The 57,671-nt window shown below is 44.0% G+C and carries 47 protein-coding genes and 1 tRNA gene (1 of these 48 running past the window's edge); 29 read left to right on the top strand and 19 right to left on the bottom strand.

Features of this window, described 5'->3' with window-relative positions:
- Positions 1–293 carry the 3' portion of a response regulator gene (locus tag A3860_RS31030; RefSeq protein ID WP_081154040.1) on the top strand. 70 nt of this gene lie to the left of the window's left edge, so only the last 293 of its 363 coding nucleotides appear in the window; the start codon falls outside the window, past its left edge; it ends in the stop codon at positions 291–293.
- A 137-nt stretch (positions 294–430) separates the two neighbouring features.
- Here A3860_RS31030 and A3860_RS31025 read toward each other — a convergent pair whose 3' ends face one another.
- The 4 genes from A3860_RS31025 to A3860_RS31010 form a co-directional block, all read right to left on the bottom strand.
- Positions 431–2,059: a RagB/SusD family nutrient uptake outer membrane protein gene (locus A3860_RS31025; RefSeq protein ID WP_081154038.1), complete on the bottom strand. Its 1,629-nt coding sequence runs from the start codon at positions 2,057–2,059 to the stop codon at positions 431–433.
- A gap of 13 nt (positions 2,060–2,072) precedes the next feature.
- Positions 2,073–5,252, bottom strand: a complete 3,180-nt coding sequence (locus tag A3860_RS31020) for a SusC/RagA family TonB-linked outer membrane protein (protein ID WP_081154035.1) — start codon at positions 5,250–5,252, stop codon at positions 2,073–2,075.
- 287 nt (positions 5,253–5,539) lie between these two features.
- Positions 5,540–5,965, bottom strand: coding sequence for a DUF1801 domain-containing protein (locus A3860_RS31015; protein ID WP_081154033.1), 426 nt, complete (start codon positions 5,963–5,965; stop codon positions 5,540–5,542).
- A gap of 178 nt (positions 5,966–6,143) precedes the next feature.
- A complete protein-coding gene (locus tag A3860_RS31010) occupies positions 6,144–7,343 on the bottom strand; it encodes a DUF1624 domain-containing protein (protein WP_081154031.1) in 1,200 nt (399 codons plus the stop codon).
- A 221-nt stretch (positions 7,344–7,564) separates the two neighbouring features.
- Between A3860_RS31010 and A3860_RS31005 the strand changes: the two genes are divergently transcribed.
- Both A3860_RS31005 and A3860_RS31000 read left to right on the top strand, forming a co-directional pair.
- A complete protein-coding gene (locus A3860_RS31005) occupies positions 7,565–9,175 on the top strand; it encodes an OmpA family protein (protein ID WP_143774343.1) in 1,611 nt (536 codons plus the stop codon).
- 90 nt (positions 9,176–9,265) lie between these two features.
- Positions 9,266–10,753: a M28 family peptidase gene (locus A3860_RS31000; RefSeq protein ID WP_081154027.1), complete on the top strand. Its 1,488-nt coding sequence runs from the start codon at positions 9,266–9,268 to the stop codon at positions 10,751–10,753.
- On the opposite strand, the gene A3860_RS30995 is transcribed toward A3860_RS31000, so the two are convergent.
- A complete protein-coding gene (locus A3860_RS30995) occupies positions 10,724–11,086 on the bottom strand; it encodes a hypothetical protein (protein WP_216823550.1) in 363 nt (120 codons plus the stop codon). The genes A3860_RS31000 and A3860_RS30995 overlap by 30 nt on opposite strands.
- Positions 11,087–11,259: 173 nt before the next feature.
- On the opposite strand from A3860_RS30995, the gene A3860_RS30990 reads away from it, so the two are divergent.
- Positions 11,260–12,510, top strand: coding sequence for an erythromycin esterase family protein (locus A3860_RS30990; protein ID WP_081154025.1), 1,251 nt, complete (start codon positions 11,260–11,262; stop codon positions 12,508–12,510).
- 12 nt (positions 12,511–12,522) lie between these two features.
- Here A3860_RS30990 and A3860_RS30985 read toward each other — a convergent pair whose 3' ends face one another.
- The 3 genes from A3860_RS30985 to A3860_RS30975 are packed head-to-tail and all read right to left on the bottom strand — an operon-like array spanning position 12,523 to position 14,278.
- Entirely contained in the window at positions 12,523–13,071 is a 549-nt protein-coding gene (locus A3860_RS30985) for a GNAT family N-acetyltransferase (RefSeq protein WP_081154085.1), read from the bottom strand.
- A 57-nt stretch (positions 13,072–13,128) separates the two neighbouring features.
- A complete protein-coding gene (locus A3860_RS30980) occupies positions 13,129–13,632 on the bottom strand; it encodes a DUF6496 domain-containing protein (protein ID WP_081154023.1) in 504 nt (167 codons plus the stop codon).
- A 52-nt stretch (positions 13,633–13,684) separates the two neighbouring features.
- A complete protein-coding gene (locus A3860_RS30975; protein ID WP_081154021.1) occupies positions 13,685–14,278 on the bottom strand; it encodes a DUF4142 domain-containing protein in 594 nt (197 codons plus the stop codon).
- Positions 14,279–14,441: 163 nt separating this feature from the next.
- Between A3860_RS30975 and A3860_RS30970 the strand changes: the two genes are divergently transcribed.
- Positions 14,442–14,627, top strand: a complete 186-nt coding sequence (locus tag A3860_RS30970) for a hypothetical protein (RefSeq protein WP_081154019.1) — start codon at positions 14,442–14,444, stop codon at positions 14,625–14,627.
- A 20-nt stretch (positions 14,628–14,647) separates the two neighbouring features.
- Entirely contained in the window at positions 14,648–15,103 is a 456-nt protein-coding gene (locus A3860_RS30965; RefSeq protein WP_081154018.1) for a YbhB/YbcL family Raf kinase inhibitor-like protein, read from the top strand.
- 57 nt (positions 15,104–15,160) lie between these two features.
- Here A3860_RS30965 and A3860_RS30960 read toward each other — a convergent pair whose 3' ends face one another.
- Positions 15,161–15,520 carry an ABC transporter permease gene (locus A3860_RS30960; RefSeq protein ID WP_158085422.1) on the bottom strand — a complete coding sequence of 120 codons (360 nt, stop codon included), beginning with the start codon at positions 15,518–15,520 and terminating at the stop codon, positions 15,161–15,163.
- 403 nt (positions 15,521–15,923) lie between these two features.
- On the opposite strand from A3860_RS30960, the gene A3860_RS30955 reads away from it, so the two are divergent.
- A complete protein-coding gene (locus A3860_RS30955) occupies positions 15,924–16,136 on the top strand; it encodes a YwbE family protein (RefSeq protein ID WP_081154015.1) in 213 nt (70 codons plus the stop codon).
- Positions 16,137–16,144: 8 nt separating this feature from the next.
- Here the strand turns inward: A3860_RS30955 and A3860_RS30950 are convergent, their stop codons facing one another.
- Positions 16,145–17,035 carry a hypothetical protein gene (locus A3860_RS30950; protein ID WP_081154013.1) on the bottom strand — a complete coding sequence of 297 codons (891 nt, stop codon included), beginning with the start codon at positions 17,033–17,035 and terminating at the stop codon, positions 16,145–16,147.
- 756 nt (positions 17,036–17,791) lie between these two features.
- On the opposite strand from A3860_RS30950, the gene A3860_RS30945 reads away from it, so the two are divergent.
- On the top strand, positions 17,792–18,688 hold the full coding sequence (locus tag A3860_RS30945; RefSeq protein WP_081154011.1) for a hypothetical protein: 897 nt from the start codon (positions 17,792–17,794) through the stop codon (positions 18,686–18,688).
- On the opposite strand, the gene A3860_RS30940 is transcribed toward A3860_RS30945, so the two are convergent.
- On the bottom strand, positions 18,683–19,066 hold the full coding sequence (locus A3860_RS30940; protein ID WP_158085421.1) for a RidA family protein: 384 nt from the start codon (positions 19,064–19,066) through the stop codon (positions 18,683–18,685). The two genes, A3860_RS30945 and A3860_RS30940, sit on opposite strands and share 6 nt — an antisense overlap.
- A gap of 176 nt (positions 19,067–19,242) precedes the next feature.
- Between A3860_RS30940 and A3860_RS30935 the strand changes: the two genes are divergently transcribed.
- Entirely contained in the window at positions 19,243–20,190 is a 948-nt protein-coding gene (locus A3860_RS30935; RefSeq protein ID WP_081154007.1) for an energy transducer TonB, read from the top strand.
- Positions 20,191–20,252: 62 nt separating this feature from the next.
- Here the strand turns inward: A3860_RS30935 and A3860_RS30930 are convergent, their stop codons facing one another.
- Positions 20,253–20,936 carry an ArsR/SmtB family transcription factor gene (locus A3860_RS30930; RefSeq protein ID WP_081154005.1) on the bottom strand — a complete coding sequence of 228 codons (684 nt, stop codon included), beginning with the start codon at positions 20,934–20,936 and terminating at the stop codon, positions 20,253–20,255.
- A 79-nt stretch (positions 20,937–21,015) separates the two neighbouring features.
- On the opposite strand from A3860_RS30930, the gene A3860_RS30925 reads away from it, so the two are divergent.
- Genes A3860_RS30925 through budA form a run of 3 tightly spaced genes read left to right on the top strand, consistent with a single transcriptional unit; the run spans position 21,016 to position 23,406 of the window.
- Positions 21,016–22,173, top strand: coding sequence for a cytochrome P450 (locus tag A3860_RS30925; RefSeq protein ID WP_081154003.1), 1,158 nt, complete (start codon positions 21,016–21,018; stop codon positions 22,171–22,173).
- Positions 22,174–22,183: 10 nt separating this feature from the next.
- The gene (locus A3860_RS30920; protein WP_081154001.1) at positions 22,184–22,540 is read left to right on the top strand and encodes an antibiotic biosynthesis monooxygenase family protein; all 357 of its coding nucleotides are present in this window, start codon (positions 22,184–22,186) and stop codon (positions 22,538–22,540) included.
- Positions 22,541–22,584: 44 nt separating this feature from the next.
- Positions 22,585–23,406 carry an acetolactate decarboxylase gene (gene budA, locus A3860_RS30915; protein ID WP_081153999.1) on the top strand — a complete coding sequence of 274 codons (822 nt, stop codon included), beginning with the start codon at positions 22,585–22,587 and terminating at the stop codon, positions 23,404–23,406.
- 76 nt (positions 23,407–23,482) lie between these two features.
- On the opposite strand, the gene A3860_RS30910 is transcribed toward budA, so the two are convergent.
- Positions 23,483–25,006 carry a hypothetical protein gene (locus A3860_RS30910; RefSeq protein WP_081153997.1) on the bottom strand — a complete coding sequence of 508 codons (1,524 nt, stop codon included), beginning with the start codon at positions 25,004–25,006 and terminating at the stop codon, positions 23,483–23,485.
- Positions 25,007–25,760: 754 nt separating this feature from the next.
- On the opposite strand from A3860_RS30910, the gene A3860_RS30905 reads away from it, so the two are divergent.
- On the top strand, positions 25,761–26,732 hold the full coding sequence (locus A3860_RS30905; protein WP_216823549.1) for a metallophosphoesterase family protein: 972 nt from the start codon (positions 25,761–25,763) through the stop codon (positions 26,730–26,732).
- Between the two features lie 78 nt (positions 26,733–26,810).
- Here A3860_RS30905 and A3860_RS30900 read toward each other — a convergent pair whose 3' ends face one another.
- Positions 26,811–28,169, bottom strand: coding sequence for a polysaccharide lyase 6 family protein (locus tag A3860_RS30900; RefSeq protein ID WP_081153995.1), 1,359 nt, complete (start codon positions 28,167–28,169; stop codon positions 26,811–26,813).
- Between the two features lie 262 nt (positions 28,170–28,431).
- On the opposite strand from A3860_RS30900, the gene A3860_RS30895 reads away from it, so the two are divergent.
- Together A3860_RS30895 and A3860_RS30890 are read left to right on the top strand one after the other, a co-directional pair.
- Positions 28,432–29,217 carry a class I SAM-dependent methyltransferase gene (locus tag A3860_RS30895; protein WP_081153993.1) on the top strand — a complete coding sequence of 262 codons (786 nt, stop codon included), beginning with the start codon at positions 28,432–28,434 and terminating at the stop codon, positions 29,215–29,217.
- 88 nt (positions 29,218–29,305) lie between these two features.
- Complete coding sequence (locus A3860_RS30890; protein ID WP_245843671.1) at positions 29,306–31,843, top strand: M1 family aminopeptidase; 2,538 nt, start codon at positions 29,306–29,308, stop codon at positions 31,841–31,843.
- 33 nt (positions 31,844–31,876) lie between these two features.
- Here A3860_RS30890 and A3860_RS30885 read toward each other — a convergent pair whose 3' ends face one another.
- Together A3860_RS30885 and A3860_RS30880 are read right to left on the bottom strand one after the other, a co-directional pair.
- Positions 31,877–32,719, bottom strand: a complete 843-nt coding sequence (locus A3860_RS30885; protein ID WP_245843670.1) for a polysaccharide deacetylase family protein — start codon at positions 32,717–32,719, stop codon at positions 31,877–31,879.
- Positions 32,720–32,832: 113 nt separating this feature from the next.
- Positions 32,833–33,225, bottom strand: coding sequence for a DoxX family membrane protein (locus tag A3860_RS30880; RefSeq protein WP_081153989.1), 393 nt, complete (start codon positions 33,223–33,225; stop codon positions 32,833–32,835).
- 94 nt (positions 33,226–33,319) lie between these two features.
- On the opposite strand from A3860_RS30880, the gene A3860_RS30875 reads away from it, so the two are divergent.
- From A3860_RS30875 to A3860_RS30850, 6 genes are all read left to right on the top strand, one after another.
- Positions 33,320–34,153, top strand: a complete 834-nt coding sequence (locus A3860_RS30875) for an AraC family transcriptional regulator (RefSeq protein ID WP_081153987.1) — start codon at positions 33,320–33,322, stop codon at positions 34,151–34,153.
- Positions 34,154–34,699: 546 nt separating this feature from the next.
- On the top strand, positions 34,700–37,048 hold the full coding sequence (locus A3860_RS30870) for a YhdP family protein (RefSeq protein WP_143774342.1): 2,349 nt from the start codon (positions 34,700–34,702) through the stop codon (positions 37,046–37,048).
- A gap of 765 nt (positions 37,049–37,813) precedes the next feature.
- A complete protein-coding gene (locus A3860_RS30865) occupies positions 37,814–40,957 on the top strand; it encodes a SusC/RagA family TonB-linked outer membrane protein (RefSeq protein ID WP_081153983.1) in 3,144 nt (1,047 codons plus the stop codon).
- A gap of 24 nt (positions 40,958–40,981) precedes the next feature.
- Positions 40,982–42,559 (top strand): RagB/SusD family nutrient uptake outer membrane protein, encoded by a 1,578-nt coding sequence (locus A3860_RS30860; protein ID WP_081153981.1) that lies wholly within the window; start codon positions 40,982–40,984, stop codon positions 42,557–42,559.
- 31 nt (positions 42,560–42,590) lie between these two features.
- A complete protein-coding gene (locus A3860_RS30855) occupies positions 42,591–43,277 on the top strand; it encodes a hypothetical protein (protein ID WP_143774341.1) in 687 nt (228 codons plus the stop codon).
- A gap of 47 nt (positions 43,278–43,324) precedes the next feature.
- Positions 43,325–44,305, top strand: coding sequence for a DUF5007 domain-containing protein (locus tag A3860_RS30850; protein WP_081153977.1), 981 nt, complete (start codon positions 43,325–43,327; stop codon positions 44,303–44,305).
- A gap of 372 nt (positions 44,306–44,677) precedes the next feature.
- Here the strand turns inward: A3860_RS30850 and A3860_RS30845 are convergent.
- A tRNA-Met gene (locus A3860_RS30845) sits at positions 44,678–44,751 on the bottom strand.
- 766 nt (positions 44,752–45,517) lie between these two features.
- Between A3860_RS30845 and A3860_RS30840 the strand changes: the two genes are divergently transcribed.
- The 8 genes from A3860_RS30840 to A3860_RS30805 all read left to right on the top strand — a co-directional run bounded on the left by A3860_RS30840 (position 45,518) and on the right by A3860_RS30805 (position 55,034).
- Positions 45,518–46,735: a WG repeat-containing protein gene (locus tag A3860_RS30840; protein ID WP_081153975.1), complete on the top strand. Its 1,218-nt coding sequence runs from the start codon at positions 45,518–45,520 to the stop codon at positions 46,733–46,735.
- A gap of 117 nt (positions 46,736–46,852) precedes the next feature.
- Positions 46,853–49,312: a histone H1-like repetitive region-containing protein gene (locus A3860_RS30835; RefSeq protein WP_081153973.1), complete on the top strand. Its 2,460-nt coding sequence runs from the start codon at positions 46,853–46,855 to the stop codon at positions 49,310–49,312.
- Positions 49,313–49,395: 83 nt separating this feature from the next.
- Positions 49,396–49,986 carry a TetR/AcrR family transcriptional regulator gene (locus tag A3860_RS30830; RefSeq protein WP_081153971.1) on the top strand — a complete coding sequence of 197 codons (591 nt, stop codon included), beginning with the start codon at positions 49,396–49,398 and terminating at the stop codon, positions 49,984–49,986.
- A gap of 64 nt (positions 49,987–50,050) precedes the next feature.
- A complete protein-coding gene (locus tag A3860_RS30825; RefSeq protein ID WP_081153969.1) occupies positions 50,051–50,797 on the top strand; it encodes an SDR family oxidoreductase in 747 nt (248 codons plus the stop codon).
- A 92-nt stretch (positions 50,798–50,889) separates the two neighbouring features.
- Positions 50,890–51,774, top strand: a complete 885-nt coding sequence (locus tag A3860_RS30820) for an SDR family oxidoreductase (RefSeq protein ID WP_081153967.1) — start codon at positions 50,890–50,892, stop codon at positions 51,772–51,774.
- Positions 51,775–51,807: 33 nt separating this feature from the next.
- A complete protein-coding gene (locus A3860_RS30815; protein WP_081153965.1) occupies positions 51,808–52,605 on the top strand; it encodes a helix-turn-helix domain-containing protein in 798 nt (265 codons plus the stop codon).
- A 156-nt stretch (positions 52,606–52,761) separates the two neighbouring features.
- A complete protein-coding gene (locus A3860_RS30810; protein ID WP_081154078.1) occupies positions 52,762–53,949 on the top strand; it encodes an exo-beta-N-acetylmuramidase NamZ family protein in 1,188 nt (395 codons plus the stop codon).
- 854 nt (positions 53,950–54,803) lie between these two features.
- On the top strand, positions 54,804–55,034 hold the full coding sequence (locus A3860_RS30805; protein WP_081153963.1) for a hypothetical protein: 231 nt from the start codon (positions 54,804–54,806) through the stop codon (positions 55,032–55,034).
- A 45-nt stretch (positions 55,035–55,079) separates the two neighbouring features.
- Here A3860_RS30805 and A3860_RS30800 read toward each other — a convergent pair whose 3' ends face one another.
- Together A3860_RS30800 and A3860_RS30795 are read right to left on the bottom strand one after the other, a co-directional pair.
- Entirely contained in the window at positions 55,080–56,060 is a 981-nt protein-coding gene (locus tag A3860_RS30800) for a phosphatidylinositol-specific phospholipase C (protein WP_081153961.1), read from the bottom strand.
- 178 nt (positions 56,061–56,238) lie between these two features.
- A complete protein-coding gene (locus A3860_RS30795) occupies positions 56,239–57,432 on the bottom strand; it encodes a pyridoxal phosphate-dependent aminotransferase (RefSeq protein ID WP_081153959.1) in 1,194 nt (397 codons plus the stop codon).
- Between the last annotated feature and the right edge of the window lie 239 nt (positions 57,433–57,671).

Here is a 57,671-nt window from a genome sequence, read left to right as displayed (position 1 = left end):
AGGAAGGCTATACTACCCTGGCTGGTATTGATGGTCAGGATGCCCTGAAGCATTTCGACGGCCAGCATATTGACCTGGTCATTACAGACCTGAATATGCCAAAGCTCGATGGGTTGGGGCTTATTAATTCCATTCGCCTGCATGCTGCCTATCAACATATTCCTATCGTATTATTCGATTCAAACAATGCCCACGATGCCGACTATCTGAAGCGGTCGGGCGCTACTGCCTTGCTGTCAAAAGATGCAGTGGGCGATCAACTCGTTTCAACGGTTAAAAGCATGATCGGTTAATGAGCCCGTTGACGCCCGTTCAACCTACTATATTAAAAAAGCTCTCCCACCAATAACTCCTTTTGAGAGGAGTGGCAGGAGAGCTGGCCTTCGCAAACAACCTTACATCAACAGGAAAAGATCTTTATTTCATAGTCTTAATTCTTTAACGGGATATTGATATTCCCCGGTGTATTAAAATCAAGTTCGTTCTGGGGCACATCCCAGTAATCCATATAATTATACTCCATAAAGCAGGGGGTGGGTATTGAACCCGATTGTGGGGGGCTCAACAAATTGCCGGGAACAATAACTATGGCATTGGCCCTGCCACCGCCTTGTGCAGCTGGTTTGGTAACACCCCAGCGCCTTGCATCGTAAAATGCGGTGCCCCACAGGAAGAGCGCAACTCTTCTTTCGCGCCTGTATTCTTCGAGGGCCTGCGTTGCATTTAAGCTGGTGCCGGCCACATGCGCCAGACCGGAATTCTGGAAATCACGCACCGCATCAACCAGTTGCAAACCAAGCTCTGTACTACCGGTACGTATCAACGCTTCTGCTTTCATCAGTGCATTTTCTTCATAACTGCATGCCCAGGGAACGGTACCCCTGTTATCCCCGGTGGCATACAACCCGCCATTTTCAATAAATACCGGATTCCACCGCGTACCAAACTGTAAGCCGCGGCCTCTTTCATTTACTTTAGGTACCGAAAAAGGAACAAACCCTTTCTTCAACCGGTTATCATTGGCCTTAAATTCCTGTACCAGGCGTTCGCTTACAAATGAAAATTGTTGCACTTCACCAATAAATGCATAGGGATGGTAGAATCCCAGGCTTACATCATTGCTGCCGCTGGGGTCCATCCCAAACTTAAAGACATTATCAGTGGCCTGTATGCCCTGGTTGGTAAGCGTTATGATCTGCTGCCAGTTGGCTGTGGTCATCTCCGGTATTTTCTTATTCACCAGTAAATTGCGGGCTTGTAATGAATACACCTGCCGTTTCCACATATCGGTTGTTACAATCTTCTTGTTATCATCAAAAGAAGCTACAATGGCCGTCATGGTAGTATTGTAGTCGGCCCCTGCTGAAACCGAATTTAACGTGGTGAGGCAATCGGTCAATACTTTATCTGCTTCGGCCATAATGGCTGTATGGTCAACAAAATCACCGTTTGTTTTACCAACATCATTGGTGATAACACCGGCCAGGTACATGGAGCCAATGCGCGAATAAGCATAGCCTTTCCACCATAATGCCCAGGCTTTGAAAATGTTCTTCTTGTTTGTAGCATCCCCGGTGAGGGTGAGGGCCGGGTTATCGAGCGCTGCCAGCAGTTGATTGGCCTGCCCAATGATATAATAACAGGAAGCCCATTCGTACAGGAACGCATTGCGTTCCCCCGCATCTCTTGAATCAAATCCTTTCAGCTGTGTTTTTTGATCAACACCATTGGGGTTAGTGATCACCGTACCGCTGGGCAGTGTGATCTTGTAAACCTGGTCAACCCACCGCAATCCATAATTGCCATAAGGAACATAGGCCTCATCGCCCATGATGCTGTGGTTGGTTAATGCTATATGGAAAATATTGGTTTTACCCTCGTCGGGTACATTCGCCATCATTTTTTGAAGAATGCCCAATGAAAAATTCTGTAACCCGGCCTCGGTGATCAATGATTGGTCGGGCGTTGGATTATTGGGATCGTTCAATTCAAGGGTGCTCTTTTTACAGGCGCCTGCTATGATGGCAATAATTGTTATATATATCAAATATCGTTTCATACAATCTTAGATTTTAGAATTGAAGGTTAATGCCAAACTGATACGAACGCAGGTTGGGGATTGAAAAATAGTCTGCCCCAATATTCGATCCTGCGCCAACGGTGCGGTTACCCTGACTGTCCTGGGCCGAAGTGGCTTCGGGGTCCAATCCTTCATAATCTGTGATCGTTAACAGGTTTCTGCCTGAAGCGGTAATGGCAATGCCTTTTATCCAGGGCACTTTCAATGCACTGCCTAGCTGATAGGTCACCGTGAGGTCGCGCATGCGCCAGAAGGCCCCTTTTTCAACAAACCAGCCGGTACGTTGAACGCTATTGTACAAACTGTTGTAAAAATTCACAAAGGCCCCTGTTTCTCCATTGATGGTGATGGACTTATCAAAATCTTTTTGCAATCTGTCGCGGTACATCCATTGTTTGGTAAGGTTGTAAATTTCATTGCCATGGTACCAGTCCCACTGCATGGAAATATTCAATTTCTGCCACAGCGTAACATTGTTGATAAACGTCATGGTGAAATCAGGATAGGCATTACCGACTATACGTTGGTCGGTGGCATCGGTAAGCACGGCACGTTTGGTGGTTTTATTCACTACAATACCATCTGCAATTTCGTAATTGCTGGCCTGTGCATCAGATATATACCTGGTTTTATCGGCGGGCCGGGTTTGATCGATGCTTGTCAGCGGCGTTACCGTATAAAAATTACCCAGCGATTCGCCTTGTTTTACAATGAACAAACCACTTACAAAATCACGGCCATTGGCTACCTTATCTACTTTGGTCTTGAATGTGCCAAAACGTACGCCCAGCGTCCAGTCAACCGTTTTATTGGTGAACATATTGGCATCAAGGCTAACATCGGCGCCTTTTACGGTAAGGTCGATCAGGTTATCGGGTATTTGCTGAGCGCCACTGGAAGGAGCCAGATCTACATATTGAATATTGTTCTTGTTGCTTTTATGCCAGTAGGTAACCGACAAATTGATCCGGTTAAACCATTCTTTTGATTTAGGAACGATGGTAATATCGGTACCCACTTCCATTTCGCGCACTTCCTGTACCTGCAGGTTTTTATTTCCGAGAATATTCGGCAGGTAAAGCCCAACGCTTTCGCCCAGTTGTTGCGAACTGAGGGTGGTTTGGCGCGAATAATACTGTCCGTCAAATTCATTGGGCGGAATACCGGCGGCGCCATAAGCAGCCCGTATCTTCCACTCAGTGAGCGAAGGCAGCTGTAATATTTCAGAAGGCCTGAAATAAGCGGTTCCGCGGCCAAACGTGAATGGTTTCTTTTGATCGCCAAATTGCGAGTTGTAGTCGGATCGCAAGCCGCCTGTTATACCAAATAAACTACCGAAGTCAATGGTCTGGTTTACCAGGTAACCGAAGGTGATGTATTCAAAACTACCATCGCCACTGGTTTTGAGTGCGGCCGATGAAATATTGGCCGGTGGATATTGCGGCAGGTTAAGTCCTTGTGCATAAAAGGAATTGTATTCCAGTTTGCGCCAGTCATAAGATACCTGGGTGGTGGTGGTGATGGGCACATCCATTTTGAAATCTTTTTTGAAATCGGTCCTTACATATACGGTCGACAATGCGTTCTGATAAATTGATTTCGAATGGTCATCGCGTACAGAGCCCTTGGGCGTAGCTCCCCAAAAGCCGAGTGCCACCTGGGGTGCCTTTTCCTGGTTCTTGTACAGGTCCTGGTATTCTGAATTCCATAATTCTATCCCATATTTAAAGTCGAGCTCAAGAAAGTGCGGGAACTTATAGTTCAGGTTGCTGTTGTTGATGATGCGGGTATCTTTACTGTACCTTGAGTGCCAGTCTTTTTCTGATAATACATTCAACTGGTTTTCATCGCGCGGACGTACAACCGTTAAGTCGGTACCCGCATATTTTGATTTAAAATCGATCCAGGGGTAGGAGTTGATCATCTCGAACCGGTTGTTGTTGGTTCCTTTGAACAGGTCGTCAACGTTGAATTTAATACGGTCTGTAACGTTGTAAGTTCCTGATAAAAGATTTTCATCCTGTAAAATTACCTGTGTGCTGTTACGGGCAGTGAATCCTTTAAATAATTCAAAGCCCAGGTTGGCCGAAAGGTTGGTACGGCGGAGGTGGTTGTTTAATACGTTTTGTTGATCAATGTGCGAAAGCGTAAATGAATAATCTGTTTTATTGCCACCGCCCGAAATACCTAATGAATTGGTGGTTGAAACGGCTGTTTGGTAAGCTTGTTCAAGGTGATTGTACAGGGGTAAATTGGAAGGATACGTTTTGTCGTTCTTCAAATTGAAATCGGTATTAAAATCCAGCTCGGCTGGCTCGGGCCACATACCCAGGCTATCGGGTTTTAAAATGGCGCCGTTGCGATCGAGGATATTGCCATTGGCATCCTGTTGAAAGTGGTGGTTTTTGGCGCTGAGGGTTTTGTCTTTCCCCAGTATGACCTTATCGATACTTACCTTCGACAGCAGCGTTATGCTGGGTGCTTTGTTGCGGCTGCCCTTTTTGGTAAATATTTGAATAACGCCATTAGCGCCCTGTGCACCATACAGCATACCGGCTGCAGGTCCCTTGGCAATTTCCACTTTGTCAACGTTCGATACATCGAGCCCATTGATATCAGTTACCTGAACGCCATCAACCAGTATAATGGGGGTTGAAGAGCCCAGGGAATTGATGCCACGCAGAATGATATTCGCTTTTTGCCCGGGTTCGCCTGAATTGGTTTGAATTTGCGCGCCGGCCACTTTCCCTATCAGCGCCTGATCAATTGATAAAATGGCCGATTTGGAAAGGTCTTTGTTACCTACACTCGCTACATCGATTGATAATTTTTTCTTTTCCGTAGCAACCCCGGTACCGGTTACTACCACTTCGCTGAGCGATTTAATTTCGGTGGTCAACATTACATCAAAAGCGGTTTTGTTTCGTACACTCAATTCCGTTGGTTCAAAACCAATGCCCGAAACAACCAGCACCGCATTTTCAGGGACCGTTAGTTTAAACGTTCCGTCTTCTGCAGTGGTGGTGCCCGACATAGTGCCTTTGATGGTTACAGAGATCCCCAGCAATGGGGTGCCGGTGGCGTCAGTAACTTTTCCCGTTACTGTTTTTGTTTGCGCGTATGCTGTAGATAGCATACAAGTCATTAAAAGACATGCTAACAGTTTCTTCATAGTCTCATGTTATTGGTTAAAGAATAAAAGTTCCCCCGGTAATGACAAGCACGGAGATTACCATAACCATTCTGATTTTCCGGGTAAGATTGCCGCGGGCAGGGATTGAAAATGGAAGTGCCAAGATGAGGTCGAATTCACCTGAATTCGAATACTTGTAAGACTAGTGAATATTGAGCTTTGCCTGTGAGTAGCGAAGGCCTCGCACTTATAATGACAAACAGTTGTTCGCAACTGCTGCATTTATGGCAGTTAATATGACGGTGATCAGGGAAATAATTGGGGAATTATGCGGGATATTTTTGCTTCAGGTGCCTTACCGAAGTCGTTATGAGTTTACCAAGTGCTTCAATATTAATGTCCTGCAGCTTTTTTAGGTATACACAGCCTCCGCTAGCCCGGTGTTTACCGAAATTCGACAGCAATTGTACTTTTTCGGTTGGGTCCATGGCGAGGTAAAGGGCGATCTCCCTGGCCCGGGGCGAGAAGGCGACCAATGGCGCATCGCCTTCCCGCCCGCTTTCATATTTATAATGATAGCTGCCAAAACCAACAATGGCGGGGCCCCACATTTTAGCTGTAAAGCCGGTTTGTTGTTGCATAAGCTGCACCAGTTTAAAACAATCGCTGCGCCTGGCTTCATCAGCTACTGCGTTCAAAAAATTGTCAACGCTGTTGCTGGTCTCCGTTGTTTTGTTGGTTGATTTGGCCATGATGTGTTGGTTTTATTGCCTGAATTAGCTAACCAGCTTTTGTATAAGGAGTGGAGTTCTGATTATTTTAGAAACTGAAATAAGAAGTAGGAAGTAGGAAGATCGCGAATTTCCTACCTCGTACTTCTTACTTCTGCGACTATACATCACTAATTAATTCCTTATAAACATAGCTCCTTTAAATATAACTCAACCACCACGTTTCGCGATTCACCCGTTTATAGTTATCGTACCACCTGCATAGCGGATAAACGGCAATGATAATGATGATCCATAATGCGTACACGAATGCCAGGCTGTACCCATAACCCTTCAACTGTTCATTGGCGCTTACCCAGCCGGTCAACACCATATCGCTCCATTTATGGCCCGATGCCGCAACCGCTATTACTGCGAGTGTATGTATGAGGTAAATATGTAACAGATAAAAGAACATGGGTACTCTGCCAAATATAACGAGCTTTTCGGAAAACCGGTTCAATGGCTTTTCTGAAAAAGCAAGGAACAGCAGCGAGGGCCCTAACGTCATCAGGATATATAATAAGGAAGGCGGGTACTTGGTGGTATTCAGGAACGACATAAAAGTGAATACCGCTGTTTTCTGGAACGACCAGGGCCTTGGGTCTCCATAAATATTAATAGATCGTATGATAATGAACAGTGCAATGGCGCCCAGTCCCAGGGCAATCAGTAGTTTTCGTCTTTTGCCTGCATCGAAGGTAGGCAGGTATAAGCGGCCGAACCCATAGCCGGTAAGCATAATACCTATCCAGGGAAGAACAGGGTAGCCCAACATAACGGAAAAAGGTTTCATAAAAAAGAAGTGGCTCTCGTGCAGGGTGGCCATCAAAAAAGAGGTCGATTCCGAAGGCGGTGCATCGAGCAGATTATGTGCTGCTATTATTGCCAGTCCGGTTATTAAGATCACTGTTTGCGGCAGAAAGATCAGGACCGATAAAACCATCATGCTAACGCCCAGCGCCCAAATTACCTGTAGTATCAGCACAGGGTATGCCGGGTTAAAGCTCCAGCCCAGGGTAACGATCAGCATTTCGGCCACTACCAGCCACAAACCCCTGGTGAAAAGAAAGAACGACAGTTCTTTTTTCGTCTTCTTTGTTCCGTTTAAAAAGGCCGATGTGCCGGCGAGGAAAGTGAATACCGGTGCACAAAAATGCGTGATCAACCGGGTAAAAAATAAAGGTACATCGGTACGCGAAAGATCAGTGGGGTCAAATTGAAAGGCGCCGGCATGAAAATAATCGCGCACGTGATCAAGCGCCATGATGATCATAACTGTTCCCCGCAGCAGGTCGATGGAATGAATACGCTTGCTTTTAACCGGTTGTACCGGTACAGCCGTTGACAGGGTTCCCATAAATAGTTGATATGTTGGTGTTTATAAAAATGCCCGGAGGCCAGTCGGAAGCGTGGTACTTTGTTCTGTGAAGATAGGTGTTATTAGAATAAAATTCAGTAAAAAATATACACTTTAGAATTTTATTCTGTGTGAGCGGTAGATTAGAATTAAATTTATGCGGCCCGGCCGTGCAATCCCAGGCTAAATTGTACGTTATTAAGGTATTAAATCCAAACCTTGTGAAAAGAGTTGTACCCTTTTTGGCCCTGGCTTTTTGCCTGCATCAGGCAACTGCCCAAATGAGCCTTGGAAGCGATACTGGAAAATTAGTAGCGCAAAAGGATAACGTCATTACGAACAACACGATCATCAAGATCGAAAATTTAGGCGAGAACATTAATTCCGATCTGCCCGAATTACGGCCTACCATTTCTGCAGATGGCAATCTGCTTTTCTTTATTTGTGAGAACCATCCGGCTAATACCAAATACAATTCTGTGCCCAATTCGCAGGACATCTGGTATGCTGTTCGCGATTCAAATGGAGTATGGCAGGAAGCCAAACATTTGAAATTTCCATTGAACACAAGTCAGTACAATGCGGTGTATTGGATCTCGCCCGACAATAACCGCATTTTGATCCGCGGTGCTTTTGGCAATGGCGGCGCTTATTTTGGAAAAGGCGTAAGCCTTTGTACGCGCCAGGCCGATGGCCGTTGGGGAGAACCGGAAGAATTACGCATCAGGAATTACCAGAAATATGACCGCGGGCTTGTTTCAGGCGCCACCATGACGCACGACCGGCAGGCGCTGATCTTATATATGACGCCCGAACCAGGCAGCTCGAACAACGACCTGTACGTTTGCTTTCCAAAAGATGATGGCACCTGGTCGGAGCCAAAGAGCCTCGGTAATCAAATAAATTTACCCGGTGATGAAATGACGCCCTACATCGCGGCCGATGGCGTTACCATGTACTTCAGCAGCAACCGCCCCGGCGGTTTGGGCGATAATGATATCTGGATGACCAAACGCCTCGATAAAACCTGGACCAAATGGAGCACACCCGTGAATTTAGGAAGTCCCATCAACACCGAAGGTTGGGATGCCTTCTTCACGCTTGATGCCGGTGGCGAATATGCTTACTTAACAAGTAATAAAGATACCTATGGCGAAAGCGATATCGTACGCGTAAAGCTGTTAGAGCGTGAGAAACCAAACCCGGTGATCCTGGTGAGTGGCAACGTATATAATGCCAAAACAAAACAACCCCTCACCGCTTCGCTTATTTATGAAACCCTGCCCGATGGGGTAGAGGCGGGGAATGGGCTTTCGAGCCCAACAGATGGCGCTTTCAAAATTGTATTGCCGTACGATAAGAACTACAGCATTCGCGCCAGCGCCGATAAATTCTTCGCCATTTCAGAGAACCTGAACCTCGACTCTATGGTGAAGGCGGGTTATAAAGAAATACACAAAGACCTGTACCTGGTGCCCATTGAAATTGGCCAGGTGGTGCGGTTGAACAACGTGTTCTTCGACTTTGATAAATGGGACCTGCGTCCTGAGTCGGATGTTGAGCTCGACCGGGTAGTAAAACTGTTGAAAGAAAACCCGGCCATTGAAATTGAGCTGAGTGCGCACACCGATAGTAAGGGTAGTGATGAATACAACTTCAAGTTGAGTGATAACCGTGCCAAAAGTTGCGTGCAATATATAATTTCGAAAGGTATTTCGGCCAGCAGGATCGTTTCGAAAGGCTATGGTGAAAGCATGCCGGTGGCCGAAAACGAAACCGATGAGGGCAGGCAGTTGAACCGTCGTGTTGAATTCAAGATCACTAAGAACTAAGAGAACAATAAACTAAGAACTACAAACAAGGTGAGCCTCATCGCGGGGCTCACCTTTCTTTTTTATATTTACCGCATAAAATAGAAGAGCATGAGAAAACACGCAAATTATTTTCTCCCGGCAATATGCGTTTTGACACTGTTATCAGCTACAATTTCTGGCCAAACAAAAAAAGCGCCCATTGAGGCCATTAAGCAGGCCGACATAAAGCGCGACCTCTTTATTTTGGCTGCTGACCACTTCCGTGGCCGCGAAGCTGGTACCCTCGATGAATTAAAAGCCAGTGCCTGGCTGGCCGGGGAAGCGCGAAAAGCGGGGTTGGAACCGGCGGGGGACGACGGCTCGTATTTCCAGTTCTTCTCCCTGATACGCGAACGGGTAAGCGCGCAGAGCTCTATAAAAATAGGCGATCGCTCCTTTAACCTGTGGAAGGATGTAGTGGTATATGAACCCTCCTTTGCTACCGTAGATGCGCCCATCGTATTTGTTGAAAATCCTGATACCGTAGCAGAAGAAACCATAAAAGGAAAAGTAGTGGCGTTGCAGTTCACGCCACAGGGGTTAACCGATCCGCGCAAGACCATCGCCTGGCGGTACAGTGGTTTTGTAGTTTCAAACTGGGCGCGCAAACTGGGCGCCAAAGGCGTAAAAGCCATTGTGTTTGTATCAGACGAGCTGGCCGAGCAGGCCTGGCCAAGAGCAGCGCAATATTCCAACCGCGGTTCTTACCAAATAGAAGGCAGCCTGTTCACAAGCCGGCAATTGCTAAAAGGCATTCCCATCATTTGGGTGCGCAGGGAAGCGCTCGATCTGGTACGCAAGCCTGGTCAACACCTCGATGCAAAAATATATTCCGAATCGTTCACCTATCCGTCGGTGAATGTAGTGGCAAAAGTAAAAGGCACCGATCCGGTGCTTGCCAAAGAGTATGTATTGTTCAGCGGCCACCAGGACCATGATGGCGTTCGCAATATTGAAGGCAATACCGATACTATTTTCAATGGCGCCGATGATAACGCCACGGTGAGTGTTGCCCTGCTGGCCATTGGCCGGGCATTTCATCAACAACCGGGTAAACGAAGTGCGTTGTTTGTATGGCATGGTTCAGAAGAAAGAGGTTTGTTTGGAAGCACCTGGTATGCTGAGCATCCCACTGTACCGCGCGAATCGCTGGTGGCAGTATTAAATGGCGATATGATTGGCATGAACGCAGCCGACAGCGCGGCCTTACTGGGTGTTATTCCACCGCATCTCAGCTCAGGCGACCTGGTAAAGGTGGCCCTGCAGGAAAATGCCAAAGGACCTAAGTTCAAACTCGATACCTTGTGGGACAAAGCCTCGCATTATGAAAGCTGGTATTTCCGCAGCGATCATTTTCCGTATGCGAAAAAGAATATCCCCGCCATATTTTTCAGCACTTTGCCACATCCCCTGTATCATACCCCGGCCGATGAAGCTACAGCTATCAATATAGAAAAGCTTACTAAAATGACCCGGTGGATGTATGCAACAGGGTTTGCGGTGGCCAATGCCGCCAGCAGGCCACGGTTAGAACCGGGGTTTAAGCTGGAAAGATAAAGGCGGCGTTCTGGCGCCAAAATAACCTACGGGTAACTGTTGTAGAGAAGTTTGGGTAAGCGCCCATTCGGTAACCTTTATCAATCTTTTACTTAATAATAGAATATCAAAGCGGTTCTCATACACTTCATCTTCAGGCGGTGTTAACAGATCAACCAGCAAGGTGGCTAAATGCTGTCTGTTTAAAACGGCTGCCACAAAATTATTTCTCGGGCTCAACCGGCTGCTGCCGCTACCATGAGCAAAGATCACCAGCCCATTGGCATCAGCAGGTTGAGAAAGGTTTGCTTTAAGCGTTACCTCGTTTAATTGAATGTCGATTTCCTTTTTCACTGTTCAAACTTTTTTACCCTGATTATCTATCCAGCGCTATATGCTATGCTACAACTTTTGTACCTGCCCTGAGCGCGCGTCCGCCCTTCGGCGGAAAGTCGAAGAATGAGCGTCCTGAGCGTAGCCGAAGGGGCATGGCGCAAAAATTGTGGCATTTCCTGAAAATTTAGAACATGTATAATTTATCCGGCGCAAAGGACCTCGATGCTTTGATCAAAGCTGCCGGTGGCCGGCTTGTGGTAATGCTGGGCGAAGCATCGCATGGCACCCACGAATATTACACCTGGCGAACGGCGATCTCAAAAAGATTGATTGAAGAACATGGCTTTAATTTTATTGCTGTTGAAGGCGACTGGCCCGACTGTTATAAAATAAACCGGTATGTAAAAGGATATAAAGATGCAGGCGCTGATATTCACAATGTGTTACAGACATTTGACCGCTGGCCTACCTGGATGTGGGCCAACTGGGAAACGGCGGCTCTTGCTGAATGGCTGCGCGAGCACAACAACCATTTATCTATTGAAAAGAAGGCCGGCTTTTATGGATTGGATGTGTATAGTTTGTGGGACTCTATGGATACCATGGTAAAATACCTCGATAAAGAAGACCCGGCAGCGGCTTCATCTGTAAAAAAAGCCATGCGATGTTTTGAACCATTTCGGGAAGCCGAGCAGCAGTATGCTTATTCATTAAAGGAACATAATTGCCGCGATCAGGTGCTAGGCTTACTGAAAGAAATAAGAATGAAGGCGCAATTCCTGGATGGTGACCGGGAAGCCGGTTTCAATACCGAGCAGAATGCCCTCATTGCGGTGAATGCAGAAAAGTATTATAGCAGTATGATCGGGTTTGATAATGAAAGCTGGAACATCCGCGATATGCATATGATGGAAACGTTAGACCGGTTACTAAAATTCCATGGCGCAGGGTCGAAGGGCATTGTGTGGGAACACAATACGCATATTGGCGATGCAAGGGCAACAGATATGAAGCGGGCAGGGATGGTAAATATTGGCGAACTGGCCAGAAAGCAATACGGGGTCGATAACGTATACCTTGTTGGTTTAGGCAGTTATAGCGGCAGTGTTATAGCAGGAGAAGCCTGGGGCGCGCCTATGGAAGAAATGGAAGTGCCGCGGGCCCGGGAAGGCAGTATAGAAGAAGCATTAAACCTGCGTGGCGCCAACAACCGGTATATGCTTTTTGAGGAAGAGAGCGATAACCTGTTCAACCTGAAAATAGGACATCGTGCCATTGGCGTGGTGTATGATCCGGAAAGGGAGCAATACAGCAACTATGTACCTACGATTATGAGCCAGCGTTATGATGCTTTTTTGTATCTGAATACCACCAGGGCCTTACATGCCCTGCATTTACCAACCGGGCATAAAATGCCGGAAACATATCCGTTTGGGGTATAAGAAAGGTTGCGGTCAGCGGTCTTTTCTTTTACTTTCAAAGGTGGCGCTGTCAATTTTATACCAGTTGCATTTTGTTTCATGAAGAACAAATGTTTCAATAAGCGTTAGTCCAATCCTGGTTAGAACCTTATTTGAACCGGTGTTTTCACAATTGGCCATGGCGTATACTTCACTGGCATGAAGGATGTCAAAAGCATAGTCGAGCGACGCAAATGCCGCTTCTGTCGCTATGCCCTGGCGCCAGTATTCTCTTCTAAGCCGGTAGCCCAGGTCATAGTAGTTAATATGTTTATTTGTTGATTCCCTGATTAACTTCAAACCGGCCCAGCCAATAAAGTCATTGGTGTTTTTATCGATAATTGCCCACCGGCCAATGCCATTGTCGAGGTATTGTTGCCTTATAAATTCTATGGCGCCAACGATCTGTTCTCTGTTTTGAATGGGAGTGCTACCCAGGTACCGGTGAACTTCGGGGTCCGAATCAAGCGCAAAAAAACCTTCCACATCAGATGGAAGGAATTCTCTAAGGATAAGTCGTTCGGTTTCAGCAAAGATCTTCATGATGAAAAAAAAGCTTTGCTGCAAACTAAATTGATTATATGATATTGACAAAAGGAACTAGGCTTTGCCTGCATGGCGCTTTCGGGTACGTGCCCCTTTCCGGGCGGCTGCAGCACGCTCACGCGGTCCTTTTGTTCTCGCTGCTTTCTTTGCTGCGGCAGAACGGTCTGCAGCGGTACGTTTGCCGGCGGCTGTTCTTGCCTGTTTGGAAAGCGCTTTGCGCGAAACAGTAGAAGTAGGTTCCCGTTTCAATGCCTTTACCCTTGCACGTGACCGTGTTTTGGTAACTGGTTCATGCTTTTGTCCTTTTTCATAGGCATGCTCTGCACTCTTACGGGTTTTTTCTGAAACAGTTCCCTTTTTGGGTGGTTTCAGGTTCACCCCTGCACGCCGGGCTTCAGACAGGCCGATGGCAATAGCTTGTTTGGCTGATCTTGCTCCATGCTCACCTCTTCTGATCTTTTTTATTTCATCATGTACAAACTCACCGGCCTGTGTGCCTGGCGATTTACCTGCACGTTTATCGCGTCGTGCACGCCTGATTGTTTTCTTTTCTGGCATAATTACTTTTTATAAAAATGCTTTGCAATTGATATGCCGTCACTGTATTGATTTAAGGATATACTGGTGCTGGTGTTGGTGTTCTTTCAACAAAGTATGGATCAATGGCTGCAGCTGAATCCCGTTGTTTCTTCAGCACGGGTAATGCTTCATGAATATAATTCCTCAGTGCCGCATCTTTACAATCCTTTGCTGCCTTTTCAAAATTGTCAACGTATTTTTTGTGATCGGCCAGCATCATATGCATATACGCGCCGTCAAATGTTGCCCTGTCTTTCCGGTTCAGCCGGGTAATATCATTTTTGGCTTCACCACTGAGTTCCTGTGGTAAGGTGATATTTTTGTCAGTAGCTATCTGTTGAAGATGGCTGCTGAGCGTTGCATGGTCGGCAATGATCATGGCGGCAAATTGCCTCACCCTGCTGTTAGCCGCTTTGGTTTTGGCAAGCGCGCTCAACTGCACATCTATCATGTTGCCATTTGCTGCTTCAACCGCGAAATCAGCATCTGATTTTTCAACGGCCATAGTTTGGGTAACTTTATCTTTATCCCTGTTTACTTCTTTGGCAATTTTAACACTATCGTGTTGATTGTTTTTACAGGCCAATGCGCCTGTGATCAGCATTAAACAAATTAAGCGTCTCATAGTTTTACTATTTAAATGGTTATCAAAATAGTATCCTTAAAGTAGGAGCACAAAAGCCAGGCCATATAAATGGCGGAACAATGGTTTAGCTGCATGCTTTGAAGATCAATACTGTATATGGCAAGTGAATTGATGCAATTCATTTTAATTAAAATAGTGTTGTATGAAAAAGAATGAAGCAATGCCTTCACAAAATGCTAAAACGCAAAAAGACAGGCATCTGAGGCCGGAGAATAAGGATAACCTCGACAGCAGGAAAAATGAAGAACAGGATTTTAAAGGGGATGATGTTACGCATAACAAAAAGGACAAAAAAAATAAAAAGACTTTTCAGAATAGAGACCATTAAAAACATTCAAACATTTTTTTATGGCAGTAAAAACAGCCGTGTTAAATGTGCACAGTGCAGCATTTAGCCAGGGCGGGCAAATACCTGAGAAATATAGCTGCGAAGGGGATGATATTAACCCGCCGCTTGAAATAAGCAATTTACCTGCGGAGACAAAAACGGTAGCAATTATTGTGGAAGACCCTGATGCACCACACGGAACATTTGATCATTGGCTGGTTTGGAATATTCCACCTAATGAGCACATTGCTGAAAACAGCAGGCCTGGCATAAATGGCACTAACAGTTTTGGCAAAACAGGGTATGGCGGGCCTTGTCCGCCTTCGGGCTCACACCGGTATTTTTTTAAAGTATTTGCGATAGATACAAAGCTCGACCTGCTTGCCGGATCGCATAAGAAAGAATTGCAGCAGGCAATGAAAGGCCATATACTGGCTAAGGGCGAGCTGATGGGCCATTACAAAAAGGGCGGTTAACCTAGCTGGGAAAATTTGCCCCGTATTGAGTAATTACGGCATCTATTTATTCCGATCTCAGGCTTTCCCCGGGTTGGCAAGGGCTGCTTTTATTGCCTGAAAACTTAAGGTAGTCAATGCAATGAGTATGGAAATAATGCCTGCCAGGGCGAACATCCACCATTGCAGTTGAATGCGGTAGGCAAAATCTTCCAACCATTTGTTCATCACCAGCCACGAAAGGGGAACGGCCACTAACAGGGATATTAAAACGACTTTTAACAAACTGGTCGTTAACAGGGTAACCATGCTGCCTATGCCAGCGCCAGGTACTTTGCGAATGCCAATTTCTTTAATCCGTTTTTCAACGGTGAAAGAGATCAGTCCAAACAAGCCCAAACAGGCAATAACAATAGTGAGGATGGTAAACGCCAGCAATATTTGTCCCTGTTTTTGTTCACCCCGGTATTGTGCGGCAAAGTTCTGATCAAGGTAATGATATTCAAAAGGGTTTTATGGTACCGGTCAAAACTTACTTCATCAGCCACAAAAAGCGCGATCAGCCACACTGCCGTAAGGCTCAATGCGAGGCCGAAAATATTAATAAAGGAAAATACTTTGTGCTTTATTAAGTGCCGCCAGGCGGTGGTGAAGTAATTTTTGAACATGGGGAAGGGCTTTCGTTTAGTAAGGCCTATAATAAGCCAATTTAGCTTTTATATGGAAATCAGGCAGTTGCTGTTTTGTTATTGGGCAGAACCGTTCGCTTTTGGTACGAAAATGTCTGGTTTTGTTACAAAGCTCAACTGCAATATTTTTACAGCTGATAATTAAAATACATATGGACGGTCAATACCGAAAAGACATTTATCCCGGGCAGGAAGTGGCAATTATTCTTAAAAAAGACCAACGAAGCGGTAAATTAACGTATGGTATTGTGAAAGACCTGCTTACTTCAGCGGCGTATCATTCAAGGGGAATAAAAGTGCGGTTACAGGATGGGCAGGTAGGGCGGGTAGCCGAAATAGATGTGGTGGACCCGGATGGGGAGTAGGGGAATTGTCAACCCTCAGGGTTGTTTAATTCAATCATTGACTCATTGTCATTGGTGTTTCCGTCCTGATTGCCTTTAATTTCTTTGGTTACATCTGCCTGATTATCCAGAGGGACAATAAATGTAATATTGGGTTTGGGTTTATTGACACTGGTTATTACTGTGAATATGACTAATATTTCTTCCCGCTTAAGTTCAATATCAGGGAACTTTCCTGGATCCTCGGCTATGAATTTATATGTGTCGCCGTCTATTTTATATAATGTTCTTAAATAAGGCTGATGAATGCTGTCAAAAAAGTAATATTGGTTTCCCGGTTTACATGAATTGATATTGATCTTTTTAATAGCTATTAACGACTCGAATCTAACAGATGGTTCCCCTCCACGGTCGAGCATCGGAACAAGAGTGTCAGCATCCTCAAATTGAATAGAGTCATTAGGATATCCAATAATGGCATCTAACCCTTTAACTATAGTACGAACTCCTATTTTATGTACATATCCTTTATATGGTTCTGGGTTAATATTGAGTGAGTAATAATTACATACAAAATATTTATTGACCGGGTCTTTAGCTTCTTCCGCTTTTGTTTTTATTTGTTCCGTTAGAGGATTCGGATTTGGGACGTTTTGCGCTGCCTCTTCCTTATTTTCCACTTTTTCCAATTTTTTTCTATTCTCAAGTCTGGTGAGTTTCTTTAATATATTCTTGCATTTTCCTATTTTAGTTGGAGGCAATTTCCCGCGGGAATATTTATGAAAAGAATGTTTTGAAATTCGGATAGCTGCCGCAATTTCTTCATTAAACATTTGATAATCATTGTTTAAGCGATCAATGGTGTCCAGTATATCTGTCTTTAATGCAATAAAATCCGCGCTTTGCAGCTCTTCGCCCATTGTGAAATAATTAAGGAAGTCTTCAAAATTTTTGGCTTCACGAGACTTGATTAAAGTCAACTAATTCCAATATTTCCAGAAAATGAATTGGAAAATGGAATGTTTTCTTATCTTTGAATTATTATATAAAAAGCTGCCCCATTAAGAGGGCTTACACTTATTGTTGTATGATGCTGAAAAGGCAAATGAGTAATTCCTGCACTCCAGGAATTGGAATGTTTTCTAATTAACATGGCTGTAAAGGTTAGTTAAGGGTAATCTTTGCTTTAGATTATCTATATGAAAATAAAATAAATGATTGATATTAAGAAAGATCAATCATTTATTGCGCATTTGAAATGCAAAAAGCACCCGGCGGCCATCGCCAGGTGCAAGAATTGACTCAATAAAGGGTGGTTTATCCCAACCTTTCTGTGAGCCTGACAAGTATGCACAGCATGATCAGGACCATGCAAAGCAAGAGAATGTTGGTCATTCAAAATGATTTAAAAGGTTAAAAAAATCCCCTGCGATTTATACAATAGGTTTCTGGACTTTTCTTTCTTGTGAAGAGCGGCACTACAAAGGCATAGGTTATTGCTATTTGCCCAAAACTACAAATCAAAATAAACACTTTTATATCCCCCTGCATTTGTTGATTCTAATCAATCAAATTTCGGTTTATCATCCTCGTTAAATTTGTGCAACTACTTTGCTGCACACAGTTGCTGCCCACTTAAAAGAATTTCTCTACTTTTGAGGTAGATATTCTTGCATATGACAGATAATATAAAGCACACATTTGATGAAAATCGCGATTATAGCAGCATAAGCCCCTCTGCAAAGTCATTATTAATGATGAAAGGGTATACCAACATCCCTTACGCAAGGGAAACAGCGGCGCTTATTCAGGGACCCGAGCCCTTCGACCTCAACTTTGATGATAAAGATTTCTGGTTCTGGATCCGCGTTATGCATTTCGAAAGCCGCTACTGGAGTATAGATCAATTACTACAACAAACAGATAATAAAAATATCCTGGAGTTGTCATCAGGTTATTCATTGCGCGGACTGGAGATGTGCACGCACAAAGCCGTTCACTATATTGATACCGACCTGCCTGCGGTTATTGCCACCAAACAACAAATGATCAGCAACCAGTTGCCCAATAATGACCTTGTAGGCCAGCTCGAGCTGTTGCCGCTGAATGCCATGGATACAGCGGCATTTAATAACGTCGTAAACCGGTTCAAAAGCGGCCCTGTTACTATCGTGAATGAAGGATTGTTAATGTACCTGGGTGTGGATGAGAAAAAGGAGCTTTGCCAAACAATACATCATTTGCTGAAAGAACGCGGCGGTTGCTGGATCACTGCCGATGTGTATATCAAGCGTTCTGCCGAAATGCAACGGGCTATGCCCCACACCAGGGGTGAAGCTGCATTCTTTGAACAGCATAATATTGAGGAAAATAAATTCGACAGCTATGAAGCTGCTGAAGCGTTCTTTCAAGAACAGGGATTTGAATTGGTAAAAGAAGCCACACCGAACTATAAAGAGTTAAGCGTGTTGCCGCATTTACTCAATACCATGCCGCCCGAATTTCGTAACAGTAAGAATCCCCCGCCCAAAATACAGGCTACCTGGATGTTGAAAGTAAAAGAGGGTTTATAAAAGCGCCACACATTCCACGGAAATTAAAATACCGCCTGGGAAAGGCATCACCTGCGGAACGCTGCGCGCCGGCGCATTGTCTGGAAAGAATGCTTCATACACTTTATTTATTGCACTGAAGTCGTTTCCACTAACCATAAAGATGGTTGTCTTAACTATTTTTTCCAGGCCGCTTCCCATTTCTTCCAGTATGGTTTTAATATTCAGGAAGGCTTGCCGGGCCTGTTCTTCAAAATTATCACTAATGAGCTTACCGGTTGAAGGATCAACACCCGTAGTGCCGGAAAGAAATATAAATTTATCTGCTACAACAGCCTGTGGGAAAATGGTGGTGCTGCGCGGCACTTTTGGCGTATTAAAGTTTTTTCGTATTTCCATTGCTGATATTTTGATAAATATAAGATTACTTCCCACAGTCCTCATCTCCCGACATCTTAAATAGAATTTGAAGATATAAGATTCAAATTATCAGGCAGGAACAGGGCATTTCTGTCCTGTAATAAAAAAGCATTAGCCGATGGTATTGGTTTTTTATTTGTTTTTATCTTAGCCAGATGAAACCCCTTCTTGTATTATTGACCGTTATTTTTTCGTCTGCCACCTTTGCCCAGAAAATGGAAACCTATTACGATTACCGGTGGAAGGAAACAACCCCGAATATGGCCCGCTTTCTGGGAGTAACTGAAAAAACAGATTCTGGCTGGCACCGGCGTGATTATTTTATTCAGGAAAAATTGCTGCAGATGGATGGTACCTATGAGGACAGTACCTGTAAAAAAGCGAACGGGCATTTCCGGTATTTTCATCCCAACGGAAATTTATGGTCGGCCGGGAATTATGTTCATGGAAAACGGGATGGTCTTTGGGTGAGCTATCATTATAACGGAGTGATGGATGATTCTATCAGTTACGATAAAGGACATAAGACTGGTAACTGCTATGGGTGGTACGAAAACGGTAATATGTCTGATTCATCTTCCTGGAACCCCGATGGCAGTGGAGTAGCAGTTGGCTGGTTCAATAATGGTAACCCTTCCTATGCCGGCCGCTATGGCCCCGGTGAAAAAATGCAGGGTAAATGGATGTATTTTCATCGTAACGGAAAACCAAGTGCTGCCGAAATGTATGAGAATGGAAAATTGATCGACAAACAATATTATGATGAACAGGGAAACTCAATGGATACAGTGAATAGAGACAGGAGTGCGCAGTTTCCCGGCGGGCTCAAAGGCTGGCAAAAATACCTGAACAATAAATTATATTTTCCCACCCAATACAAAATTGTCAATGGCGATAGGGCCATTGTTGTCGTAGAAGCCATCATCGATGAAGAAGGAAATGTAACAGATGCTACCGTGAGCACGCCTTTTTTTCCTGCTTTTGATAAGATAGCGCTTGAGGTTATTCGCAAATCGCCCAAATGGGAGCCTGCTGTTTCACACAACAGGAAATTGCGTTACAAAATAAAACAACCTGTGGCTTTTACACAGCAAACCCAATAGATTGCGTATATAAGATGAACCGGAGTGCAACAGTTCCTGCAGCGGCTAACCCGGGCTGGATATTATTCAGTGTTTAATTTAAAATATCTATAAAATTCTCTTTGACCCTTCGAAGTAATAGTGATCGCTCTTGAGTTTTTTTGTCTTCGGATCCAGTCCGATGCGATCATATGTTCCAGCAATGCTGCCGCGAGGGCGCCTGCTATATGGTAACGCCGTTCGCTCCAGTCAAGACAGGGGCGTAGGAATGATCGTCGCTTTTTTTTGATCTCGTCAATATTCATTCCCAGATCTGAAAAAACAGTTCCTCCTTTTGGGGTAAGTTCGAAGGTCTTGCCGTTTTCTGTGATAATGCCTTCACGTAAAAGGCTGTCAGTAAGGGCAACTCCAACCTTACCGGCCAGGTGATCATAACAGGTTCTGCAATTTCTTATAGCTGAATTATTGTCATTGGTAGATATAGTGGTGGTAGAACCAGGTGGTATCAGATTGGCCATCGCTTCAATAGCATAGGCAATTTCTTTTCTGGAAAATTTATAGTACCTGTGACGCCCCTGGGTTTCTACAGATAATAGATCCGCCTGCACCAACCTGGCAATATGCATGCTTAAATTGGGGGCTGTAGTGCCGGTAACGATCGTCAGTTCAGTTGCCGTTAAGGCTTTGCCATCTAATAAAGCCCACATGATAGCGGCCCTTACCGGTTCGCCGATCAAACCTGCCATCTTTTTAAACTGATCTTCCATATGCAATTACACTTCAATATAGAATGAAGTATTAGTAAGTAAAATTAAATAATCTTGCCAGGGAAATTAAATTCAAAAAATGAGATCAGTATTATTTCTTCAATCAGAGGAACCGGATCCGTATGCCCTGTATAAAAGTATGCGGTCAACAACCCCCGTCTTCCGGGATGACGCGAATAAGATTACCGGTATTTATTCTTATGGGTATTGTAAGGCTATTCTCAATAACCCATTGGCGTTGATCCCTTCCATAAACAATACGGGATTGAATGAGCAGGCATTGATAATGGTAAACAGGTTTGCAAGATTAAGAAATCCGCCTGCTCATGCTGCAGCCCGGCAGGCAGCAACGGGTATGCTTACATGCGCAAAGCCTTATCCCGCCTCACAGCTCGTAAAAGAGTTGCTGGCAGGTAACAGTGATAGCCCGCAAATAAACTGGGTTGATGTTGTTTGCAAACAACTACCGGTGCTGATGCTACTAAAGGGCTTTGATTTTAGTAAGGATGACTGTAAAGAGCTAACAGCCCGCATTGAACATATTGTTAAAATAATGCATCCGGGCAAAAGCGAAGAACAGATTGCCGGGATAAATGAAGTGGCAACCTGTATTTACCAGATTATTGAAAGACATATTCTTAACTCCCCTTTGCTCAGCAGGGTATTAAACACAGGTATTCCTGGCGATGGTTTGAACAAGGATGAATGGCTTGCGGTATGTGTAAGTAACCTGGCGGGTTTATTGATTCAAAGTTATGATGCATGCCGCGGGTTATTGGGTAATGCAATGATCCAAATGCTGAATTACAGCACTTCTTTGCGGCAAATTGTCAATGACAGATCCAATTTGAAGAAGTTTGTAATAGAAACGGTACGGTACGACCCGCCCGTGCAAAATACGAGAAGGATAGCGGGGGATGATATTGTTTTGGCGGATTGGAAAATTAAAAAAGGGGAAATGCTACTGATCGTATTGGCTGCGGCTAACCGCGATGAAAGTCATTTTTCAGATCCGGATACTTTTAATATACATAGAAGCAATAATACCGATCATTTGACCTTTGGAACCGGGGCACACGCCTGCCTGGCCGCAGACTTTGCCATAGGCATGACGATGGCCGCAATACATTGTTTCTTTGATCAATATCCAAATGCGAAGCTGTATTCCGATCCTATTCAATATGAGGCTGCCGTTAATGGGCGGTTGCCAAAGAATTTAATTATCTCTTTAACCTAATCTATAAAGAATGATCGCTGTTATTTTTGAGGTAGAACCTGCCAACGAAGCGAAAAAACAGGAATATTTATCAATAGCGGCCGAACTTATGCCTGTATTAGAGAAAGTGGATGGATTTATTTCCATTGAACGCTTTCAAAGCCTTGCCAATAATGGAAAAATTCTATCGCTCTCGTTCTGGCGCGATGAAGAAAGTATAGAGAAATGGCGTAATATGGAATTACATCGTTTTGCCCAGGCAAGAGGGAGAAAGGATGTATTTAGAGACTATAGATTAAGGATTGCTGGGGTTATTCGTGATTACGGCCTGGTTAACAGAATTGAAGCGCCTGCAGACAGTAAGGCGTATCATACAAAATTGCAATGATATTATTTCCATGATATATTTGCCTTCTAAATATCAAGGCAAACATGCGCTTAACTATTACTTTATTGATCGCTACCCTGTTTACAACTGTATTTTCTATCCCTTCATTTACCCAAACACCACATAATCGAACCGATACCCTTCATAACCACCTTTACACGGTAGGTGTTGGCGCCGGATTAATAGGCGGGTTGTACGACGGCAATTACCCTTACCGGTTATTGAAACAGCATGGAAATTTTGGGTTGGGTGCGCCCGATAAATTAGATGGCGAACTGGTTGTATTCCAGGGAAAGATCTATCAAACCCAACACACCGGAAAAACAGTTGAGATAGATGACCGGCAGCTAACGCCCTTTGCGATGGTTAATTTCTTTCAGCCCGACAAAAAGATCACGGTTAACAGTGCCATGAACAAAGAGTCGCTTTTTCATTATCTGGATAGCCTACTCACCAGTATGAATGGCCTTTATGCCATTCACATCAGTGGAAAGTTCAGCTATATAAAGACCAGGGCTTTTCCGCCGGTAAAGGAACATGAGCATACACCCCTGGCGGCCATGCTGCCATTGCAGCATTTCTTTGAATTTAGTACTGTACAGGGTGACCTCATAGGCTACCGCCTGCCTGCCTTTATGGATAATACGAATATTTCAGGGTATCATTTCCATTTTTTATCGGCTCAAAAAGATGCCGGCGGACATATCATAGATCTAAAAACCGACAGCATTACCATTGAGATCGATAAACTGGACAGCTATACGATCAATGTGCCCTCAACCAGCGAGTTTGATCAGTTCGATTTTAAAAAGAACCGGGATGAGGATATCAAAAGCGTGGAGCGGGGAAAAGCAGCAGGAAAATAGTTTGAGAACTTCACTTCTTATAAAAAGAAAAGCCTTAGAAATTGATCTAAGGCTTTTTTTATTAGTTCTGTAGTCATTAATTGATCCTGATCCTGGCCCAGCGAATTTTGTCGGATATGCCTCCTAAACCTTTGATCTTTTGTAATGGTATTATCATTGAGTGCGCGTCTACCGGGATCAGGTATTCAGTTACAGCAAGATAATTCTCTTTCTTCAGGTCTATCAGAATACTTCTGTTCACTGTTCCGTCGGTTTCTATGATCGCACCTGCCATGATGAGACTTTTATATACATCAGAACCAGTGGGGCTTTCAGTAATACTCTTGTTCAAATTAACAATGTTGTCATCATAAAAGACAACCACTTTGTTTTGAAACGGAAAAGCGACAAAGGAGTCGCCGATTGTAGACTCCATGCTTTTCCTGATTTTTGGTATGCGGGCGAATACCGCTCCGCTTTCTTCAAATGACACGTTTAAAATATCTCCGGAAATATAAGCCGCTGCCCTTGTACCCCATACCATGCTCCTGAATTCACCGATCATGTTTAGAACACCGTTTTCTTTTTCAATAAAGCGAGGTGAAAACCCAGGGTTTATACCGATATTTTTTCTGGAGTCTCCCCAACCATCCTGTTCGAATCGTTTTATCAGCGTATCAGGAAAGGCAGTTGTTGTCATGCCTGCTAATTTGAACTCCCCTGCATCTATTTTTGTGTGAAAAACCCCTTTCAACATGGAAGAATTCGGGTTGTCCATATAAGTGCCGGCTACATGAATTGTTTTGTTGTCTTTGGAAGAAAACACCTCCATGTTTGATATTGTAAAGTTCAGGTTAAGCGGTATATCGTGCGGCTTTGATGCTTCTTTTTTGATGACAGCGACCCTGTTATCGTTTTTGGGGCCACTTATTTTATATGCCACATAAACATTGCCGCTATTGTCAATACAGGCTGATTTAAAATTGTAGTCTGTTGAGGTAGAAATGTCCTGTAATTTGCTCCAGGTAACATTCATGTTTTCGTCAAGAACTGAGATGAAGCACTTGCTGTCTCCTCCTGCCGTGAGCAATAAAAGATTTCGTTTGCCATCGGGCGAAGGCTTACAGATGTATTTGAGTGAATTTTGAAGTGATTCTGAGAATTTTAATTTATAATCGGTATTGGCGATGGCCCCTATTATTTTAGGCGTACCCGCCTCAAGCGTTTCCGGATTTATTTCTACGGCCATTACATTACCGATTGTATTTTTTTCCTGCACCTCATGATATATGATATAAACTTTTCCGTTTATTTTTCTGATATCTGTAAAAAAAGGACCGTAAACACGGTCGCCATTTGACAGCGATTTATTTTGCAGCATTACCATATTGCTGTCATGTTGTATTACTGTAATAGCCAGCCTTACTTTGTTCCAACCAAATCCATAACTTAAATGATTGGTACTCCCCATTGGTAAATATCTTATAAAGTGATTGCCGGCTTTAATGGTCGAGGGGCCATAACCAGCTTCTAATTCATCAGAAATGGTAACGTTTATTTGTTGGGCAAATGCGGAATTAAAAAGCGCAAGTAATAATAGAGGGATTAGGGTTAACTTCATTTTCTACTTTTGGCGAATATAATATAAATAATTTGTCTAATGTACGCTTATAAATGTCAGTGTGCTGGTGTGAATATCAGGTGTACTATTTATTTTGATTGCTCGGCCGGTCCCCTTATATTTGTTACAAGCCGGCAATATTCCAGCCGCAATCTCCAGGAAGGTATTTTAGGGTAGATCTCTTATTCTTAATTTCTATAAACCATTTTAAACTATGGACTCATTATCAACTGTTGAGTACATTATCATCCTTTGTATCTAAGGATATAATTATTTTATTGTTAGAACCAATGGCAGGGTAGCCTGCCATAAGGAATTTCATTTCCTGTAAGTAAACTATGTATTGCCGGAACAGGGATGCTAACATTACAAAAAGGTCTTACAGTCGTGAGACCTTTTCTTATTATACAAAATGTTCAAGGTGCTTTTGCAGGGTTCGGCTTCAATTTCCGTGTCCTGTAGGTACTGGTCGAGCGTAATGAGCGCACTGGCAACCAGGAGCGTAATGGCAGGTTTGTAAGTCAGCCATTTGATATAATAAATAGGAACTACTTAACATGACTTTAATACCTGTTTGCTACCTTTGGTGATGACCATGGGCTTAAATAAAGTTACTTACCCGGTTTTCAAAAAAGACCAGCCTGACGATACCTTCAAATTTCAACCGTTGCCACAGCCATCAGGCATGTATCCTTTTCATTTGAATTTACATTCTTTGTTGCATCCTGTAAGTTCCAACAAAATGATCTTTCATATGGTAGGTGATACCGGCAGTGTGAAGCAATCACAATTTCAGCGCCTCGTTGCCGGGGAAATGATAAAACAATATAGTGACGCTGCTGTGGAAGACAGGCCACAATTCCTGTTCCATCTGGGCGACGTGGTATATTCCTTTGGAGAGGCAGAAAATTATTATTCGCAATTTTTTGCTCCCTACAGCAATTACCCCGCACCTGTGTTTGCTATTGCTGGTAACCATGATGCAGATGTAAATCCTGCCAGGCAGCCTTATAAAAGTCTCGACGCATTTATGAAGGTCTTCTGCGATGAGGAAGCGCGGCCTGTTATTTTCAGTAAAGATGCTGCTAGAAAAAGTTTAATACAGCCGAATGTTTACTGGACGCTCGAAACACCTCTTGCAAACATGTTGGGGTTATATGGCAACGTCCCAAAATATGGGATGATTACAAAAGAACAGAAAGATTGGTTTTACGAAGAACTGAAGACTGCTCAACGGCAGAGGCCGGAAAAGGCAATCATTGTTTGTGTTCATCATGCACCCTATTCTGCAGACAGTAATCACGCTTCCAGTCCTGTTATGATTGAGTTTCTTGAAGAAGCTTTTAAGCAAACCGGAGTACTTCCTGATATAGTTTTTAGTGGACATGTACACAATTATCAGCGATTCAGCCGCCATTATTCAGAAGGTTCCGTTGTTCCATTTGTTGTTGCAGGCGCCGGTGGCTATGATGATTTGCACCCACTGGTTATAGAGGGCAGTAAAGACTTTTTTGCGGATCCTTCTATAGCTGCAGCTGTGCATCTTGAACAATACTGCGACAACAAGCATGGCTTTTTGAAGATAGCCATTGAAAAAACCAATCAGGGATTGATGCTAACCGGTGAATATTTTTCGATACCGCATGTAGATCATTTTGGTGAGGAAATAACCTCATTTCTGACAGACAGATTTCAAATTTCCTGCGGTCAGAGAATGAAACATTGAGTGACCAATAAAAAACCTGCAATAATCTATTGCAGGTTTTTTATTGATTGCGTGAATTAGTTGAATCAATAGCCTTACTTAATAACTATAGCTGCCCGGGCCGGTATCGGATGTCGTTAATGGCGCACTGGGCATAGCCGGATTTGATCCGCTGGTGCTGTTGTTGGAAAATACAGTATTGCCCGGTAACCGCAAGTCGAGCAATGGAGAGGCGCTGCCCCGGAGTGCATTGTTTGAAAACGTGCAACCGGTTGGCGGCAGTAAATCGTTGCTGCCATGGCCAATGATAACTCCACGGGTATTCATATTGATCCAAATATTGCCGGTAATACTGGCGTTAAATACCTGCGCATGGCTAAAGTTTGAACTGGTATAGCTGTCTCCGGCACCCAGCACAAATCCATAATCCTGGGGATTATCGACATAATTCCCTGTGACAGTATGGTTCTTTTCATAGATCTTTATGCCACCAGTACCTGTTTTTCCTGCCTGTAGCATTAGGTTGCCGGAGATGGTGTTACTGTTACCTGCCCGGGAAGAGATGGTACCTATCGACGTGCGGAAGGTATTGGTGCGAACCGTATTGTTAGAACTTTTGATAGAAATGATCTCTGCATCGCCATCGCAGTTCACAAAAAGATTGCTTTCCACCACGGTACTGGTATTCTGATAGTCGCCGGCCACACCAATACCGCCAAGTACCATTATTTCACCAGTACTGGCGGCCATGTCATGGAAGTAGTTATGATCAATCCGCGTATTGCGGGCCATATTGGGATTGTTAGGCCCGTTGCCATTGGCCCAACTGGTACGGTCTGACGGGACCGTTATACCGGTACGGTTTCCACGCACAAAAATATAATGACCCTTTACACTATTAGAACCAAATTCATTGTGATCAACACGGTTATTATTACTATTCCCGCTCAACATTACCCATTGGGTGCCGCTGGCCTGCCCGCTAAGCTTAAACGTGTTGCCGGCAAGGCGGCAACTGTTGCTGGCCTCCATCCATACTGCTACCGGGAACGATTCGCCATCCACCGTTTGGGTTGAACCGGCTGTGGTGACCTTCAATCCCTGGATGGTAACCGAGGAAACCTTGCTCAGCCGGATAATGCCAGAAGAAACAGTAGCGCTGCCTTTATTGGCAGCCTGAATGGTAATGCCACTTTTGGTGACGGTAAAACCTGCGTATGTTCCATTGGCCAGCACGATCTTATCGCCCGATACGGCAGATGACATGGCTGTATTCAACTGGGAATTGTTAGATACGTTGAATGTAGTGGTTTCTTCTACCGGCGGGTTATCGTTAGTTGCCACTTCAGACCTGGCACCTGTTTTTTTGCAGGCGGTGGCTGAAAAAGTTGTTATAAGCAGAAATAGCAGCAATCGATTGTTCACAACTGCGCATAGGTTGAATAATACCCTTTTCATTGGCAAGGTGTTTGATTTTTTTAATAAATGATTAGTAGTTTCCGTGATCCGGATCAAAAGCAATTACTGGCCGTAACCTTCCGTGGTAGCACATTTGCAAATGACTAAGTAGAAGAAGCAATGTAAATTTAAAAACATAGGCTACTGAGCAGTAGTGGCCGATTGGCCTTTCATTATTGGATATTTACATTACTTTTAGTGATTATTTAACCTGCCCCGGAGCTTAATTTCATATTGACAATATATATAATTTCCGGCATTTATGAGTCAGGACAATTCACGTAAGCACAGTTTTGATGAAGTGGCTTTATTATATAATGAAATAAGGCCACGCTATCCTGAAGCATTATTTTCAACATTGATCGATGTTACCCGATTGCATGAGGAATCAAAATTGCTGGAAATTGGTCCGGGAACCGGACAGGCAACAAGGCCATTGGCAAAAAGGGGCTTTGCTATTACAGCTATTGAATTAGGAGTTGCTTTATCGGAAGTTGCAAAATATGAATTGCGCGACTATAAAAATGTAGAGATATTTACTGGCGCATTTGAAGAAATAACATTGCCGGCAAATTCGTTCGATCTGATCTTTGCCGCAACTGCTTTTCATTGGATTGATCCTTCAGTCAGATATTCGAAGCCACACAGCTTGCTAAAGGATAAGGGACACCTGGCTATTATTCACACCCATCATATCTCAGATGAAAAGGGGGATCATTTTTTTAATGCCTCACAAGCTATATATGACCGCTACGATTTTACTGACAAAAACCAAAAGCCAAAATTTCTTAAAAATAAAGAGCTAAAGGCAAGCGATATTGATGAACACTTATTTAAACTTACCCATTTTCAGGTTTTTCCAACAACTATAACTTATAATGTTACGCAATTTGTGAAGTTATTAAATACCTATTCCAATCACCTTGCTGCTCCAAAAGAAGTTCAGCAAGCCTTTTACGAAGAAATGGAAAACCTGATAAATAATGAATTTCAGGGTAAAGTAGAAAAATGGTTTTCAATGTCGTTGACTGTTGCAGAGAAAATATAGGCTGGTTTTTCTGTGGGGTTGTTTCTTAATAATATCAGTTGAAATAATTCCCAAAACGGTTAATATTGCTGCTTCCAATTTTAAACGCATGATCAAGACCTTCAAAAATATAATTCTCCTGCTGGCTATGAGTGCTTCAGCGTTTGCACAGCAGACCGTGACACCAGGCGTTTCCCGTGAATTGGCTGCCTGGCGCCGAACGGAGATAGGGGATATCCGCTACCAGCTCGACTTCCAGGTAACTGCCGCCAAAAGCGAAAGCATCCGCGGTACGGAAACTATTTATTGCAGGCTGAAGAGCAATGCACAACCATTACAGATCGATTTCAAACAGAACGCAGATCACATACAGGCAATCTCCGTTAACGGCAAAACGATTAAACCCAGGTTGGAAAATGAGCACATTGTGATTGCCCCCTCATTGCTGCGAAAAGGCAAAAATGCCGTTGAACTGCAATTCATCGCCGGCGATGCGTCGCTGAACCGGAATGAAGATTATCTATACGCTTTGTTTGTGCCAGACCGCGCCCGCACCGTATTTCCCTGCTTCGATCAGCCAGACCTGAAAGCGCATTTTGCATTGACGCTACGGGTACCATCCGGTTGGAAAGCACTGGCCAATGGTACGCTGAAAGACAGCACCACTAATGGTTCGCAAACCATTTATGAATTTGCCGATTCTGACCTGCTGCCTACTTATCTCTTCTCTTTCACCGCCGGAAAATATTCCGTTGCCCGGAAGCAGATCGGGCAGTTTAATGCGGAGTTCCTTTACCGGGAAACCGATCCAGGCAGCAACGTAGATTCCATATTCCAGGCGCACGCCGATGCGCTCCGCTTTCTTGAATCATGGACGGGCATACGGTATCCTTTCCAGAAAGTGGGCTTTGCAGCCATTCCGGATTTTCAGTTCGGCGGCATGGAGCATCCGGGCGAGGTGCAGTATAAAGCTGTATCGCTCTTTCTGAAAGAACCTACGAAAGACCAGCTCATTGCCCGTACAGGTCTTATTTCTCACGAAACAGCGCATATGTGGTTTGGCGACCTGGTGACCATGCAATGGTTCAATGATGTGTGGATGAAAGAGGTGTTTGCTAACTTCATGGCCGATAAAGTAGTGGAACAATTGATGGGTAGCGAAACCTTCAACCTTCAATTTCTGCAAGACCATTACCCCAGCGCTTATGGAGTAGACCGCACGCCCGGCGCCAATCCAATACGCCAGCAGCTTGATAATTTACAGGAGGCCGGATCCATGTACGGTAGCATCATCTATCATAAAGCACCCATCATGATGCGCCAGATGGAATTACTGATGGGGAAAGACAATTTCCGGAAAGGTGTACAGGAATATTTGCATAAATACGCCTACAACAATGCCACCTGGAATGACCTCGTGCAAATTCTGGCCCGGTACAGCAGGTATGACCTGTTCAGTTGGAACAAGGTTTGGGTTAACCAACCCGGCCGTCCTGTTTTCGATTATACGGTCAGCTACAAGGGAGATAAAATAGATAGACTCAATATCACACAACGCCCTGAAACAGGCGCGCAGCGTTTTTGGCCGCAGGCTTTTGCCATCACACTGGTGTATGCAGACAGTATTCGCACCATTCGGGTGAACATGAACACCGCCAGCATGGAGCTGAAAGCAGCGACAGGATTGATGAAACCACAGTTCATGCTGTTCAACTCAGATGGCATTGGTTATGGGCTTTTTCCGGCAGATAAAGCCATGCAGGAACAGATCTTCAGTTTGAAAAGTGCTGTGAGCCGTGCGGCTGCGTATGTGAACGTTTATGAGAATGTGCTGTCGGGCCGGTATATGTCGCCGGGTGAACTGCTTGCCCTGTTTACAAAGAGTTTGGTCATCGAAAAAGAGGAAACGAACCTCAAATTGCTTACGGGGTATATTGCCAGTCTTAACTGGATTTTCAATTCACCCAACAACCGCGCAGCATTTGCGCCTCAGTTGGAAGAAACCCTGTGGAAGGCCATGGAAGCACAAACGCCACCGAATAATAAAAAGATATTATTCAGGGCTTACCAGAATGTATATGTGAGCAATGAGGCAGGTAAACGGATCTATGATATATGGCAGCAACAGCAACCCCCGGCAGGTATAAAGCTGGCGGAAGAAGATTACATTTCACTGGCGCTCACTATTGCATTGAAGAACGATACCGCATCCTCCGTTATCACGCAGCAACGCGATCGCCTGAAGGATGCGGATAAAAAAGCTCGGTTGAATTTTCTGCTGCCAGCGTTATCATCCAGTGTTGCGGTAAGAGATAGTTTCTTCACCAGCCTCAGCGACCGCAAAAACAGGACAAAAGAGGCCTGGGTAGTTACTGCACAGGGATATCTTCATCATCCATTACGGCAATCTACGGCTTACAAATATTTACCACAAAGTCTTGCGTTGGTAGAAGAGATCCAGCGCACGGGAGATATCTTTTTTCCGCAAAGCTGGTTGGGGGCTACTTTTGGCGCTTATCAAACGAAAGAGGCCTGGCAGGTGGTGCAACAATTCCTGCAGCAACACCCCGGCTATAACCCGAAGCTGAAAGCGAAGATCCTGCAAACTACTGATAACCTGTATAGGGCGCAGAAGTTGGTGGAGTGATCCCCAAATTGCAGTTTATTGACTGTTTGCAAACTATTCGCGTATGCTGGTTTTATCGTGCAGCGTTAATGCTGCAATTTCGTCTTTCCTTTTAAAGGAAACGCCCTTATGTTGTTGCATGTATCTGATGAGATCTCCGGTTATTTTCACCATCTGCGGCGTACCGCCAATGCGGTCATGAAAACTCATAGATAGCTGCCTTCTTTTAAATTCAGCTTCTGCATATAGTTGATCAAACTCCTGTTTTACCTGATTGAAAAATTGGTCTACTGAAAAGTTTTTTCCTTCAATCAAAAGAATATCATTGTTGCGAAGGGTATAAGGCACTACAACAAAATCGCTGCCATTTACCTGAATAATAAAAGGTTCATCCCGGCTCAGGTCGTCAATATGATACCTGAAATCAAGCTCCTGTAAAATTTTTAAGGTGTTTTCTCCTCTGCGGAGCCAGTTTGCATTATAACCTACCGGCGTTGCACCGGTAATTTTTTTAATGGCATCTGCGCCATCACTGATAAACTTTTTTTCCTGATCATACGAGAGATTATACTGGGAGCTCCAGTTCATTCCATGCGCAGCTGCTTCATGTCCCCGCTCCACGATTTCTTTTGCAAGTTGCGGATTCTTCAACACGGCAGTACCTACCATGTGAGAAGTAACCTTGATGCCATATCTATCCCAATTATCCAACATTCTTGGAATTCCTTCTTTATAGCCGTATTCATACCACGTAGCAGCGGGCAGATCTTTGTATCCTTTTTCCAGGTTATCGGGAAACGGACTCTCTGCATTATCAGGGTGACCACCTGCTTCAAATTGCATGGAAATGGAGACCACTAATCTTGAGCCATCGGCCCATTTTGACCGTATATTCATTGATTGACGTGTTGAGTTTTGTTGAAGTAGATCCTTGAAGGGCATTATGCCACCGATACCAATTGTACCTGTCATTTTCATGAATGTTCTGCGCGACTGCATTGTTTATAATTTTACTTTTTTAATAAATGATCCAGCGCGAAGGCATTCGCATCAAGAAAATGTAAAAGAACCGCCAAAAGCGCCAGATGAATGATCTGAGAAGGAACGGCTTCCCAATTTTCGATCATGGTTGTTCCAAACAATAACAGCAGCATTACCATGCCGCCAGCTACCAGTGCATACTTAGTCAAAAAACCGGCAAGCAGCAGGAAGCCGATGGCAAACTCCACAAAGGGAAGCGCATAACTGAATGGTATAACCAGGGCTTGCGGCAGAATAGACCTTGTGAAATTATCAGCCATCCAATTGCTGAAGGCCTTGAGCTTGGGAAAACGGACGAGGCCATGCCCAAAAAAACTGACACCAATAGCCAGCCGAAGTAGTAAGAAAGAAATAGTGCTCATCGTATTGAGTTTTGATGTTATTAATAGAACAAAATTCCGTTTGCGTACCCTGATAGATTTGTACTTTTAATTGAAAAATTTGTACTTTGGAAGGATGCAAGTCAGTAATCTTCATAAACCATTCGAATTAGGTGTTTTCGAATCCGATACGTACACGGTAGCCGAGCATAAGAACACCTATTTTGAGTTGGTGTTTATCCTGGAAGGCAACGGGGTTCAGGTTATTAATAAGCATAAGTTGCCTTACAGCCCTGATAAATTGTTCCTGATCTTTCCGCAGGATACATATGGCTTCGAGATAAATGAAAGAACCCGCTTTTTCTTTTTGCGTTTTAATGAGAGCTATTTGAAGACGCAGTCTAAGGAATGGCTGCAGAAGCTGGAATACATTTTTAATAATCACAATCACCTGCCAGGTTGTATCCTTAAAAATGTAGAAGACAAGCCTTTGATCAGGGCGCTGGCCGAAGCTTTGTTAAAGGAGCAGCAAAGGATGAGTACAGCGAGGCAGGAAGTCATACAGCAATTGCTGAATACGATCATTACTATTTCCGCAACCAACATCGCGCTGCAACAATCCGCTACAACATATCTTCCTTCCCAACCTATGTCGGTTGTGGGTTATATACACCTGAATATTTATACGCCAGAAGCCTTACGAATAGAAAAGTTGGCAGGGCATTTTAATGTGTCGCCTGGTTATATGAGCGATTATTTTAAACGGCAAACGGGCGAGACTTTACAGAATTATATTAATGCCTACCGGCTACATTTGATAGAGGCGCGGCTATTACATACTTCTTCCCGGCTGAATGAAATTGCCAGCGATTTTGGCCTGGCCGATGTAAGTCATTTGAATAAACTATTCAAAAGATACAGGGGTATGAGCCCTACTGAGTTCAGAAAAGCAAAATTGGGATCAGGTTGAAACGTTGAGGGGGTATAGGATTTTTCATCAATATGTTCCGGCTTAAAGAATGACAGAAAATTCCAAAGCCCATCCGCCAACTGTTGGCCAGGTTACGATAAATAAAAGGGTACCAGTGACAACCAAAACAGGAAGTGCAAATTTGCCCAGAGTATGTCGCCGGTAACCAGGTGAACGGGGAAGGTGTTCGAAGGTGGTCTCATATATGATGGGGTACACTTCGAACACCCCGGCTCCACCGAGCCCTCATTCACAACTACAACACCATCAAAGAAAAAGGGCTTCTCTTGTTAGAGAAGCCCTTGAGTGATTTTCCTGTTTCGGAAGGTTGACCTTTTGTACAGGAACGGTTGGTGCAGGCAAGGCATGGTTTTTATATTCCTATAATAGGTCATACATCGTCACCACTAAATCTCCCGTCTGAAAAAGCATCTTACATATCTTTTTAGGGTATTAAAAATATTTCTGGCGGTTATATTGGTGCTGGTTATTACAGTTGTTTTGTATGTTTCTGTTAATAAGCAAAGGATCATCCGGCAGGTGACTATGGAAATTAGTGACCAGATAAACGGCCGGGTTAACATTGGAAATATTGAACTTAGCTTTCTCAGAAATTTCCCCCATGTATCTGTATTACTCCAGAACGTCAGCATTACAGATTCGCTGTTTAATATTCACCATTATACATTTTTTAAGGGGAAGGAAATATTTGTCAGCATCAATGTTTTAAAACTGATCAATAACCAACCTCCTATTAAAGGCATCTGGCTTAAAACAGGTGAACTACATTTGTACACCGATTCAACAGGGTATACCAATACTTACCTGCTTCGTTTAAAAAGAGATACGTCAGGCAGCACCCGGCAAAGTGAAGCAAAAAATGAATTAAAGAACCTGGTTCTCAAAGATGTTCGCTTTATTGTTGATGATCGAAAAAAAGCAAAATTGTATGACCTGGTAATTAATCAGCTTAAAGTGGGTGTTTACAATAAGGAGTACGGTCTTGTATTATCCAGCAGGGTCAATATCCTGGTAAAAAGTCTTGCCTTTAATACAGCAAGGGGAAGCTTTGTGAAAGACAAAGTCTTCCTTGGCCATTTTAATGTGTTATATCAAAAGGAACTCAAACTCCTTTCCTTCGATAGTATTAATATACAATTATCCGGGCAACCATTTAATTTGAGCGCACAATTTGAGTGGGCAGGCGCTCAACCGCAATACAAACTGCGTATACACACGCACAAAGTATCATACGATTTTATCAAATCTGCCCTGCCGCAAAAACTAATCAGGGCCCTCTCCATTGTTGATATCAATAATTCATTGGATGCAAACGCGGCTATAACCGGACCGCTCAAAGGTGGTGAACCTAAAGTATATGTAACCTGGCATGCCAAAGATGCTAATTTAAATACACTTTTCATGGATTTTGAACAGGCCACCTTCAGTGGTTTTTACAGCAATGAAGTGGTGGCAGGCCTGTCCAGAAAAGACCCTAATTCGGAGATAGAAATAAATGATTTTACGGCCAGGTGGCATGGGTTACCTGTAAGATCTGAAAAGATCAGGATCCTTAATTTATATCAGCCTTTACTTACCTGCGATCTGACATCAAATTTTTCCCTTACCAAATTAAACGAACTGATAGGAAGCAACACCTTATATTTAAACCAGGGAGAAGGAAACGTACAATTAAATTACGTAGGACCGCTGGTTAAAAATGATAATACGAATTCATTTTTAAATGGTACCGTTTCATTTAAAAATGCCGTTATTGAATATCTTCCGCGAAAGGTAGAAATGAAAAAAGTGAGTGGCAAGCTGGTTTTCAAAAACTCGGATGTGTTTGTTGAGAACCTGCAATGTGAAGTATTTAATAATACCATTACTATGGATGGACAGGCCAAAAGCCTGCTTACCCTTATTAATACACAACCTGATAACGCAAATATTAATTGGAACATTCATATGCCCGTAATGAAACTGGGCGCATTCTTATACATGTTCAAATCAAAAGAACCGGGCAGGCGGCAATTGGCAAAAAAATCTACTTTGCAGGCCATTGCTGATAAAATCGATGATTTCATAGAACGTGGAAGATTTCAGGTGAAATTAAATGCAGGCAAGCTTATCTATAAAGATTTTGAAGGAAGGAATGCGTTGGCCGATATTACGCTCCTCAATGATCGCTATATTATCAACAACGTGAGTATGGATCATTCAGGAGGACATATCGCATTAAAAGGTAGCCTGTTGAACCAAACAAGTTTTCATATGGCTAACCTGGAAGTAAATATGGATAATGTAGATGTTCGCAAAGTGTTTGCCGGTTTCAACAATTTTGGACAGGATGGACTTACAGCTCAAAGTCTCGAAGGAAAACTAAGTGCACACGTTGAAGCCACCATGAAAATTGCAAATGACGGCCATATTATTCCTTCTACCATCGTAAGCCAGGTAGATTTCTCCCTGAAAGACGGCGCCCTCAATAATTATGAACCTATAAAAAAATTACAGCACTTTATATTTAAGAAAAGGAATTTTGACAATATCCGGTTTGCCGAATTAAAGGATCGGCTGGAAATAAGTAACCAGGAAGTCAGGATCAACCGAATGGAAATTCAATCCAGTGTCATGTCAATATTCGTAGAGGGAGTATACAGTAAAAAAGGTACTACCGATCTAAGCATACAGGTTCCATTGAGCAACCTTAAAAAGCGTGATGAGGATTATAACCCGGAAAATATTGGCGTTAATAAAAAAGGGGGTAAAAGCATTTTTATCCGCGGCAGGCCGGGTGAAGATGGAAATATAAAATTTAAACTTGACCTGTTTAAATGGTATAACAAGGAAAAGAAAGCAGATACGGTTTTAAACTATAAAGTGACCGGTTAAGATCACATTTCCAAAATAGACGAACAACTCAAGCTGAACAGGTAACCGGCTCACTTGTGAGGGTAAATGCGGATGGTACGTTCAGCGTCATCGCCGACAAACTTGATCGACCCACCTCACTTGAAATAATCGGGAACACTGCATACGTCATCACACTTGTCGGTGAAATATGGACTATAGATAACATCGCCAGTCCGCCGTATGGTCAGGCTCACTAGAAACACTGCCAGCATCATCCTGGCTGACAGGTAAGTACATAAATAAGCATTGCCCTGTGAGGTTTATAGTGCATAGTTCAGCGAAATATATTTTAAAACCTCGATGTTCAAATGAACTTAAACAAGCAAAGCGGTAGCGCTCGAATATGTGCAAGTTCCTTCGGCATCGGGGTTTCCCGTTCCCGCAATGCCTCTCCTACAAAGGTTTTTTTGTTTAGCTGAGGACATTGTGGCATCTCCGCTTTTGTTGGTGATCCATCAAAAAGTGCAACTCTCCACAATGAACCGTAAAAACAGATAACCGATTCGTTTATCAACTAAAGATTTGTTTTCAAGAAGGTGGTTGTTTTTTCCAAGCTCTAATAACCAACTCATATACTGTTCACGTGTAAGTATACGTCGTTATTCCCCCGCGCCGGGCGGTTTTTACCAGATATTTTCAATGCTAAATGGGATTGGTTTGGCAAAATCGGTCAACTATCGGTTAAGTTTAGCCTAAAGTTATCCTGACGTTAAAGCTAACTTTAGATTAAACCAAACTAATGCTATGATGAAAAAGCTTTTTTTATCATGTGTACTGCTATGCCTGCTTTTCTATGCTCATGCTCAGCAGGTTATAATCACAGGAGTCGTTACTGACCCGGGAAATGCACCGATCCCAAATGCCAGCGTAAAAATCAGGGGCACCGACAAGGGAACTACTACCAACGACAAGGGTTTCTTTTCTATTCCAACATCCATCAATGCCGTGCTGGAAATATCTTCGGTGGGCTATGCCGCTCAAACCGTAAAGATCACCAGCGATAAGCAGCTTTCCCTTAAGTTGACTGAATCGAACAGCAACCTGTCGGAAACCGTGATCATTGGTTATCAAAAAGTGACCCGTAAGAAGAATACCGCTGCGGTTTCCAGTATTTCGGGGAGGGAACTGGCGAACCTGCCCGCCTCCAGTTTTGACCAGCTATTGCAAGGCCGGCTTTCCGGTGTAAACGTACAAAACTTCAGCGGCGCGCCCGGCGCCTCTCCTTCTGTAAGTGTACGGGGAAGTTCGTTGCTGAGCTCAGCTTACGATGAAAATAATGTGCTCAACAGTCCTTTATATGTAGTAGACGGGGTGCCCCAGCCTACCGAAACCTATGTAGGGCCTGGAACAGGCACTGGCCTTAACTATCTCGGCGGTGTAAACCCCAATGACATCGAGTCTATCGACGTTTTGAAAGACGCTTCAGCAGCTGCTATTTATGGTTCCCGCGCCGCCAATGGCGTTATCCTCATTACCACTAAGAAAGGCAGGACGGGCGCTCCCAAAGTGATCTTATCGGGCTATGCCGGTATTGTGCAACGCCCCAAACTCCGTGACGTTACGCTCGGCGTGGAGGAAAGAAGGGCCAAACTGGCCATCCTGCAGCAACAACTGGATTATAACCAGCAAAGGGGATTGCCGGCGCTTATTACAGATAGCCTGAATCCTGCTTTCAATGGAAATACCGACTGGCAGGACATGTTCTACCAATCCGGTAATGTAAAGAATGCCGATCTGAGCCTTAGCGGCGCCAGTGAAGGCGGTGCCTCCTACCGCTTCAGCACGAACTACTACGATGAAAAAGGTATCATCAAAGCTACCGGCTTTAAAAGATATACCATGCGCCTGAACCTGGGCGCCCGTGCACTGGGTGGTAAACTGGACATTAATCCCATCATCAATTACTCGCGTACCGATAAAGCTCGCGGCAATGGCGATGGCAATAGCCCCATCAGCCTTGGCGCCAGTAATATGCCATCATCCCTGTTTAACCTCGACCCGAATAAAAAGGCATTCCTGCTGGGGCAATACGATGACAACCTCGACAAAAACATTTCAAACCAGTTCAACTTTACCCTGAACCTGAGCTATGCCATCAGTAATCACCTGAAAATTACGTCGCTCACTTCTTATCTCAATAAGAATTCCCGCCGCGATTATAACCGAACCAATGAACTGCAGAATGGTAATGGTAATTATTCCTATACCTTCTCCGACAATGAGATCAACATCCTGTCATCCAATTACATGAGCTATGTAAATACTTTTGGCAAACATAACCTCAGCGTGGTAGCTGGCCAGGAATTCACCTACGATCAATACCAGAACACCCAGGCATCGGGATTTGGTGGCGCCTCCGACCAGATCCAGGTAGTACAGGGCTTCCAGCAATTAAAAATAGGCGCGTATTCCGACTACCAGGCTTATGGCTTATTGTCGTACTATGCGCGTATGGCGTATGACTTCAATGGCAAATACCTGCTTTCGGGTAGTATACGTACCGATGGTTCTTCCCGTTTTGGTGAAAACAACAAATGGGGTTTCTTTCCGTCTGTATCGGCGGCATGGATCCTGACGGAAGAGTCATGGATGAAAGCCGTGGCGAATACGTTCTCCATGATCAAGCTTCGCGCAAGCCTTGGAACTTCCGGCGCCATGCCCACCGAAAACTACCTGCAATACAACCTGTATAATGTAAATGCCGGCGGATTTAATGGTAATGGCAGCGCAGGCACCTACAACGCTATCACCGCTATTACACCCAACTTCTACAATGGAGCCGCCCAGAAAGGATTGAGCTGGGAAAAATCAAAACAATGGAATATAGGCACCGATATAGAGGTGTTGAATGGCAAATATTCCGCCTCGCTCGACTTTTACAACAAAGAAAATTCCTTTGGTTTGTTCTCAGTTATACTGCCCGTGACATCGGGCTATGATGTGGCCAAAACCAATTCAATAGGTGTGCGGAATGCAGGTGTGGAATTAACCCTGGCAGCTAACTTCCTGCCAAAACAGAGCCAACTCAAATGGTTCAGCCGGCTCAATATCGCCTATAACAAGAATAAGATCATGAACCTGCCCAATGGCGGCCGAGACCTGGTATTGAGTGGGGACCGTTTCGACAAATCACATATCCTTTCTGTTGGCAGCCCTATCAATGCCTTTTACCTGTACAAAACGCTTGGCGTATATTCTACTGATAAGGACGTTCCCATCAATCCTTATACCGGCACCCACTTAAGGAATCCCAATGGCGAGTACCGCGGGGGCGACTTCCAGTTTGCAGATCTCGATGGCGATTATCTCATTGACGTATTCAACGATGGTCTCAACCCCGATAAAATGCCTGTCGGCGATCCCAATCCAAAGATCACCGGTGGCTTTACGAACAATTTCTCCTGGAAGAACTTTTCCCTCGGCGTATTCTGCACTTTTACCTTCGACCGCGATGTGCTGAACCTGTTCAAAGCCGACCGCTTCTCCAACTCCACCGATGGCGACCCGTATAATAACTTTGTACGATACTCCATTCCCGATCTCAATAAGATCAATATATGGCGCCAATCAGGTGATAATGCGCAATATGCCAAATACGACCTGGGCACTTATCGCTACTATTATACATCAGCCCAGACCTTCTTTCTTGAAAAAGGAGATTACTTCAGGATCAAAAGCGTTACGCTGGGCTATGAGCTTCCCCAGAAGTTCCTTAGCAGGTTCAAGATCGACCGGTTCAAGGTATTTGGCGTTGTCGACAATCTGGCGATATTCCAGCGGTCACATGACCTGCCCGATGCCGAAGCTGTTAATTCATACGGTGAATACAGCGGTGCAGGATATCCTATTCCTAAAAAAATCACCCTGGGCCTCGAAGTTCAATTCTAATGTAACCGCATAAATAGAAAAAGCATGGAACGCAAATTATCAATATATACCATTCTACTACTATTAGTATGCATTGTCACAGGCAGTGCGTGCAAAAAGATCCTGGAACAAACACCGAAGAACTCGACCTACGATGAGGTGTTCTGGAAGTCGGGCCGCGATTATCAATCGGCCCTGGCCGGCAATTATGCCTTACTGCGAAATACACTAACCAATAAAAACAACCGCTATTACTTGTATGGCGATGCGGTTGCCAAGAATTATTTCACCATCGATTATAATGGCGATGGGCTGGAAGGTATTCAAAATGGCGATTTTACATTCAAGTACAATGTGCAAAGCCTGGGCGACTGGACGCTGTTTTTTAAGACCATTACCATGAGCAACCTCATCATCAGCAAGATTGATAAGGCAACCGACAAAGATCTTTCCGATATAGACAATATCACAGAATTCAGGAAGAAAATAAAGGGACAGGCACTGTTTATCCGGGCTTTCACTTATTTTGAAATGACGCGCGTTTGGGGCGATGTACCGCTCGTTATCGAAGCATACGAAGATCCGATCACTGCGCCCCAGTTACCGCGTACTTCAGCCACCGACGTACAAAAGCAGATCGAAAAGGATTGTAAAGAAGCCGCAGCCCTGCTGAATTGGGGTTATACCGTAAAATCGGAAAGAGCAGTCACGGCTAATAAAGGTTCTGTATATGCACTGCTGACGCACCTGTATCTGTGGCGCGCCACCATGGCCGATCTCAACTCGAAAGTGCCGAACCCGGCGGATGTGCAAAATGCCGATACGACCCTTACCAGACTACTGGCCGAGGGCGGTTATTCCTATACCGATACGTCCAATTATTACATGACCTTTGTCGGCCGCAGCAACACCGCCACTTCACCGGAAGGCATTTTCCAACTATACATGGACGATAGAACACAGGAAGGTTCCAGTGCGCACATCGGCCTGGAATTCCTTCGCGGTGCCGAATATGTATCTTACTTCGGCAACAACGCACGCTTTTGGGTGCCCAATTCTTACTTCAACAACAATTACCAGTTCTGGTACTGGGATGGCAGCCAGTGGACACGCCCTCTTGATACGCTCGATGTTCGTTACCGCAAGAACTTCGATTATGTGAATAGTGCTAAACCCATGTGCCGTAAATACAGTAATGTAGTATACCGGAATCCCGGACAAAACCTCGACGCCTATCTAAGTAATGATATGGTCATCTTTCGCTACTCCGATATGAAATTGCTGCAGGCAGAGATAGCGCTTTATAAAAATGACCTCAATACGGCGATACAGGTGATCAATGAATCGCGGCAGCGCAATGGCTCCAATCCTGCTAACCGGGTTGATGATACATATACCCGCGACGACCTGATGAATGAATACATTGTGGAGCGTGGAAAGGAGATGTACCTGGAAGGTCATATCTTTTTCGACCTGCTCAGAACAAGGATGTATCCCAACTTTGTTGACTGGCTTTCTGAAGGCCGTTTTGCAAGGGGTGGTTTTTATTGGCCGGTAAGCCCTTCCCTGTTCAAGGAAAACAGGTTCCTGGTACAAACTTCTTACTGGCTGGGCAAGATTTGATCATTGTGTTTAACTCAATTATCTTTTTATTATGAAAAATATTATAGTATCACTACTTATACTTGTTATGGCCGGCAGTATTGTATCCTGCAACAAAAACAGCTATAAAGCAGATGGCGGCACGCACAACCCAAAGGTCGATATGACCACATACGATTACCTGAAGTCAAAACCCCAATTCTCTTCCCTGGTGCATTTAATAGACAGGGCCGGACTAAAAGAGACGGTCAATGGCGACATTACATTCTTTGCCTGCACCAACTACAGTGTGGATGAGTTTGTAAGAGCACGCTACTACAGAAGGGCCATTGAGCTGCATGATGAAAATATTATTTATACGCTCGACAGTCTTCCATTGCAGGAAGTGAAGGACTCGCTGAAGATGTATATGTTCTATGGCGACCTGGGCCGCGATAAGCTAACAGTGGAAGGGAAGTACTATCAAAACCTGCTGGGTCCCATTCCCAATGCATCGTTTTACATCAACCTCAGGCGAACACAGGATTACGGCAGTTACATCGATCATGTGGATTACATCCGTTTTACCAAAGTGATCGGCACACGCGACGAAACAGAGCCCGATCAAACCACCATCCCGGCAAAAGATAAGGACATGGGATATGATTGCCAAACCACTGGTATTATTACCAACACCGGCACCATCCATGTGTTGAGCAACTTTCACCGGTTATTCTTCAATACCGAACCGCTGCCTTAATGTGAACATACATTATCACTATTCTCTTACAAACAAGATATTACACCATGAGAAAAATAATCTACTTGCTGCTGGTCCTTATAATAACCGGTATGGCCTGTAAAAAAATACAGGAAGGTTTTTTGAGCGATACCATGCGCTATATCGATAAGAATATCTATTGCCTGCGCGGTCTGCCACTGGTGCAATCGCAACGAATAGATATCGATGGCTCTACCCCGCCCATTAACTTTGACATGCAGAACCTGCGCTATGAAAACGGAGATCCTGCGCCGAAAGAGTTTTTCAGGGAATATGAAGTGCTCATGTTCAAACCCGGAATGACTTTCGATATTAAAACCGATACCACCGTAGCCGAACTGAATAAGAAAAGGGAAAAGAGAATTGTGACGCCTATGGAGTTCAATCCCGTGAGCGGACAGATCAGCTTCAACCGTGGTTCCGTAAACATTCCCCTGGGCAAATATATCTTCGACCTGCAGGCGACCAATGTAAATGGCACCAAACTGTTTCCTTCATTCGGCACTATCAATATTGTGGACCCGCTTCCCGAAGATATCTTCCTGCAGGAAGACAATGTTTCCAACGCCTTTCACGATGTAACCGGCGTTGCAACAGCACACAAAAATCCAAAGCTCACCTTTACCAAAGTATCTAACGATGGCGCCCGGATCATCCTGAAGATCTCTGACAAGAACGGCAAACCCTTCAATCCCAAAGCCGGCGAGATCATCCGGCGTGGCGACCGCCCAACCTTTGAAAACTATGCCCGATTCACCCCGGTACAATTCACCGATACGGCTATGATCTGCGACTTTGAAGTAGCGCCTTTCCCATTGGCAAAATATATAACCCCTACCACCGATTGGGGGCACCTGATCTATTACCGCATACCCAGCAAGTTTGCAACCATAGATGGTTTTACACCCGGCTTGTATTCGGTTAATCCCCGCTTTGCCTTTACCCTGAAAATGGAAGGCACGTATATCATCGAGCTAAGGCTGACAGATGTCACCCGGACAAACTGAGCATAGACTTAGCCATCTCAACGCTTTGCTATCTTTAGGAAATGCATCCTGCCAAAAGCCGGATGCATTTTTTGAAGACTTTTCTCACGATACCTCTCTCAAAAATCATGGCCTGCACAATCTCGTCCCTCTATTCCAAATTAAAACCTAATTATGGCCAAATTGAAGTATCGCGATTACACTAAAACATTAATAATCTATAAATTACTTTCATTTATCACTGCGAGGTGCGAAAGTGTTTTTTTCACGTTTTTTATTTGTTACGTTATCAGGAGTTGAACCAAAATCTTATAAAGTCGAACCAATACCTAATCGCTAACTACTTGACAACGAGCAAATAAAAAAGGCTTCAAAACTGAAGCCTTTCCTCTGTAGCGGGATCGGGAGTTGAACCCGAGACCTTTGGGTTATGAATCCAACGCTCTAACCACCTGAGCTATCCCGCCGATTATGTTTGTTGAACCCGGGTCCGCCAATTGGCGGCATGAATCCAACGCTTTCCATCATTTCTCCATTTATCATGGGGGTGAAATAATGGGGTGCAAAAATAGAAAAAAATCGCTTCCGGGAAAATTTTATTAGGCCTTATGGTACAATTATTTACGAAAATCCCGAAAAATATCGTTTTACAGGTTTTAAAGAACCTGTTTAAGGTTAAATCGGGTGTTTAATTTGTAAATCCTTAGTAAAAATTCCTTAAAGCCCTTCTGACCGCAAATAATCCTCCAACCCATTCAATTATTCACAAATTCCTTCCAGCCAAAAGCATGGGGTTTGGTGAGACGGGCTCTGCATCAAGTCTAATTGTTGGGGATTGGTATAAGTCTCCACAAGCTAATTTCCCCGCTTTTTAGCCCACTTTTCCCAGCCCGGGACAATCGAAGCGTGACCGAAGCTTGACCGAAGCTTGACCGTAGCTTTCCTGAAAGTATTCTCTAAATGGGAACAATTTAGAACAGAGTCATCCAATCCTTGAAATGACCAATATTCACCATCCCTCGGATCTTAGCTGCACCTAATTCCTGCCTCACTCATACCAGGCTTTGGATTTCTTCGCAAATTTGCGAAGCAGCCCCAGTGTTGCTCCAAAGGAATCCCGAAGCATTTCCGAAGAATTCCTTATCGCCCCAGTAAAATACCCTCATCCCATAAGATCCTGACAGTTCTTCAATCACCCAATCCTCATATATTTACAATAAAGTCCTCCCTGGTATGGTCCACAAATTTTTATGGGTTCTATTTTCCTTTTTCCTTTGTTCTGATCTGTCTGCCCAAAATATCCCTGGTAAAAATTTTAAATGGTATAAGGAACCTTTTCTCGAACTGGAAAATGGTTTTATTGGTCCTGTTATGGATGAAGGATATTCCTATATTGTCAATAACCACAAATACGGGCTCATAGATTTTGAAGGGCACCTGGAGGTCGACACCATCAGCGCTGAGCCGCTTTACAAAAAAGGACTGATCCCTGTGAAACAAGGTAGCAATATTGGTCTTATCAATCTCAAAGGTGATACAGTATACCCCTGCAAAGCTTATTCTTTCTCTTTCATCAAGCCTGATTTTTATGCGCTGTCTGTAAGCGGCGAAATTCTCCTGTTCAGGGGCGATGGCTCCAGGCTTAAAACAGCGTTCCCTATTAGAAGTATCAAAGGTGATGCTTTCAAAGAAAATGCATTGCCTGTAGAAGTGTATCTGCCCAATGAAAAAACGGCGGGCGGATATATTGACCCAACTGGTAATTCTCTTACAGATTTTAAATACATGTATAATACGCCCTTTAGTGGTGGTATCGCTGGAGTTATGAATCCAGACAACTACAAATGGAGCATTATTGATAAAAAGGGGAATACTGTTTTTGCCTGTCCCGATAACTGGACCAGTGTAAATTCTTTCGACGGCCCCCTTGCGTTAATTAATATTAAAGATGCAAAAGGCTTTGCCTTCATTGACCGGAATTTTAAAATAGTGGTAGAGCCGCAATTCAGCGCCTACAGACAAAGACACAACGGGTTATACGTTGTGTCTAAGGAAGGCGATTATGGCGCCATTGATAGCACCGGTAAAGTCATAATCCCCTTTGAGTTCAACGAATTCAATGAATATACAATTGATAAATTGATCGTTTCGAAGTTCTTTTTCAAAACGCAATACGACGATCTTGCCAAATTGTGGGCGTACGAGAATACCTACTTAAAATATGGGGTGTTTGATCTCACAAAAAAGGCGATTTCCATACCCCTTGAATATGAGGATCTACAAAGTGCCGGCAATGGCCTGTTGATCGCCAGGTCTAATGGTAAATACGGTTATCTGAATGAACAGGGGAAACCTTTGTCAGAAATTGTTTTCGAAAAGGCCGGTCCATTCTACAAAAAGCGCGCCTGGGTTAAATTCAACGGTAAATGGGGTATCATTGAAATGCGATAAACTTTTCAACACTAACAGTGAGCAACATTTCTTGCTAAAAACTCCAAAAACGCCCATCTTCGCATCCAGATAAAAGGCTTCGGGGCAGGAGCCTTTTTTATTGCTAATTCCCGTATTATGTCTACTGCTGCAGGTAAAAATTCAGGAGAAGTGTTCAATAAAAAAACGTTGACAAAACAACAAACTGCTATCATTAACGCTGGCAGTGATCTCCGCATCAACGCGGTAGCCGGTTCCGGCAAAACTACCACCATCATTGAATATGCGGCTTCCCGCCCTGGTAATGCGCGCATCCTGTACCTCGCGTTCAATAAATCGGTGAAGCTGGAAGCTGTGCGCAAGTTTGCCGACTATGGTCTTGCAAATGTAAAGGTAGAAACCGCTCACTCGCTGGCTTACAAACATATCGTATTCAAACATAATTATAAAGTAAAAGCGCAGGGGTATAAGAACAGTGAGATCTGCCAGCTGCTCGATATCAGGGGTAATGGGGAAAAGCATGCCGAATTTGTAATTGCCAATCACATCAGCAAATTCGCGGCGTACTTCTGTAACAGCGATAAAGCAAAAGTGCAGGAGCTGAATTATCTCGATACCCTCGTTGACACCAATGCCAGATCATTCGCGCACACTTTTTATAAATTCATTGAAGATGGCACCCGCTTGCTGTTGGCGAAAATGGATAGGGGAGAAATAGAGATCACCCATGATTTTTATCTGAAGAAATTTCAATTGTCGAACCCGGTGCTTCCTTATGATTATATCCTGTTTGATGAAGCGCAGGATGCATCCGCCGCCATGCTCGATGTGGTGACGAAACAAAAAGCCACCAAAGTAATTGTTGGCGACACCCACCAACAGATCTATGGCTGGCGCCACGCCGTGAATTCACTGGATAGAACCAATTTCAATACCTTACAACTGTCAACCAGTTTCCGGTTTCCGCAGGAAATTGCCAATCTCGCCATCGAAGTGCTTTCGTGGAAAAATCATTTGTTCGAATGCAAACCCGTAGCCATTGCCGGCAAAGGCGCCGGCAAAAAAGAACTCGTTAAAGCTACCATTGCCCGCACCAACCTGGGCTTGCTGTTGAAAGCAATTGATTTTATTACCGACAACAGCAAGGTGAAACATATTTACTTCGAAGGCAACATCAGCTCCTATATGTATGCCGATGATGGCGCCTCATTATATGATGTATTGAGTTTGTACAATGGCAATCATGATCGCATCCGCGATCAGGTGGTTGGTTCCATGAAAGATATCGACGACCTGGAAGAATATGCTGAGAAAACCGAAGACCATCAGCTGGCCACCATGATCGAGATCGTTCGTGAATATGGAAATGAAGTGCATGGCATCATCAAATCGCTCAAAGACCTGCATACCGGTGATGAAGACCGCAACAAAGCCGAAATGATCTTTTCAACCGTGCACCGCGCCAAAGGAATGGAATATGATGTGGTGCACCTGGTAAATGATTTTCTGTCGGAAGGAAAACTGAAAGAACTGAAGGAAAAACAGGCCAGCGACAAAACCGCCCAATTCGACAGCGCCCGGCTCAATGAAGAGATCAATTTATTGTACGTAGCCATTACCCGCACAAAGAATATTTTGCATATTCCGGAAACCTTATTACCAAAAGATTTTCCGGCTTCTGCACGCATTGTAAAAGTAAAACCGAAGGAACCCAGCCTAGATCAAAACAGTTATCTGGCTGAAAGAGCTGCTGCCAAACAAACAACTGCCAAACAAACAACTGCCAAACAAACAACTGCCAAACAAACAACTGCCAAACAAACAACTGCCAAACAAACAACTGCCAAACAAACAACTGCCAAACAAACAACTGCCAAACAAACAACTGCCAAACAAACAACTGCCAAACAAACAACTGCCAAACAAACAACTGCCAAACAAACAACTGCCAAACAAACAACTGCCAAACAAACAACTGCCAAACAAACAACTGCCAAACAAACAACTGCCAAACAAACAACTGCCAAACAAACAACTGCCAAACAAACAACTGCCAAACAAACAACTGCCAAACAAACAACTGCCAAACAAACAACTGCCAAACAAACAACTGCCAAACAAACAACTGCCAAACAAACAACTGCCAAACAAACAACTGCCAAACAAACAACTGCCAAACAAACAACTGCCAAACAAACAACTGCCAAACAAACAACTGCCAAACAAACAACTGCCAAACAAACAACTGCCAAACAAACAACTGCCAAACAAACAACTGCCAAACAAACAACTGCCAAACAAACAACTGCCAAACAAACAACTGCCAAACAAACAACTGCCAAACAAACAACTGCCAAACAAACACCTGCTAAAAAGAGAGCTGTTTCCCCCGGCGCCAAAGAAAAGGCCTATACCGTTTGGAATAAACGGGAAGTAAACAAGGATGCCTACAAACCCTGGTCTGATGAACAGGATGATGAATTAAAAATTCATTACGACAATGGAACGGCCCTCGGTAAAATAGCCGCCCACTTCGGCCGCACAAAAGGAGCCATCATTTCCCGCCTCAGGAAATTAAATCATTATTTCGAAGATTAATAATCAGTCGCTTACCAGGCAGAAAGAGCAGGCAAAAAGAAATATTTGGTAAATTATACCATTCGGTATATTTTTGTGGTGTTATGACAAAAGCAGAGCGCACCAGACATTTTATTGTTGAAAAAGCAGCTCCTATTATAAATAAAAAGGGCATGGCTGCAACTTCTATCAATGATATTGTGGAGGCGACGGCGCTTACGAAAGGAAGCGTGTACGGTAATTTCGAGAGTAAAGATGAGATCTGTCTCGAAGCTTTTGATTACCTGGTGAAAAGAGTGGTGGCCGATATGAGCATGGCCATGTCGCGCGCTTCTACCAATCGCGATAAACTGTTTGCCCTGTTTGATTATTACTTCAACACCGTAGCGCAGCAGGAGGGTAATTACGGTTGTCCGCTCATGAATTTTGGTACCGAGGCTGATGATACCAATCCGGTAGTAAAGCATAAAGTGAGTAAGGCCATCCAGACCACAGAAAACCTGATCGCAAAGATCGTAAAGGCTGGTATTGATGCTGGTGAGTTCAAGCCATCTTTTGATGCAGAAGTCTTCTCCATAAAAGCCTTTGCCATGATTGAAGGCGGCATGTGGATTGCCCGCTTACAGGGTAACACAAAGCAGATGCAGGTTATTGTTGACGCCCTGAAACAGGAAATTAATGACTATTGCAAATAGTCCTTTTTTTTGACTTAAAATATACCGATCGGTATAAAAAATTGATAAATTAAAAACATACAATATGAACATCGAAAACAAAACCATTCTTATTACAGGTGGTGCAACCGGAATTGGTTTTTCTATTGCAAAAAAATTATCAGGAAAAGGTAACCAGCTTATTCTGGCCGGCCGGCGTGAAGATAAACTCAAAGAGGCCGTAGCCCAATTGCCCGGCACATCGTACGTAGTTGCTGATATTACCAATGAAGCGGATGTTGAGAACCTGGTTAAGCAGGTTAAATCAAAATTCGGCGGGCTCGATATCCTCGTGAACAACGCCGGTGTAGTGACTGCTTATCCGCTCGACAGTGAAAATGGGGTGTATGAAAAGGCAAAGTTTGAAATGGACCTGAATTACCTGTCGGTAGTACGGTTAACAGAAAAGTTATTGCCTTTCCTGAAGGCCAGCAAAGAAGCCGCCATTATCAATATTGAATCCATCGTTTCCTATTTGCCTGCTACGGTAATAGCAACTTACAGTGCGACAAAAGCGGCGCTGCACTCTTATTCCCAGGCATTAAGACTGGTGCTGCAAAGAACGCATCCGCATGTAAAACTGTTTGAAGTGTTTCCACCGTTTGTTGATACCGACATGACGAAAGATTTCACTGCCGAAAAATTATCGCCCGATGAAGTGGCGCAGGACATTTTCAACGCCTTGCAAAAGAACGAATATGCGGTAAGACCGGGCAGAACGAAAGAAGTATATTTCTCATTCCTGCAGGCACCGGAAGCTACACTGAATCAATTCAATGGAGTAGGGGCATAGGCCTGAGCTTTTTAACAAACCACCTTTGAGCTTTTAAACAAACCTGTGGAGGCCGGTAAACACCAACTTTGTGGTATCAAAAAATTAATACCATGACTAAAGTTTGGTTTATCACAGGCAGTTCCCGCGGGTTGGGACGATCACTCACCGAAGCGGTGCTGGCAAAAGGAGATCAGGTTGCCGCCACTGCCCGTCAGCCTCAACAGTTAGCTGATCTTGTAATTAAATACCCTTCGCAGATACTTCCGCTGCAGTTAGACGTAACTGATCAGGAAGCTATCACCCATGCTGTAGAACAGGCGGTAAAACATTTTGGCCGTATTGATGTGCTGGTTAATAATGCCGGTTTCGGAATTGTTGGCGCGGCAGAAGCATTCACCGATGAACAGGTTCGCAGTCAGCTCGAAACAAATTTGGTTGCCCCCATTCATATAACGCGTGCGGTATTGCCACATATGCGTAAACAACGGAGCGGGCGCATTTTGCAGATCAGTTCCATAGGTGGTCGTGTGGGTAATGCAGGCGTTTCTATTTACCAGGCTGCCAAGTTTGGCGTAAGCGGGTTTACCGAAGCGCTGGCAAAGGAAGTAGCTCCATTAGGCATAAAGGTAACTTCGGTTGAGCCCGGTGGTTTCCGTACCGATTGGGCTGGTGCTTCCATGACCTATGCTCCTTTTGTTGAAGGGTACGAGACCACGGTTGACCAGCGGGTTGAGTTCTTTCAAAGCGGTAAATTTGTGCCCGTAGGCGATCCGGAAAAAGCAGCGAAGGTGATGCTCGATCTGGTTGAACATCCCGAACCGCCGGTTCATCTTATATTGGGCAGTGAAGCGGCTGGTATGTTACGGAGTGCAGATGAGATCAGAAAAGGAGAGTTTGAAAAATGGCTGCCCGTAACGCTTTCCACCGATCATGAGGAAGCCGGCAATTTCCTGGAAACAAGTTACGGGAAGCAATTGCTTGGCAAAAAAAATTGACCTTTGCCATAACGCATATTTAAAGTGAAAGCTATGGCTCAACAGCCCTCAAATCCTGGAATTGTTTACTCCTGCTACCACCAGGTGAGTCGCGGGGGTGAACAATTTATTCAGGACCATGTGTTCAGTTACCATCTTGCAGGCACTTTACTGGTGAACGATGGTAGCAGGGAACACCGGTTTGAACCGGGAGATTTCAGGTTCGTAAAAAGGAACCAGTTGGCGAAATTTGTAAAACATCCGCCGGAAGGCGGTGTTTTCAAATCGGTTTCTATCATGCTGGATCAGGAAACGCTGCGCAAAATAAGTATCGAACATGGCTATACGGCCACTAAATCGCATACTTCGTCTGCGATTGTTAAATTGACACCTCATCCGCTCTTTAAGAGTTTTATGGATTCTATACTACCATATGAAGAGTTATCACCTGAAGAAAACGCCCCATTATTTGCCCTGAAAGTAAAAGAAGCCGTATTGTTATTATTGCGCAACCAGCCTGAATTGAAGGATACGCTTTTCGATTTTACAGAACCGGGCAAGATCGATCTCGAAGCATATATGCTGCAGCATTACCAGTTCAATGTAGGCCTTCACCGCTTTGCCTATTTAACGGGGAGAAGTTTGGCTACCTTTAAACGCGACTTCGAAAAGATCTTTCATGCCTCACCCGGCAACTGGCTGTTGCAGAAAAGATTGCAGGAAGCCCATTATCTCATTAAAGAAAAGGGAAACAAACCTTCAGATGTTTACCTGGAAGTTGGGTTTGAAGACCTGTCGCATTTTTCGTATGCCTTTAAGAATGCCTACGGGGTGGCGCCCTCGAAGATCTGATTTGTGCTGAAAACCTTTGCTCCGGTGCTGTGAGTAGTAATAAAAGGAAACTGGGAAGAAAGGCTTCAACAGGCTGTGGCGCAAATTAAGTTGTTAATTGCCCGGAAGGAACAACAAACCGGTGATCAGTCGCCAATTTTTCCTTACTTTTCCTGTATGCCTCCACTTCAATTTGGAATAGATGTATTGCTGACTCAGCATCCTGACTGGAAGAACCGCAATATAGCGTTGGTAACCAACCATGCTGCAACCACCAACCGGTTTATTCCATCACGCGTGTCTTTATTGAAACACGGTTTTAATATCGTGAAATTATTCTCGCCGGAACATGGACTCGATACTACCGGGGCAGATGGGCATTCAATTGATAATACTATTGATCCGCTCACAAATTTGCCGGTCATTAGTTTGTACGGTGATAAACTGGCGCCGGCGCAGGCTGATCTTGCCGGTATCGACCTCGTACTTTTTGACATCCCCGATGTGGGCAGTCGTTTTTATACGTACTTATGGACGCTATCGCATGTGATGGAAGCTTGTGCCGCTTTTGATATTCCTTTTGTTGTGGCCGACAGGCCCAATCCGCTTTCAGGAAATTTGTTATTGGCCGAAGGGCCACTATTGGATGAAACTAATTGCAGCAGTTTCATCGGGCGCTGGTCGATACCAGTAAGGCATAGTTGTACGCTGGGTGAATTGGCCCGCTTCTTTAATGAAACGCATGCAATAAATTGCCGGCTTACGGTTGTTTCATGCCTCAATTGGGAACGAGGTATGTTTTATTCCGATTGGTGTCAATCTTTTGTTCCACTATCGCCTGCTATTCCGGTTTTTGAATCGGCTTTATTATATCCCGGGCTTTGTTTTCTGGAAGCAACGAATTGCAGCGAGGGCAGGGGAACAGCAATTCCATTCAGAGTGGCTGGCGCGCCCTGGTTGCTGGCCAATAAAACGGCCCGGCTATTTAATACGCTGATCCCAACCCTGTCGGGCAGCGTACATGCCAGGCCAGTTCTATTTACACCAACTGAAGGGAAATATGCTGCTATGCCATGTGCTGGTGTTATGTTGCATGTTACCAGTACTGCTTCCTTTATGCCGGTGGCGGCCGGCTGGCTGCTCATCCGGATCATTAAGGAATTGCATCCGGAATTGTTTCAATGGGCTACTTATCCCACTCATGTAAATCCATCAGGTAAAAAGCATCTTGATCTGTTATCGGGCATTTCCAACTCCGCAACCCTGTTCGATATACCATTGGCTGATTTTGCAGAAGACATAAAAACATATACTACATGCAGTGACTGGTTATTACGAATTCAACCCTTTCTTATTTACCAATAGCGAAAGATCGTATTGGCAGCAACGGCACCTTGTTCCACCGGTTTACATTCAGTGATGCGGTAACTGATATTTCAACCACCGGCTGGCCGGGTGGCTGGTATTTGTTGAACATTAATACAGTTGATGGCACTTCGGCTACTTATAAATTGATCGTACCTTAATAGATATAAAGAGCAATATAGAATGGCCAGGGTCCCGGTATATGGGGAGCCTGGCTTTTTCATTATACACCTGGCAATGCGTTCAGGCTTCGTAATATTACGATAGCAGTAAGCTGTTGTGTAAATAAAAATGCGTTTATAAGAATTTACTGTAAGAAAGAGTAGAAATGCAACACAGTTGGAATGTAATTTGTAATGTAAGGAACAGGATATTCAAAGGATATTGGATTTAATCGGGGGCGTTATTTTTATCTGGCCCCCTCTTTTTAAAACCAATATCTTTTCAAAATATATACGCTTACTTCCTGGATCCTGTACCCGCATCATGCATACACCTTGGTTAATTTTTGTGTATGATGACAGAACCTTTTTTGTAAAAAGGCTTAAGGCAAAATTGTTGAAATGCCCGGCCTTTGTGATTGGTAGCGTTCGGCTTTCAGTTTTTTGCTGTAGCCTGAACGCACAACGTGTTGCTTCAATCTGAAAACTTATACCTTCAATAATTGGCTCCCCGGGGAGCCTTTTTGCGTTTGCAACTAACGGTTTTTACAAGTTCTAAATGATCAAATTGTTTACGAGGTACTAAAAGGAAGTGCTTATTGTGCCGGAAATAAATAAACCGGTAACCGTTAGAAACAGGGGATTAAATAATATTGGACAGAAGTGTGCCAATAACGATTAAATCCCTGCATAATGGCTTATTTTATTGTAACAGTGAAGGAGAATAAAGCTGGCGCCAAACGGCGCAGGAAGCTGGTAGTTGTTTCAAGAGGAAAACCGGAAGCCATGGTTTCTATTCAGGATATGTGCCGGGGTACCGGTTTTATTCCTGATTATAAAACGGTGAATGAGATCACCCCGCACCGGTATTTCAAGGTCGTAGGAGCGTTGTTGGGAAGAACCGTAAACCAGTCGGCTGCATAATAAAAGTGTGGACCCATACTAATACAGATCCACACGTTAGATAACTTAAAAGTTTGTTTGTGCAATCAGCGTTGCTTTTTGCGCATCTGAAAAATCCATCGGTATAATTCCAAATCTTCCCTGCGTATTTGTTGTAAAGTAAGAGATAACGCGTGGGTTAATGTTATTCGAAACGGTTGTGATGCTGGGTATGCTAAAGATGAGTGATTTATACCCACTGGTAAAATTGATATACAGTGTATTGCTGTTCCCGCTTTTTGCTTCAGTTAACAGATTGTTTATGTTGGTCCATTTACCATTATTATCCGGAACAACATAATTGTCCTGCACCCGCAATTGCGATTCGCTGTTGTTGATCGTGAAGGTTGTATTATCGGCCCAGCTGGTTGCTGCAATTCCTTTAGGCGTTGTGGTGGCGCCGAATCTTCTTATTAAAACAATTTTACCCCGCACAGCACCCAATGATGGAATGGTAGCACCGAGATACCAGTGTGAAGGATTTTTTTGTGTGTAAGTATCAAATGTTTGTTCAAAGGTGCGGGTATTGTTTGAGGGGTCGTATTCTTCTTTAACGCACATGATAATACATTCGCCGGGATTACTGGTTAAAAAACTAAAGCAGGCATTTAATACATCATCAAAGTTCAGATTCTGATATATTGATCCATGATGAATGGCAAAGGCATTGTCTATATGCCGGCAACGGATATCGAGAAAGCGGATACCTGCATTTAATTGATCGGCGATGGTCAGCGACTGGCATTTGGCGGTACCTGCAACCGGTTCAAAGCGGGCGCCCGCATCATGCGAACCAGGAACAGATAATTGAGAAAGGAGGTAACCGTCGGGCAATGATTGCATCCAGCTGGTTGCGCTGAAAGTAGCTGCAGCGATCCTGGCTTGTGGAGCAGTTGATGCCTGTTCATTGGTTGAAACGGGTTCCTGTTGCAGGTCTTTTCTACAACCGATCAGTAATAGCGTACATGTTGAAATAAAAATGAATAGCTGTAAGGTTTGTCTTTTCATAAATAGGTTTATGAATAAAGACAGGAAACCGGGTTCGCATAACCATTTTAGCGAACTGATTAATATTTCGATAATATTTTAACCAGACTTAATAAGTAAAGGGTATGACCGGCAACCAACTAAAAAAAAGGCCGCCTTCTTTCGAAAGCGGCCTCAGGTATACGTACATGTTACTATACTACTTCTTGCCCGGATATTCCTTCAACGCCTGCTGCAAACAATCCATCGCACTATTGAGATCGCCCACATTCAACACATAGGCTAACCGCACTTCATTCTTTCCTAATCCGGCAGTTCCATAAAAGCCACTGGCCGGGGCCAGCATCACGGTTTGGCCGTTGTAAGAAAATGATTCCAGCAACCATTGACAAAACTTATCTGAATCGTCGATGGGTAAACGCGCCATGGCATAAAACGCACCGCCGGGGTTGGGGCAGGTTACGCCCGGCATTTCATTCAACCGCTTTACCAGCGTATTGCGGCGTTTCAGATATTCTGCTTTGGTAGCATCAAAATAATTGTCGGGCAGGTCAACGGCTGCTTCTCCCAGTATCTGCGCAAAGGAGGGCGGACTTAACCTCGCCTGTGCAAATTTCATCACACTGTCAAGCACCTGTTTGTTCTTTGTCACCAGGGCACCTATACGGCCGCCACAGGCGCTGTAGCGTTTTGAGATGGTATCCATCAGCACCACATTTTCTTCAATACCGGGTAACTGCATGGCGCTTACCGGTTCGCCGGTGTAGCAGAATTCGCGGTACGCTTCATCGGAGAACAAATACAGGTTATGCTTTTGAACGATCTGCTTAAGCGTTTCCATTTCTTCCCGGCTGTATAAATAACCGGTGGGGTTATTGGGATTGCAAATGAGGATCGCTTTGGTTTTGGGCGTGATCAGTTTCTCAAAATCAGCAATGGGCGGTAAGGCAAAACCGGTTTCAATATTTGAAGTTACCGGTACTACCTTAACACCGGCAGCAACGGCAAATCCATTATAGTTGGCGTAAAATGGTTCAGGAATGATCACTTCGTCACCTACATCGAGGCAGGCCATAAAACCGAATAAGATCGCTTCTGAACCACCGGTGGTTACGATGATCTGGGTATGATCTATTTCAATACCAGCCTTTTTATAGTATTGTACCAGTTTGCGGCGATAACTTTCGTTGCCGGCGCTGTGGCTGTATTCCAGCACTTTAAAGTCGGAATGCCGAACGGCATCCAGAACGGGCTGGGGTGTTTCAATATCGGGTTGGCCAATATTTAAATGAAATACCTTGACGCCCTTCTTTTTTGCAGCTTCTGCAAAAGGTACCAGTTTACGAATAGGCGATGGCGGCATCAGCTGGCCGCGACTACTAAGTGTTAGCATTTCGCAAATATAGGGTTCCCTGTTTTAATGTTGTTATGCTTTGTTTGTGGTTGAGAATGTGTTATTTACATAAAATACTGTTCTTATAGACTGGTATTTTTAAGCCCATATGAAAGTCAACGCATTATAACCTGCAAAAAAAAAAAAAAAGAGCATTGGGAACCATGGGTTATAAAAAAAGTCCTCACAGCTTTCGCCGTGAGGACCATATATCTATCGCGCTGTGCAAAGCCCGTGAA

Origin of the sequence: Niastella vici, from assembly GCF_002077945.1 — a bacterium.
In the GTDB taxonomy this organism is placed as follows: Bacteria; Bacteroidota; Bacteroidia; order Chitinophagales; family Chitinophagaceae; genus Niastella; species Niastella vici.
Note: the sequence above shows the minus strand (reverse complement) of the source record. Positions and strands in the feature narration are given on the sequence as shown.

Excerpts from the sequence above, each read along its gene's own strand:
- A3860_RS31025 (WP_081154038.1), bottom strand. The coding sequence starts at position 2,059 with ATGAAACGATATTTGATATATATAACAATTATTGCCATCATAGCAGGC.
- A3860_RS31020 (WP_081154035.1), bottom strand. The coding sequence starts at position 5,252 with ATGAAGAAACTGTTAGCATGTCTTTTAATGACTTGTATGCTATCTACA.
- A3860_RS31015 (WP_081154033.1), bottom strand. The coding sequence starts at position 5,965 with ATGGCCAAATCAACCAACAAAACAACGGAGACCAGCAACAGCGTTGAC.
- A3860_RS31010 (WP_081154031.1), bottom strand. The coding sequence starts at position 7,343 with ATGGGAACCCTGTCAACGGCTGTACCGGTACAACCGGTTAAAAGCAAG.
- A3860_RS31000 (WP_081154027.1), top strand. The coding sequence starts at position 9,266 with ATGAGAAAACACGCAAATTATTTTCTCCCGGCAATATGCGTTTTGACA.
- A3860_RS30990 (WP_081154025.1), top strand. The coding sequence starts at position 11,260 with ATGTATAATTTATCCGGCGCAAAGGACCTCGATGCTTTGATCAAAGCT.
- A3860_RS30985 (WP_081154085.1), bottom strand. The coding sequence starts at position 13,071 with ATGAAGATCTTTGCTGAAACCGAACGACTTATCCTTAGAGAATTCCTT.
- A3860_RS30980 (WP_081154023.1), bottom strand. The coding sequence starts at position 13,632 with ATGCCAGAAAAGAAAACAATCAGGCGTGCACGACGCGATAAACGTGCA.
- A3860_RS30975 (WP_081154021.1), bottom strand. The coding sequence starts at position 14,278 with ATGAGACGCTTAATTTGTTTAATGCTGATCACAGGCGCATTGGCCTGT.
- A3860_RS30970 (WP_081154019.1), top strand. The coding sequence starts at position 14,442 with ATGAAAAAGAATGAAGCAATGCCTTCACAAAATGCTAAAACGCAAAAA.
- A3860_RS30965 (WP_081154018.1), top strand. The coding sequence starts at position 14,648 with ATGGCAGTAAAAACAGCCGTGTTAAATGTGCACAGTGCAGCATTTAGC.
- A3860_RS30955 (WP_081154015.1), top strand. The coding sequence starts at position 15,924 with ATGGACGGTCAATACCGAAAAGACATTTATCCCGGGCAGGAAGTGGCA.
- A3860_RS30950 (WP_081154013.1), bottom strand. The coding sequence starts at position 17,035 with ATGGGCGAAGAGCTGCAAAGCGCGGATTTTATTGCATTAAAGACAGAT.
- A3860_RS30945 (WP_081154011.1), top strand. The coding sequence starts at position 17,792 with ATGACAGATAATATAAAGCACACATTTGATGAAAATCGCGATTATAGC.
- A3860_RS30940 (WP_158085421.1), bottom strand. The coding sequence starts at position 19,066 with ATGGAAATACGAAAAAACTTTAATACGCCAAAAGTGCCGCGCAGCACC.
- A3860_RS30935 (WP_081154007.1), top strand. The coding sequence starts at position 19,243 with ATGAAACCCCTTCTTGTATTATTGACCGTTATTTTTTCGTCTGCCACC.
- A3860_RS30930 (WP_081154005.1), bottom strand. The coding sequence starts at position 20,936 with ATGGAAGATCAGTTTAAAAAGATGGCAGGTTTGATCGGCGAACCGGTA.
- A3860_RS30925 (WP_081154003.1), top strand. The coding sequence starts at position 21,016 with ATGAGATCAGTATTATTTCTTCAATCAGAGGAACCGGATCCGTATGCC.
- A3860_RS30920 (WP_081154001.1), top strand. The coding sequence starts at position 22,184 with ATGATCGCTGTTATTTTTGAGGTAGAACCTGCCAACGAAGCGAAAAAA.
- budA (WP_081153999.1), top strand. The coding sequence starts at position 22,585 with ATGCGCTTAACTATTACTTTATTGATCGCTACCCTGTTTACAACTGTA.
- A3860_RS30910 (WP_081153997.1), bottom strand. The coding sequence starts at position 25,006 with ATGAAGTTAACCCTAATCCCTCTATTATTACTTGCGCTTTTTAATTCC.
- A3860_RS30905 (WP_216823549.1), top strand. The coding sequence starts at position 25,761 with ATGGTAGGTGATACCGGCAGTGTGAAGCAATCACAATTTCAGCGCCTC.
- A3860_RS30900 (WP_081153995.1), bottom strand. The coding sequence starts at position 28,169 with ATGAAAAGGGTATTATTCAACCTATGCGCAGTTGTGAACAATCGATTG.
- A3860_RS30895 (WP_081153993.1), top strand. The coding sequence starts at position 28,432 with ATGAGTCAGGACAATTCACGTAAGCACAGTTTTGATGAAGTGGCTTTA.
- A3860_RS30890 (WP_245843671.1), top strand. The coding sequence starts at position 29,306 with ATGATCAAGACCTTCAAAAATATAATTCTCCTGCTGGCTATGAGTGCT.
- A3860_RS30885 (WP_245843670.1), bottom strand. The coding sequence starts at position 32,719 with ATGAATATACGGTCAAAATGGGCCGATGGCTCAAGATTAGTGGTCTCC.
- A3860_RS30880 (WP_081153989.1), bottom strand. The coding sequence starts at position 33,225 with ATGAGCACTATTTCTTTCTTACTACTTCGGCTGGCTATTGGTGTCAGT.
- A3860_RS30875 (WP_081153987.1), top strand. The coding sequence starts at position 33,320 with ATGCAAGTCAGTAATCTTCATAAACCATTCGAATTAGGTGTTTTCGAA.
- A3860_RS30870 (WP_143774342.1), top strand. The coding sequence starts at position 34,700 with ATGGAAATTAGTGACCAGATAAACGGCCGGGTTAACATTGGAAATATT.
- A3860_RS30865 (WP_081153983.1), top strand. The coding sequence starts at position 37,814 with ATGATGAAAAAGCTTTTTTTATCATGTGTACTGCTATGCCTGCTTTTC.
- A3860_RS30860 (WP_081153981.1), top strand. The coding sequence starts at position 40,982 with ATGGAACGCAAATTATCAATATATACCATTCTACTACTATTAGTATGC.
- A3860_RS30855 (WP_143774341.1), top strand. The coding sequence starts at position 42,591 with ATGAAAAATATTATAGTATCACTACTTATACTTGTTATGGCCGGCAGT.
- A3860_RS30850 (WP_081153977.1), top strand. The coding sequence starts at position 43,325 with ATGAGAAAAATAATCTACTTGCTGCTGGTCCTTATAATAACCGGTATG.
- A3860_RS30840 (WP_081153975.1), top strand. The coding sequence starts at position 45,518 with ATGGTCCACAAATTTTTATGGGTTCTATTTTCCTTTTTCCTTTGTTCT.
- A3860_RS30835 (WP_081153973.1), top strand. The coding sequence starts at position 46,853 with ATGTCTACTGCTGCAGGTAAAAATTCAGGAGAAGTGTTCAATAAAAAA.
- A3860_RS30830 (WP_081153971.1), top strand. The coding sequence starts at position 49,396 with ATGACAAAAGCAGAGCGCACCAGACATTTTATTGTTGAAAAAGCAGCT.
- A3860_RS30825 (WP_081153969.1), top strand. The coding sequence starts at position 50,051 with ATGAACATCGAAAACAAAACCATTCTTATTACAGGTGGTGCAACCGGA.
- A3860_RS30820 (WP_081153967.1), top strand. The coding sequence starts at position 50,890 with ATGACTAAAGTTTGGTTTATCACAGGCAGTTCCCGCGGGTTGGGACGA.
- A3860_RS30815 (WP_081153965.1), top strand. The coding sequence starts at position 51,808 with ATGGCTCAACAGCCCTCAAATCCTGGAATTGTTTACTCCTGCTACCAC.
- A3860_RS30810 (WP_081154078.1), top strand. The coding sequence starts at position 52,762 with ATGCCTCCACTTCAATTTGGAATAGATGTATTGCTGACTCAGCATCCT.
- A3860_RS30805 (WP_081153963.1), top strand. The coding sequence starts at position 54,804 with ATGGCTTATTTTATTGTAACAGTGAAGGAGAATAAAGCTGGCGCCAAA.
- A3860_RS30800 (WP_081153961.1), bottom strand. The coding sequence starts at position 56,060 with ATGAAAAGACAAACCTTACAGCTATTCATTTTTATTTCAACATGTACG.
- A3860_RS30795 (WP_081153959.1), bottom strand. The coding sequence starts at position 57,432 with ATGCTAACACTTAGTAGTCGCGGCCAGCTGATGCCGCCATCGCCTATT.